This window comes from Actinoplanes sp. ATCC 53533, from assembly GCF_003947245.1.
In genome coordinates, this window is record NZ_QHHV01000212.1 from 1 (window position 1) to 51594 (window position 51594).

At 72.1% G+C, this 51594-nt stretch carries 53 protein-coding genes; 28 read left to right on the plus strand and 25 right to left on the minus strand.

Annotated elements, in window-relative coordinates; translation table 11 throughout:
- The coding region (locus DMB66_RS48305; protein ID WP_148112839.1) for a transposase at positions 1-337 on the minus strand (337 nt) is incomplete at its 3' end.
- 298 nt (positions 338-635) lie between these two features.
- On the opposite strand from DMB66_RS48305, the gene DMB66_RS48310 reads away from it, so the two are divergent.
- On the plus strand, positions 636-1598 hold the full coding sequence (locus DMB66_RS48310; RefSeq protein WP_125810849.1) for a DUF389 domain-containing protein: 963 nt from the start codon (positions 636-638) through the stop codon (positions 1596-1598).
- An 86-nt stretch (positions 1599-1684) separates the two neighbouring features.
- Positions 1685-3979 carry an N-acetylmuramoyl-L-alanine amidase gene (locus tag DMB66_RS48315; protein ID WP_158647602.1) on the plus strand — a complete coding sequence of 765 codons (2295 nt, stop codon included), beginning with the start codon at positions 1685-1687 and terminating at the stop codon, positions 3977-3979.
- 22 nt (positions 3980-4001) lie between these two features.
- Here the strand turns inward: DMB66_RS48315 and DMB66_RS48320 are convergent, their stop codons facing one another.
- On the minus strand, positions 4002-4685 hold the full coding sequence (locus DMB66_RS48320) for an HAD family hydrolase (protein WP_125810851.1): 684 nt from the start codon (positions 4683-4685) through the stop codon (positions 4002-4004).
- 23 nt (positions 4686-4708) lie between these two features.
- Here DMB66_RS48320 and DMB66_RS48325 point away from each other — a divergent pair, with 23 nt between their 5' ends.
- On the plus strand, positions 4709-5581 hold the full coding sequence (locus tag DMB66_RS48325; RefSeq protein ID WP_125810852.1) for a pyridoxal-phosphate dependent enzyme: 873 nt from the start codon (positions 4709-4711) through the stop codon (positions 5579-5581).
- 94 nt (positions 5582-5675) lie between these two features.
- Here DMB66_RS48325 and DMB66_RS48330 read toward each other — a convergent pair whose 3' ends face one another.
- Positions 5676-6584 (minus strand): GlxA family transcriptional regulator, encoded by a 909-nt coding sequence (locus DMB66_RS48330; protein WP_125810853.1) that lies wholly within the window; start codon positions 6582-6584, stop codon positions 5676-5678.
- Positions 6581-7177, minus strand: coding sequence for an isochorismatase family protein (locus DMB66_RS48335; protein WP_125810854.1), 597 nt, complete (start codon positions 7175-7177; stop codon positions 6581-6583). Before DMB66_RS48335 ends, DMB66_RS48330 begins: the two co-directional genes overlap by 4 nt.
- A 194-nt stretch (positions 7178-7371) precedes the next feature.
- On the opposite strand from DMB66_RS48335, the gene DMB66_RS48340 reads away from it, so the two are divergent.
- A complete protein-coding gene (locus tag DMB66_RS48340) occupies positions 7372-8061 on the plus strand; it encodes an SDR family oxidoreductase (RefSeq protein WP_233625361.1) in 690 nt (229 codons plus the stop codon).
- 54 nt (positions 8062-8115) lie between these two features.
- Here DMB66_RS48340 and DMB66_RS61835 read toward each other — a convergent pair whose 3' ends face one another.
- Positions 8116-9096 (minus strand): hypothetical protein, encoded by a 981-nt coding sequence (locus tag DMB66_RS61835; protein WP_158647603.1) that lies wholly within the window; start codon positions 9094-9096, stop codon positions 8116-8118.
- Positions 9097-9278: 182 nt separating this feature from the next.
- Here DMB66_RS61835 and DMB66_RS48355 point away from each other — a divergent pair, with 182 nt between their 5' ends.
- Positions 9279-10412, plus strand: coding sequence for a PQQ-binding-like beta-propeller repeat protein (locus tag DMB66_RS48355; protein WP_125810858.1), 1134 nt, complete (start codon positions 9279-9281; stop codon positions 10410-10412).
- A gap of 45 nt (positions 10413-10457) precedes the next feature.
- Here the strand turns inward: DMB66_RS48355 and DMB66_RS48360 are convergent, their stop codons facing one another.
- From DMB66_RS48360 to DMB66_RS48370, 3 genes are read right to left on the minus strand one after another with little or no spacing between them, the layout of a single operon-like run.
- The gene (locus DMB66_RS48360) at positions 10458-11396 is read right to left on the minus strand and encodes a sugar kinase (RefSeq protein WP_125810859.1); all 939 of its coding nucleotides are present in this window, start codon (positions 11394-11396) and stop codon (positions 10458-10460) included.
- Positions 11393-12022 (minus strand): bifunctional 4-hydroxy-2-oxoglutarate aldolase/2-dehydro-3-deoxy-phosphogluconate aldolase, encoded by a 630-nt coding sequence (locus tag DMB66_RS48365; protein ID WP_125810860.1) that lies wholly within the window; start codon positions 12020-12022, stop codon positions 11393-11395. Before DMB66_RS48365 ends, DMB66_RS48360 begins: the two co-directional genes overlap by 4 nt.
- A 56-nt stretch (positions 12023-12078) precedes the next feature.
- A complete protein-coding gene (locus DMB66_RS48370) occupies positions 12079-12657 on the minus strand; it encodes a hypothetical protein (protein WP_233625362.1) in 579 nt (192 codons plus the stop codon).
- A 464-nt stretch (positions 12658-13121) separates the two neighbouring features.
- Between DMB66_RS48370 and DMB66_RS48375 the strand changes: the two genes are divergently transcribed.
- A complete protein-coding gene (locus DMB66_RS48375; protein ID WP_125810862.1) occupies positions 13122-14030 on the plus strand; it encodes an NADP-dependent oxidoreductase in 909 nt (302 codons plus the stop codon).
- A gap of 77 nt (positions 14031-14107) precedes the next feature.
- Here DMB66_RS48375 and DMB66_RS48380 read toward each other — a convergent pair whose 3' ends face one another.
- Positions 14108-16426: a bifunctional diguanylate cyclase/phosphodiesterase gene (locus DMB66_RS48380; RefSeq protein ID WP_233625363.1), complete on the minus strand. Its 2319-nt coding sequence runs from the start codon at positions 16424-16426 to the stop codon at positions 14108-14110.
- Positions 16427-16586: 160 nt separating this feature from the next.
- Between DMB66_RS48380 and DMB66_RS48385 the strand changes: the two genes are divergently transcribed.
- On the plus strand, positions 16587-18740 hold the full coding sequence (locus DMB66_RS48385; RefSeq protein WP_233625364.1) for an N-acetylmuramoyl-L-alanine amidase: 2154 nt from the start codon (positions 16587-16589) through the stop codon (positions 18738-18740).
- Here DMB66_RS48385 and DMB66_RS48390 read toward each other — a convergent pair.
- A complete protein-coding gene (locus tag DMB66_RS48390) occupies positions 18728-19330 on the minus strand; it encodes a sigma factor-like helix-turn-helix DNA-binding protein (protein ID WP_125810863.1) in 603 nt (200 codons plus the stop codon). The genes DMB66_RS48385 and DMB66_RS48390 overlap by 13 nt on opposite strands.
- Before the next feature lie 164 nt (positions 19331-19494).
- On the opposite strand from DMB66_RS48390, the gene DMB66_RS48395 reads away from it, so the two are divergent.
- The 5 genes from DMB66_RS48395 to DMB66_RS48410 all read left to right on the plus strand — a co-directional run bounded on the left by DMB66_RS48395 (position 19495) and on the right by DMB66_RS48410 (position 23149).
- A complete protein-coding gene (locus DMB66_RS48395) occupies positions 19495-19749 on the plus strand; it encodes a DUF5999 family protein (protein WP_125810864.1) in 255 nt (84 codons plus the stop codon).
- Positions 19750-19758: 9 nt separating this feature from the next.
- Positions 19759-21942, plus strand: a complete 2184-nt coding sequence (locus DMB66_RS64730; RefSeq protein WP_233625365.1) for a hypothetical protein — start codon at positions 19759-19761, stop codon at positions 21940-21942.
- A gap of 56 nt (positions 21943-21998) precedes the next feature.
- The gene (locus tag DMB66_RS64735; RefSeq protein WP_233625371.1) at positions 21999-22124 is read left to right on the plus strand and encodes a LuxR C-terminal-related transcriptional regulator; all 126 of its coding nucleotides are present in this window, start codon (positions 21999-22001) and stop codon (positions 22122-22124) included.
- 102 nt (positions 22125-22226) lie between these two features.
- Complete coding sequence (locus tag DMB66_RS48405) at positions 22227-22568, plus strand: VOC family protein (RefSeq protein WP_233625366.1); 342 nt, start codon at positions 22227-22229, stop codon at positions 22566-22568.
- Between the two features lie 47 nt (positions 22569-22615).
- Positions 22616-23149 carry an NUDIX domain-containing protein gene (locus DMB66_RS48410; RefSeq protein ID WP_125810866.1) on the plus strand — a complete coding sequence of 178 codons (534 nt, stop codon included), beginning with the start codon at positions 22616-22618 and terminating at the stop codon, positions 23147-23149.
- Positions 23150-23377: 228 nt separating this feature from the next.
- On the opposite strand, the gene DMB66_RS48415 is transcribed toward DMB66_RS48410, so the two are convergent.
- A complete protein-coding gene (locus tag DMB66_RS48415; protein WP_233625367.1) occupies positions 23378-24004 on the minus strand; it encodes a TetR/AcrR family transcriptional regulator in 627 nt (208 codons plus the stop codon).
- 53 nt (positions 24005-24057) lie between these two features.
- Here DMB66_RS48415 and DMB66_RS48420 point away from each other — a divergent pair, with 53 nt between their 5' ends.
- A complete protein-coding gene (locus DMB66_RS48420) occupies positions 24058-25677 on the plus strand; it encodes a CocE/NonD family hydrolase (RefSeq protein WP_125810868.1) in 1620 nt (539 codons plus the stop codon).
- On the opposite strand, the gene DMB66_RS48425 is transcribed toward DMB66_RS48420, so the two are convergent.
- Positions 25664-26128, minus strand: coding sequence for a nitroreductase family deazaflavin-dependent oxidoreductase (locus DMB66_RS48425; protein ID WP_125810869.1), 465 nt, complete (start codon positions 26126-26128; stop codon positions 25664-25666). The two genes, DMB66_RS48420 and DMB66_RS48425, sit on opposite strands and share 14 nt — an antisense overlap.
- 264 nt (positions 26129-26392) lie before the next feature.
- On the opposite strand from DMB66_RS48425, the gene DMB66_RS48430 reads away from it, so the two are divergent.
- Together DMB66_RS48430 and DMB66_RS48435 are read left to right on the plus strand one after the other, a co-directional pair.
- Entirely contained in the window at positions 26393-26776 is a 384-nt protein-coding gene (locus tag DMB66_RS48430) for a helix-turn-helix domain-containing protein (RefSeq protein WP_125810870.1), read from the plus strand.
- On the plus strand, positions 26773-27372 hold the full coding sequence (locus DMB66_RS48435) for a putative toxin-antitoxin system toxin component, PIN family (RefSeq protein ID WP_125810871.1): 600 nt from the start codon (positions 26773-26775) through the stop codon (positions 27370-27372). Before DMB66_RS48430 ends, DMB66_RS48435 begins: the two co-directional genes overlap by 4 nt.
- A 59-nt stretch (positions 27373-27431) precedes the next feature.
- Here the strand turns inward: DMB66_RS48435 and DMB66_RS48440 are convergent, their stop codons facing one another.
- Positions 27432-28103, minus strand: a complete 672-nt coding sequence (locus tag DMB66_RS48440) for a class I SAM-dependent methyltransferase (RefSeq protein WP_125810872.1) — start codon at positions 28101-28103, stop codon at positions 27432-27434.
- A gap of 629 nt (positions 28104-28732) precedes the next feature.
- On the opposite strand from DMB66_RS48440, the gene DMB66_RS63120 reads away from it, so the two are divergent.
- Positions 28733-28879 (plus strand): hypothetical protein, encoded by a 147-nt coding sequence (locus DMB66_RS63120; protein ID WP_199753071.1) that lies wholly within the window; start codon positions 28733-28735, stop codon positions 28877-28879.
- Here DMB66_RS63120 and DMB66_RS48445 read toward each other — a convergent pair.
- Positions 28869-30566 carry an alpha-glucosidase gene (locus DMB66_RS48445; protein WP_125810873.1) on the minus strand — a complete coding sequence of 566 codons (1698 nt, stop codon included), beginning with the start codon at positions 30564-30566 and terminating at the stop codon, positions 28869-28871. The genes DMB66_RS63120 and DMB66_RS48445 overlap by 11 nt on opposite strands.
- Positions 30567-30627: 61 nt before the next feature.
- Here DMB66_RS48445 and DMB66_RS48450 point away from each other — a divergent pair, with 61 nt between their 5' ends.
- From DMB66_RS48450 to DMB66_RS48465, 4 genes are all read left to right on the plus strand, one after another.
- The gene (locus DMB66_RS48450) at positions 30628-31629 is read left to right on the plus strand and encodes a glycosyltransferase family 4 protein (protein WP_125810874.1); all 1002 of its coding nucleotides are present in this window, start codon (positions 30628-30630) and stop codon (positions 31627-31629) included.
- 151 nt (positions 31630-31780) lie between these two features.
- Positions 31781-32932: a glycosyltransferase gene (locus tag DMB66_RS48455; RefSeq protein WP_125810875.1), complete on the plus strand. Its 1152-nt coding sequence runs from the start codon at positions 31781-31783 to the stop codon at positions 32930-32932.
- Positions 32929-34017 (plus strand): glycosyltransferase, encoded by a 1089-nt coding sequence (locus tag DMB66_RS48460; protein WP_125810876.1) that lies wholly within the window; start codon positions 32929-32931, stop codon positions 34015-34017. Before DMB66_RS48455 ends, DMB66_RS48460 begins: the two co-directional genes overlap by 4 nt.
- Complete coding sequence (locus DMB66_RS48465) at positions 34014-35516, plus strand: glycoside hydrolase family 130 protein (RefSeq protein ID WP_125810877.1); 1503 nt, start codon at positions 34014-34016, stop codon at positions 35514-35516. The genes DMB66_RS48460 and DMB66_RS48465 overlap by 4 nt, the downstream gene beginning before the upstream one ends.
- On the opposite strand, the gene DMB66_RS48470 is transcribed toward DMB66_RS48465, so the two are convergent.
- Together DMB66_RS48470 and DMB66_RS48475 are read right to left on the minus strand one after the other, a co-directional pair.
- Entirely contained in the window at positions 35513-36172 is a 660-nt protein-coding gene (locus DMB66_RS48470) for a response regulator transcription factor (protein WP_125810878.1), read from the minus strand. The two genes, DMB66_RS48465 and DMB66_RS48470, sit on opposite strands and share 4 nt — an antisense overlap.
- Complete coding sequence (locus DMB66_RS48475; protein WP_125810879.1) at positions 36160-37260, minus strand: sensor histidine kinase; 1101 nt, start codon at positions 37258-37260, stop codon at positions 36160-36162. The genes DMB66_RS48470 and DMB66_RS48475 overlap by 13 nt, the downstream gene beginning before the upstream one ends.
- Positions 37261-37390: 130 nt before the next feature.
- Between DMB66_RS48475 and DMB66_RS48480 the strand changes: the two genes are divergently transcribed.
- Both DMB66_RS48480 and DMB66_RS48485 read left to right on the plus strand, forming a co-directional pair.
- Entirely contained in the window at positions 37391-38071 is a 681-nt protein-coding gene (locus DMB66_RS48480; RefSeq protein WP_125810880.1) for a hypothetical protein, read from the plus strand.
- A gap of 174 nt (positions 38072-38245) precedes the next feature.
- Positions 38246-38842, plus strand: coding sequence for a hypothetical protein (locus DMB66_RS48485; RefSeq protein ID WP_125810881.1), 597 nt, complete (start codon positions 38246-38248; stop codon positions 38840-38842).
- A 2-nt stretch (positions 38843-38844) separates the two neighbouring features.
- On the opposite strand, the gene DMB66_RS48490 is transcribed toward DMB66_RS48485, so the two are convergent.
- Both DMB66_RS48490 and DMB66_RS48495 read right to left on the minus strand, forming a co-directional pair.
- Entirely contained in the window at positions 38845-39126 is a 282-nt protein-coding gene (locus DMB66_RS48490) for a hypothetical protein (RefSeq protein ID WP_125810882.1), read from the minus strand.
- Between the two features lie 130 nt (positions 39127-39256).
- Complete coding sequence (locus DMB66_RS48495) at positions 39257-39958, minus strand: ATP-binding protein (RefSeq protein WP_233625368.1); 702 nt, start codon at positions 39956-39958, stop codon at positions 39257-39259.
- 333 nt (positions 39959-40291) lie between these two features.
- On the opposite strand from DMB66_RS48495, the gene DMB66_RS48500 reads away from it, so the two are divergent.
- Both DMB66_RS48500 and DMB66_RS48505 read left to right on the plus strand, forming a co-directional pair.
- Positions 40292-40831, plus strand: coding sequence for a hypothetical protein (locus tag DMB66_RS48500; RefSeq protein ID WP_125810883.1), 540 nt, complete (start codon positions 40292-40294; stop codon positions 40829-40831).
- 156 nt (positions 40832-40987) lie between these two features.
- Positions 40988-41377, plus strand: coding sequence for a hypothetical protein (locus DMB66_RS48505; RefSeq protein ID WP_125810884.1), 390 nt, complete (start codon positions 40988-40990; stop codon positions 41375-41377).
- Between the two features lie 157 nt (positions 41378-41534).
- Here the strand turns inward: DMB66_RS48505 and DMB66_RS48510 are convergent, their stop codons facing one another.
- A complete protein-coding gene (locus tag DMB66_RS48510; protein ID WP_125810885.1) occupies positions 41535-42356 on the minus strand; it encodes a methyltransferase domain-containing protein in 822 nt (273 codons plus the stop codon).
- Positions 42357-42526: 170 nt separating this feature from the next.
- Between DMB66_RS48510 and DMB66_RS48515 the strand changes: the two genes are divergently transcribed.
- Positions 42527-43546 (plus strand): Gfo/Idh/MocA family oxidoreductase, encoded by a 1020-nt coding sequence (locus DMB66_RS48515; protein WP_125810886.1) that lies wholly within the window; start codon positions 42527-42529, stop codon positions 43544-43546.
- An 11-nt stretch (positions 43547-43557) separates the two neighbouring features.
- On the opposite strand, the gene DMB66_RS48520 is transcribed toward DMB66_RS48515, so the two are convergent.
- From DMB66_RS48520 to DMB66_RS64740, 6 genes are read right to left on the minus strand one after another with little or no spacing between them, the layout of a single operon-like run.
- Positions 43558-44556, minus strand: a complete 999-nt coding sequence (locus DMB66_RS48520; RefSeq protein WP_233625369.1) for an amidohydrolase family protein — start codon at positions 44554-44556, stop codon at positions 43558-43560.
- Positions 44553-45812 (minus strand): kynureninase, encoded by a 1260-nt coding sequence (gene kynU / locus DMB66_RS48525; protein WP_233625370.1) that lies wholly within the window; start codon positions 45810-45812, stop codon positions 44553-44555. The genes DMB66_RS48520 and kynU overlap by 4 nt, the downstream gene beginning before the upstream one ends.
- A complete protein-coding gene (locus DMB66_RS48530; protein ID WP_125810887.1) occupies positions 45809-46666 on the minus strand; it encodes a tryptophan 2,3-dioxygenase in 858 nt (285 codons plus the stop codon). The genes kynU and DMB66_RS48530 overlap by 4 nt, the downstream gene beginning before the upstream one ends.
- Before the next feature lie 45 nt (positions 46667-46711).
- Positions 46712-47161, minus strand: a complete 450-nt coding sequence (locus DMB66_RS48535) for a YchJ family protein (RefSeq protein WP_125810888.1) — start codon at positions 47159-47161, stop codon at positions 46712-46714.
- A gap of 4 nt (positions 47162-47165) precedes the next feature.
- Complete coding sequence (locus DMB66_RS48540) at positions 47166-47540, minus strand: MerR family transcriptional regulator (RefSeq protein WP_125810889.1); 375 nt, start codon at positions 47538-47540, stop codon at positions 47166-47168.
- 48 nt (positions 47541-47588) lie between these two features.
- Positions 47589-48065, minus strand: a complete 477-nt coding sequence (locus tag DMB66_RS64740; protein ID WP_125810890.1) for a methyl-accepting chemotaxis protein — start codon at positions 48063-48065, stop codon at positions 47589-47591.
- A 213-nt stretch (positions 48066-48278) separates the two neighbouring features.
- Between DMB66_RS64740 and DMB66_RS48550 the strand changes: the two genes are divergently transcribed.
- The 3 genes from DMB66_RS48550 to DMB66_RS48560 form a co-directional block, all read left to right on the plus strand.
- On the plus strand, positions 48279-49283 hold the full coding sequence (locus DMB66_RS48550) for a LacI family DNA-binding transcriptional regulator (RefSeq protein WP_125810891.1): 1005 nt from the start codon (positions 48279-48281) through the stop codon (positions 49281-49283).
- Between the two features lie 169 nt (positions 49284-49452).
- Positions 49453-50811, plus strand: coding sequence for an ABC transporter substrate-binding protein (locus DMB66_RS48555; protein WP_125810892.1), 1359 nt, complete (start codon positions 49453-49455; stop codon positions 50809-50811).
- Positions 50812-50867: 56 nt separating this feature from the next.
- A partial coding sequence (locus tag DMB66_RS48560) for a carbohydrate ABC transporter permease (RefSeq protein ID WP_148112838.1) occupies positions 50868-51594 on the plus strand: 727 nt, incomplete at its 3' end.

Sequence of the window (51594 nt, forward strand, 5' to 3'; positions counted from 1 at the left end):
GGGCCTCCGGGCGCAGCCAGCACGTCACGTCCACCGCGAGGACGATCCTGCCGTCGGCAGCCCGCGGGACCGGCACCGCGGACAGGGCGGTCCGCAGCCGGTCGACATCGATCCGGCCGCGATTCAGCGCCGCATACATCGCGCCGTGGCCACGCCGATGCTGCCCGGCCAACGACAACTCGGCCAGCGAACGCACCGGTGTGTCCCCGCACAACACAGCGTCTGCCAGTTCGAACAACGCATCGGCGCGTGCGGTCAGACAGCGATGGAACTCGGCCCGGAACCCGGCCAAGCGCCCGAGAGCACCAGCCGGATCGACGTCAGGCACACTGATCATCAGACAGCCCTTGGTTCGGTTCTTCTTCCCTAGACAAGAGGAATGATCGATCAAGGGCTGTCCTCATGATCAGCCGGGGTCGATGTCACCCAGCCGCACGTTAAAACTCAAGCTAGCCCGTGTTTCGTAAGTGGGCCGGGCTGCGCCGGGCCCAGGCGCCGCCTGGCCGCACGCCGGGACCGCCCAGATACAACACCGGTATCCGGACGATCCCGTCGCACACCCAGCCGACCCCTGGACTCCGCCTCGCCGTCGACCCCCTTACGAAACACGGGCTAGACGGTGGTTTGATGGCCGCGTGCTGCACCTGAGGATCATCGTCCCGCCCGACCGTACGGCGGCCGTCCAGGAGCTGTTGACCGGCAACGACGCGGTGACCCACGTCGTCGTGCTGCCCGGCGCGGCCGTCGAGCCCGTCGGTGACCTGGTCTTCTGCGACGTCGTCCGGGAGGGCGCCAGCGCGATCATCGAGCGGCTGCGCGGCCTGGGCGTCGACCGGGACGGCTCGATCATGCTGGAGAAGGTCGACACCACGCTGTCGGCCGCGGCCGACCGGGCCGAGCGGCGGGTGCCCGGCCTCGGCGTGGACGCCGTGGTCTGGGAGGAGGTCGAGCACGCCACCGCGGCGGAGTCGGAGCTGTCCGGCGCGTTCCTCACCTTCATGATCGTGGCGACCGTGATCGCCGGCATCGGCGTCCTGCTCGATCAGCCCATCCTGATCGTCGGTGCGATGGTCGTCGGCCCCGAGTTCGGGCCGCTGGCCGCCGTCTGCGTCGGCATCGTGCGCCGCCGGCCCGCCCTGGTCCGCCGGGCCCTGCTGGCGCTGGGGGTCGGCTTCGCGGCCGGCATGCTGGTCACCGTCGCGACCACCTGGGCGCTGACCGCGCTCGACCTGGTCGGCAAGGACATGCTGCTCGGCGCTCGGCCGCTGACCGAGTTCATCTGGCAGCCGGACGCGCTGAGCTGGGTCGTCGGCTTCCTCGCCGGGGTGGCCGGGATGCTGTCGCTGACCTCGGCGAAGGCGGGCACCCTGGTGGGGGTCCTGATCTCGGTGACCACGGTGCCCGCCGCCGCGAACGTCGCGGTGGCGCTCGCCTACGGCGTGCTGAACGAGGCCGCCGGCTCGGCGCTGCAACTGGTCATCAACGTCGCCGCGATCATCGCGGCCGGGGTGCTGACGCTGTGTGTGCAACGGTTCACCGGCCGGCATCGCCGCACCGAGCACAGTGGACGGACCCAAGGCGGGCCCGCCGACCGGTAAGGTGACGCTCTGCCGGTGACCTTGATCGTGGTCGCCAGGACGACACGGGGGCTTCCAGCGTGATGGTCAGCAGGTCACGAATGCTGATGGGTACCACTGCGACAGTCGCCGCAGCGGCACTCACCGTGACCGGAGTCGTGCTGACCCGGTCGTCCGACCCGGCACCGACACCGGTCGCGGACGCCGCCGAGGCCGCCGCCGAGCCGCTCCCCAGCGGGCCGCCGCCACCGCCGGTCACCGCACAGTCACTCGACCTCGACGGGAAACCGGTCATCGAGAAGGGCCGGGAGACGCTGCGGCTGGCGAAGCGCAGCGTCACCCGCTTCAGCCTGCTCGGGGTCACCTGGAACGACGCGCTGCTGTCGTTCCAGGGCGACGCCGCCGTGCGCACCCGGTCGGCCGCCTCCGGCGACTGGTCCTCCTGGCAGAGCCTGGATCTGGAGCCCGCCGTCACCGCCGGCGACCCGGACGTGGTCGCCGGGCACACCCGGGGCGGCAGCCTCGGGCTGTGGGTCGGCGAGTCGAACGGCGTCGAGGTGAAGGTGGTCTCCGCCGCCGGCCGCACCTCGAACAAGCTGCCGGCGGGCCTGCGGCTCACCCTCGTCGACCCCGGCCCCACGACCAGCGGCGGTCAGGGTGGCGGGGTGCCGCTGGCGGATCCGGCGGCGTCCGCGTCGGCCGAACCGCCCCCGGCCGACACCGGGACCGATCCCGAGCCCGCGCCGCCCCCGGTCGCGCCCGCGGAGCCCGCCGAGCCGGCCGCGAGCACGCCGGCCGGACCGGCCGCCACGACCACGACCCCCGCGGCGACCCCGACCACGACGACGACGAAGCCGCCCGCCACGACGGCGCCCAACGTCCCGGCCAACAGCGCGATGCCGTCCTACGTGAGCCGCCGGGGCTGGAGCGCCGACGAGAAGCTGGTCAAGAACGCACCGGTCTACGGCACTACGGTCAACGCGCTCTTCGTGCACCACACCGCGCAGAGCGGGAGCAATTCCAACAGCTACGCGTGCGCGGACGCCGGCAAGATCATCCGCAGCATCTACACGTACGCCGTGACGGGCAAGAAGCTCAACGACATGGAGTACAACTTCCTCGTCGACAAGTGCGGCACGCTCTACGAGGGCCGCAAGGGTGGCGTGGGCCGGCCCGTCACCGGGGCGCACACCCCGCCGTTCAACACCGACTACGCCGCCGTGGCGGTGCTCGGCGAGTTCGGCACGACCGCCGTGCCCGCCGCCGTCACCACCAAGATCGCGCAGCTGGCCGCGTACAAGCTGGGGCAGTACCGCCACGACCCGGCCGCCCGGTTCACGACCACCGTGCGGGGCAGCAACGCCAAGGTCAAGAACGGCGACCGGATCACCCTGGGCCGGATCGCGGGACACCGTGACGTGCAGGCGACGGCGTGTCCCGGCAACGCCCTCTACGCGAAGCTGCCCGCCCTGCGCACCGAGGCCGCCGGGGTGCTCTCCGGCCTGCGGATCACCGGCCTCGCCGGCGGCCGGCAGTCCGGCGCGACCCACGTCGTCCGGGACACCCTCAAGATCTCCTGGTCGGTCAGCACGCCGGGCGGGGTGATCGGCGGCTTCGAGGTCCGGGTCGACGGCAAGCGGGCCGCCACCGCCACGGCCGCCGCGCGCTCCGCCTCGGTGCAGCTCGCCCCCGGCCGGCACAGCGTCCAGATCCAGCTGAACCGGGTCGACGGGCCGACGTCGATGAGCGCCACCAGGACGGTGGCGGCCGACGTCACCAAGCCGGCCTTCCCCGGCCGGCCGGACGTGACCCTGCGGACCGGCACCGTGCACCCCGCCGCCGCGCCGGTCAAGCTGAGCTGGCAGGCGTCCGACGCGGTCGGGCTGTCGTCGGTGCGGGCCACCGCGCCCGTCCGCGCCACGTTCGGGCCGAGCATCCGGAGCTGGAACACCTCGGCCAAGCCCGGTGCGAAGACCACCTGGCGCCTGCAGGCCGTCGACCTCGCCGGCAACGCGATCGCCGCCCCGGTGCTCCGCACGCCGACGCTGGTCGCCGAGACCAAGGGCAAGCGCTCCGGCAAGTGGTCGAAGGCCGCCGGCGGCTCGCACCTGGGCCGGGCCGCGCTCGCCAGTTCGGCGAAGAACGCCTCGCTGAGCTGGACCTTCACCGGCCGCTCGGTGGCGCTGCTGGCGATGAAGAGCAAGACCAGCGGCAAGATGTACGTCTACCTCGACGGCAAGAAGGTCGGCACGGTCAACCTCAACTCCGGCACGACCGCCTACCGCCAGGCCGTCTGGACCAAGTCCTGGTCGAACGCCAAGAAGCACACCGTGAAGATCGTCGTGGTGGGCACCAAGGGCCACCCGAAGGTCACCACGGACGGCATCGTCCACCTGAAGTGAGGCCGCGCCGGCCCCCTGCTCCTCAACAAACCGCGCGGAGGTGGGCGTCCAGCTCCCGCAGCGAGGTCAGCCGGCACGATTCACCGGCCGGGCCGCGATCGTGCCGGTCCAGGTGGACGGCCGACAGCCCGGCCGCGCGGGCCCCGAGCACGTCCAGGGCGTGGTTGTCGCCGACGCTGAGCACCTCGCCCGGCGCGAGCCCCCACCGGGCGCAGGCCTCGCGGTATGCCTCCGCGTGCGGCTTGGCGACCCCGAGGTCGTCGACGGTGTAGACCGGCCCGACCCGGCCGCCGAGGCCGGTCCAGGCCAGCTTCCTGAGCTGCTGGCCGCGGGTGCCGTTGGAGAGCACGGCGGTGGCCAGGCCGGCGGCGGCGAGCGCGGCCAGGGCGCCGGCCACGTCGTCGTAGGCACGCCAGGCACCCTCGTAGTGGACCAGATAGCCGGCGAAGATTTCGTCCAGTTCCGCGTCGGCGCCGTCGGTGCCCAGGTAGTCACGCAGCCGGCGGCGACGCTGCTCGGCGAAGCTGATCCGCCCGTCGCGCCAGGCGGCCAGGTGCGACTCCTGCACGATGGCCCAGCGGGCGATCGCCTCCTCCGTCGGCGCCAGGCCGATGGTCGGCAACCACGCCCGCAGCCCCGCGGCGGCGGCGCCCTCGTGGTCGACGAGTGTGCCGTCGAGGTCGAGAAGGACACCACGCAGTTTCACGCCGGAGATCCTAGACTTCTCGGGTGGACATCAAGCCGATCACCCTGGGCAGCTGGCCGACGCCGCTCGAGCCGGCGCCACGGCTCGGCACCGCGCTCGGGCTGGACGAGCTGTGGCTCAAGCGCGACGACCTGACCGGGCTCGGCGGCGGCGGCAACAAGGTCCGCAAGTTGCAGTACACCTGCGCCCAGGCCCTGCAGGCGGGGGCGACGACGCTGGTCACCACCGGTGCGGCGCAGTCGAATCACGCCCGGTTGACAGCCGCGGCGGCGGCGCGGCTCGGCCTGGATTGCGTGCTGGTGCTGGGCGGGAGCGAGCCGCCGGCCACACGCGGCAACCTGATCCTGGACCGGCTGACCGGCGCCCGCATCGTGTGGGCCGGCGACGCGCCGCTCGCCGAGGTCGCGGCCGCGCAGCCGGGCTTCGTCATCCCGTTCGGTGGCACGTCGGCGTTCTCGGCACTGGGCTATGTGGACTGTGCCCGGGAGCTGACGGCGCAGCTGCCGGACCTGAGCACCGTGGTGGTGGCGGTCGGCTCGGGCGGCACGATGGCCGGCCTGGTCGCCGCGCTCGGCCCGGGCCGGGTCTTCGGCGTGGACACCGGCGCGCTGCCGGACCCGCGGGCCACCGTCGCCGCCCTGCTCGACGCCATGGGCGTGCCGGTCCACCCGGCAGACCTGCAGATCGACGGCACGCACGTGGGAGCCGGCTACTCGGCGCTGACCCGTCCGGTCCAGGAGGCGCTGAGCCTGGCCGCCCGCACCGAGGGGCTCTTCCTCGATCCGATCTACACCGGTCGCGCGCTGGCCGGGCTGCGGGCGAGCCCGCCGGACGGCAAGGTGGTCTTCCTGCACAGCGGCGGCCTGCCCGGGCTGTTCGGGCACCCGTCGATCTGACGGCTCACCTCACCCGGGCGGCGCCACTCGCGCGAACGCGACCGGCTCAGCTCGGGCGAACGCGACCGGCGCAACTGGCGCGAACGCGACCGGCTCAGCTCGCGCGGGCGCGCAGGCGGCGCAGCATGCGGGCGTCGACGAAGCCGACCGCGTGGGCCGCCGCCTCGACCGTCGCGCCGTGGCCGATCAGATATTCGGCCCGTTCCACCCGGAGCAGCTGCTGGTAACGCAGCGGCGTGCGGCCGGTCGCGGCCTCGAAGCGGCGGGTCAGCGTGCGCTCGCTGACCCCGGCCGTGCGGGCCAGCTCGGCCAGCGGCAGCGGCGCCGTGAAGCTCGCGTCGATCCGGTCCTGCACCCGGTGCACCGCGTCGCTGAGATGCGCGCGGTGCCGCAGCATCGCGCTCGCCTGCTGCTGGTCACCGTTGCGCCGGGCGTAGACGACCATCTGCCGGGCCACCTGCGCGGCCACCGCCGGGCCGTGCCGCATCGCGACCAGGTGCAGCGCCAGGTCGATGCCGCTGGCGATGCCCGCCGACGTCACCACCCGGTCGTCGCAGACATAGAGCACGTCCCGGACCACGACCGCGGCCGGATAGCGCCGGGCCAGCTCGTCCTGCACGTCGTGGTGGGTCGTGCAGCGCCGGCCGGTCAGCAGGCCCGCCCGGCCCAGCGCGTCGGCACCCGCGCAGACGCTGGCCACCGTGCCGCCCGCCGCGTGGTGCGCGGCGAGCCGGTCCAGCGTCGCCGCGGTGAGGTGGCCGGTGCCGGCCAGCTCCGCCGACCGCCAGCCGGGCACCACCACCAGGTCGCCGGGGGCGAGCTCCGGCCAGGTCAGCTCGGCCCGCAGCGTGACGCCCTGGTGGGTCGGCACGTCGGGCTGCTCGGCCACGTAGGCCAGCCGGTAGGGATGCCCGTGATCCGTCGCGGTCGAGAAGACCTGGGCCGCGCCGGCGAGGTCCAGCAGGTGCAGCTGCGGCACGAGGAGGAAGACGACCTGGTTCACGATCCGGTCAAACTCCCGGTCAGCTCGGCGACGGTGCGGACGGTGGCGAAGCGGCCGGCCAGCGCGTATTCGGTGCGGGTCACCACGTCCTCGGCGGCCAGCGTACGCGGGTCGGCCAGCAGTTCGGCGACGGTCTGGCCGGCCGGGGCGTCCCGGTGCGGGATCGGGAAGGTCGCCGTGGCGTCGGTGACGAAGGTGACGGCGTACCCGAGATCGGCACCGACCCTGGCGGTGGTCTCGACACACTGCTCGGTCCGGAGGCCGCAGACCGCCAGTTCGCGGATCCCGCGCTCGGTGAGGACCTGCTGCAGATTGGTGGTGGTGAAGGCGTTGTGCGAGGTCTTCGTGATGATCGGTTCCCCGGCCGCGGGCTCGAGCTCCGCCACGACCCGGACGTGGCCGCGCGCCGGATCGAACTCGCCGCCGCTGCCCGGCTCGGCGTGCAGCACCCACACCACGAGGTCGCCGGCGGCCCGGGCGGCGCCGACGAGGGCGCCGACCCGCTCGACGACCGCGGGGTTGGAGACGGTCTGCCAGAGCGGCCGGACCCGGAAGGACTCCTGGACGTCGATGACGACGAGTGCGTTTGTCATGACACCCATCCTGGCGGCCGGGCGCCGCACCGGGTAAGGCACTGACCCGACCGTGACCGGAACGATCCGGTCACGCAGATCCGGGCACCGGTCCGCTCCGGGCGGTAACGTCAGCCGGTATGACGGAGCCTTCAGTCAGGTCAAGGGTGGCGGTGGGGCGGTTGGACGGGCCTCTGACGGGCAGGACGGCGGTGGTGACGGGCGGATCGCGGGGCATCGGCCGGGCGATCGTGGAACGGCTGGCCCGCGACGGCGCCCGGGTGATCTTCGGCTACCGCAGCCGCGACGAGGAGGCCAAGGCCGTCGAGGAGGCGGTGCCCTCGGCCCGCGGCTTCCGGGCCGACCTGGCCGAGCCCGGCGCGATCCGGGAGCTGCTCGAATGCGCCGACCACCTGGACATCCTGGTCGCCAACGCGGCGGCGGCCTTCGCGCCCACGGCGATCGCCGACGTGACCGACGAGGAATACGACCGCATCTTCGCGGTCAACGCCAAGTCCACGTTCCAGGCGATCCGGTATGCGGCCCGGCACATGCGCGACCACGGCCGCATCATCACGATCTCGACCCTGAACACGACGCGCCCCGCACCGGGCGGCAGCCTCTACGTGGGCAGCAAGGGCGCGGTGGAGCAGTTCGGCGCGGTGGCGTCCCTGGAGCTGGGCGCTCGCGGCATCACGGTGAACACGGTCTCGCCGGGCGCGACGGACACCGAGTTGCTGCGCTCGGCCAACTCCGCCGAGTCGCTCGCGCTCGTGCCGCAGATGACGCCGCTGGGCCGGCTCGGTCAGCCGGCCGACATCGCCGACGTGGTCGCCTTCCTCGCCGGCCCGGACGGCCGCTGGATCACCGGGCAGAACATCCACGCGGGCGGCGGCCTCGCCTGACCCCGGCCGTTACCCACCCCGGCCAGGTCTACCGCTGCCGGCCCGCGAGCCGCCTTACCGGGCGGTGAGCAGTGCGACCAGCGCCGGCGAGGCCTGCCGGATCGTCTCGCTCCCGTCGGCCCCGGTGGCCAGCAGCCGGCGGCAACCGTCCAGCTCCACGGCGATCTGCCCGGCGCCGAAGTGCAGGACGGCGAACCTGCCAGCCGGGGTCGTGCAGACCGCGGCCGCGCCGGCGGACTCGATCTCGCGCCGGGCGCCGGCCCACTGCTCGTCGCCGAGGTAGCGGCCGGAGACGAAGTCACCGGCCGGCTTGCCGGTGCGCTGCTGCTCCGCCGGCACCCGGTAGACGCAGAGCCGCACCCGCACCGGGCCGTCGAAGCCCGGCGGGACGACCGCGGGCCCACCCGCCGTCACCCGGGCCGCCGTGACCCCGACCAGCTCCGCCCACTGCGGCGGGCAACCGGCCGCCGCGGCCTCGGACGACTCGGTCCGGGGGGTCGGCGCGGTCGAGGCCGGGATCAGTCGCAGCCCCTGCACGGCGGCGCGGAACTCGGTCCGGACCTTGCCGCAGGCGTCCGTAGGCGCGCGCACCCGGGTCCAGCGGCCCTGCTCATCAAGCAGCGCGAACCACGGCATCAGATACCCCTCCAGGGTGCAGGGGTCGCCGCTGAGCGGCTCGTCCGGCAGCCGCAGCGCGGCGACCAGCGCGGTCACGTCGTCGGCGCGGCGCTCCGTCGCGGTCCCGTCGCCGGGCGGGAGCGCCCCGGCCCCGGGGCACACGACCGCGGCCACCGGCCGGAAGCTGTCGTCGAGCCGGGGCAGCGGCTCCGGGTCGACGCGCTGCGCCGGCTCGGACGGCCTGCGCCCGGACGGCGCCGGCCAGGACAGCATCGGCGCCTCGGCCGCGCAGGACGTCCACGCCGGCTCGATGCGCGGCTTTCCGGACGGCTGCGCGGGCGCTTCCGCCGGCCCGGCACAGCCCGCGACCGTGGCAACAACCGCCGCTGCGACGAGGCCCCACCCGAACCGACTCATCCCGTACCTCCATCGCCCGTTCCCGCCGCGCCGGGCGGGAGCCTCCTCCTGAGACGGTGCCGGCCGGACAACCGTTCCCGATCGGGGTGCCCGCCGTCGGCATGATGCTCGTCGAGGCGCCTGCCGCCTGGTCGCGGGCACCTCGGCCGACACTTTCCGCGCGGAGACCAGTTGATCAAGGCATGCGAAAGTCGTCAGTCCTCATCGCACTGCTCTGCGCCCTGGCCGGCGGCACGGTCACGACCGCGCCACCGGCAGCCGTCGCCAGTCCCCGCGCCCAAGCGACCCCTTCCTTCAACGGCACGGTGTGGGCCATCGCGTTCCGCGGTGACGTCGTCTACATCGGCGGGTCGTTCACCGCGGTGTCCTTCCGCGGGCGGAGCTTCCCGCGCCGGCGGCTGGCCGCGCTCGACGCGCGTACCGGGGCTGTCCTGCCCTGGCAGCCGGCCGCGAACGGCACCGTCCGGGCCCTCGCCGTCGCCGGCTCGGCGGTCTACGCCGCCGGCGATTTCGACACCGTCTCCCGCCTGCGCCGCGACGCCGTGGCCCGGATCGACGCGACGTCGGGCCGGGTGGCGGGGTTCGCCCACCGGGTCTCCGGCCAGGCGGCGACGCTCGCGATCGGCAACGGACGGGTGTACGTGGGCGGCAGCTTCTCCAGCGTCGACGGCGTCGAGCGGCGCAACCTCGCCGCGTTCTCGCACACCACCGGCGCCCTCGACCGGTCCTGGCGGGCGAGCGCCGGTGGGCGGGTCCGGTCGCTGGCGGTCACCGCCGGCCGGGTCTATCTCGGCGGCGAATTCCACCAGGTCAACGGCGCCCGCTCGGCGGACCGGCTGGCCGCGGTCAGCGCGTCCAGCGGCGCGCTGGTCGCCGGCTTCCGGCCGCAGGCGCCGGCGAACGTGATGGACGTTGCGGCCGACGCCCGAGGCGTCTACACCGCGACGGGAGGGCCGGGCGGCCGGGCGGTCGGATATTCGCCCTCCGGCGCGGTGCGCTGGACCCACCTGTTCGACGGGGACGTGCACACGATCGCCGTCATGGGCGGAACCGCCTACGTCGGCGGCCACTTCGACCGGGCCTGCCGGCACACCAGCACCCTGCGCCAACTCGGCTGCCCCGGGGGCTACACCCCGCGGGTGAAGCTCGCCGCGCTGGACGGGCGGGGGCGGCTGACCGGCTGGAACCCGCGGGCGAACGGCAAGGTCGGCACGCACGTCCTGACGACCTACCCGGCGCGGCACCGCATCGCCGCGGGCGGCGCCTTCACCAGCGTCGGCGGGGCGGGCCGGGATCGCTTCGCCTTGTTCGGCTGACCCACGCGAGGCCGCCCGTGGCCCGGCCGGTGCGGGGAGACCCCGCTAACGGGCCACGTCGTCGGTCGCCGAGAGCAGCGCCGCGAGATCCGCCCGGGACGGCAGCCCCTCGCAGTCGCCGGGAACCGTGACAGCGAACGCGCCCACCGCCACAGCGGTCGCCAGCCGCTGGGCCGGAGCCAGCCCGGCGAGCCGCTCGGCCAGATAGCCCGCGACGAAGGCGTCTCCCGCCCCGACCGGGTCGACGACCGTCACGGCCAGCGCCTGCACCGCATAGCGCTCCCCGGCGATCAGCCCGGTGCAGCCGCGCGGCCCGTCTTTGATCACGACCTCGGTGGGACCGAGCGCGGCCAGCCCGGCCGCCGGCGCCTCGGTCGCGCCCAGCACCAGCGCCGCCTCGTCCGGACCCGCGAAGACCACGTCGGCGCGGGACACCAGGTCCCGCAGGACCGGCGCGGCGTCGTATCGCGACCACAGCTTGCCGCGGTAGTTGACGTCGACCGACACCGTGACGCCGGCCGCCCGGGCGGTCTCGACCGCGTGGAACACCGTCGCGCGGGCCGTGTCGCTCAGCGCCGGGGTGATGCCGGTGACGTGCAGGATCCGCGCCGCGCTCAGCAGGTCGGCCGGCACGTCGGCGGGGGCGAGGCGGGAGCCCGCGCTGCCCGTGCGGTGGTAGTCGATGTGCACCAGCCCGGCCGTGCGGCGGTGTTTGACCATCAGGCCGGTGAAGGCCCGGTCGCGGATGGCCACGGTGTGCACGCCCTCGGCCCGCAGCCGGCGCTCGATCAGGTCGCCGGCCGCGTCCGGCCCGACCCGGCCCAGCCAGGTGGCCGAGCCGCCCAGCCGGGACACGCCGACCGCCACGTTGCTCTCGGCGCCGCCGATGCCGAAACGGAAGTCGCGGGCGTATTCCAGGCTCCCGATGCCGTCGGCGGCGACCAGGCCCATCGTCTCGCCGAGGGTGACCAGGTCGCCGCTCATGAACGGGCGAAGGCCACGGCGTCGACGGCCCGGCGGGCGCGCACCGCGAGCTGGGCGAGGCTGCCGCCGGTGGCGGCGTCGCCGATCAGCGGGCCGCCGAGGCCGACCGCCGAGGCACCGGCGGTGAGCCAGGCGGCGATGTCGGCGATCTCGATGCCGCCGGTAGGCATGATCCGCACGCCGGGCAGCGGGCCCCGCAGATCCTTGAGATAGCGCGGGCCGACCGTGCCGGCGGGGAAGAGCTTGACCAGCGGCGCCCCGCCGCGGCTGGCCGTGAAGATCTCGGTGGGGGTGAAGGCGCCCGGATAGACCGGCACGTGGAAGCCGTCGAGCGCGGGCACGTGCACCGGCGAGACCAGGAAGGCGGCGCCCGCGTCCACGCTCGCCTTGGCATCGTCGAGGGTGAGCACCGTGCCGGCGCCGACCGCGACCTCGGCGGGCAGCTGGCGGCGCAGCCCGGCGATCGCCTCCAGCGCGCCGCGGGAGGTCAGGGTCACCTCGAGGGCGGTGATGCCGGCCTCGACGAGCACATCGCTGACCGCCGCGAAGGCGTCCGCGGTCGGCGCGCGCAGCACAGCCACGACGCCGCTGCCCACCACCGCATCAGTCACCGACATGTCTGACATGGACGCCTCCCCAGGTATCCCGCCGAGGCTGCCATCCTCCCCCGGGAAGGTCAAGATCATCCAGTGATGCGGGACTCCTCGGCGCGCACCGGCGCCGCCCCGCGCCGGATGTAGGATCGCAGCCCACGCGCCGGTGGCGGCGCCGGCGGCGGGGGCGGCGTCGACTCGATGCCGAGCTCCTCGCGCACGGCCGCCTCAAACTGCTGCATCACCAGCGGCACGTGACCCAGCATCTCCCGCACCGACTTCTCCGGCTCGACGCCCGGCGGCGGGGTGGGCCGCTCGCCGTACAGCTTCTCGATCAGCAGGTGCACCGCCAGCGCGGCGCTGCGAACCTGCCCGGACGACAGCAACCGCACCTTCATGAGGGCGGGCCCGACGGCGTCGACGTAGGTGAACGGCCCGGGCGGTGGCCGCCCACCGTCGTAGGCGGCGCGCAGCCGGTAGGTCGCCCGCTCGAACTCGGTCATCAGGGCGATGTAGGCCTCCTTGCGCTCGGCGTACCAGCGCTTGGTGCGCTTGGCACGACTGCGGGCGTACTCGTCGCGGGCCGACACGAGCAGCGCCATACCGGCTCCGGCCAGCGAAAACACGACGGCGACCAGGGGTAACGCCCACCAGGGGATCTCAGACACCCGACAACGGTAGCGATGCCCCGCCGCCCGGTCCCGGCCGAGGGCCGGATCGTGACCTGGCGTCCGGCGGATGCGGCCGATCGCGGCCGATCACGGCTGGGAAGGACAAGACATACCGGGTACGCGCACAGAAACGCCCCGCCACGACAAGGCGGCCACCGGGACGGCCCAGGCCGTTACGCCGCCGCCGGCCGAGCTCGCACACCGGGGAGCAAGCCCCCCAAACCGCGAAAATCACCCTCTCCGGCCAAACTCCACCAGACCGGCGGGCGATGGCGGACCGCAGCCTTGTCCAGGAGTGGTCGGGGAACACTCGTTCGGCGCCAGCCGCGCGGAGGCGGGAGGTCGACGCGGGCGGCCTGCGGGCGTCCCGGGCGCCGTGCAGGGGCCCGGTAGCGGCCGGGCTCGACCGTGAACAGGTGGCTCTTGACCTCAACCCGGCTTCAAGAAGCACAGTGTCGCGCATGAGAGCAGCGGTGTTCGATCGATACGGCCCGCCCGAGGTGCTGCGGATCGCCGAGCTGAGCGATCCGGTGCCCGGCCCGGGCGAGGCGCGGGTCCGGGTACGGGCGGCCGGGGTGCAGCCCTTCGACGTCGGGGTGCGCGAAGGGTGGATGAGACGGGGGGCGGGGCACTTCCCGCATCAGGTCGGCCAGGAGTTCTCGGGGGTGGTCGACCTGCTCGGCGAGGGCGTGAGCGGCCCCGCCCCCGGCACGGCGGTGCTCGGCTCCACGATGATGAACGGGCAGGCCACGCACGTGGTCGTGGCGGCCGCCGACCTCGTCGCCAAGCCGCCGGAGCTGTCCTTCCCGGCCGCCGCCGCGCTGGTGGCCGCGGGGCAGACCGCGTCGGGCGCGCTGACCCAGCTGGGCGTCACCGCGGGCGACGTGCTGCTGGTGCACGCGGCGGCGGGCTCGGTCGGCACCCTCGCGGTGCAGCTGGCCCGGCTGGCCGGTGCCACCGTGATCGGCACGGCCAGCCCGGCCAACCACGGTTACCTGCGCGAGCTGGGCGCTGTCCCGGTCGCCTACGGCGACGGGCTGGTCGAGGCGGTCCGGGCGGTCGCGCCCGGACCGGTGACGGTGGCCCTGGACGCCGCCGGGCGCGGGGCCGTCGCCGCGTCGGTGGCGCTGGGCGTGCCCCGGGAACGGATCGGCACGATCGTGGACGACAAGGACGCCGCCGAGTTCGGCACCGCGGTGGTCCGGCCGGGCCGGTCGCCCGTCCGGCTCGCCGAGGTGGTCGCGCTGGCCGCCCGCGGCGTGCTGACAATGCCGATCCGGGCATACCCGCTCGCGCAGGTCGCCGCGGCGCACGCGGTCGTGCAGGCCGGGCACGGCCGGGGCAAGGTGGTGCTGATCGTGGAGCCATGATCCTCAAACGGCGGCGCCCAGCCGGGGCGGCGCCCAGGCAGCGGCGCCCAGCCGGGGCGGCGCCCAGCCGGCCTCGGTCAGGCGGCGGCGCGGTGGATCCAGGCGCCCAGGTTCCCGGGCAGTTCCGCCTTGCCGTAGAGCCAGCCCTGCGCCAGGTCGCAGCCCTGCTCGCGCAGCCAGTCGCGCTGCGGCTCGGTCTCGACGCCCTCGGCCACCACGCGCAGGTTCATCGCCCGGGTCATCGCGAGCACGGCGCGCACGATGGGCTCGTCGGTGCCTTCCTCGCCGACCCGGCTGACGAAGGACTGGTCGATCTTGACGATGCCGACCGGCAGCCGGTTCAGGTAGCTCAGCGACGAGTAGCCGGTGCCGAAGTCGTCGATGCACAGGGTGATGCCCAGGCCGCGGAGCTGGTTGAGGGTGGTCAGCGCGGTGTCGAGGTCCGTCATCACGCCCGACTCGGTGATCTCCAGCCAGAGCTGCTCCGGGGCCAGCCCGGTGGCGGTGAGCACGTCGCGGACGACAGCGACCAGCGCATAGTCGCGCAGCTGGCGCACCGAGACGTTGACGGAGACGTGCAGCCGCCGGGCGCCGGGCCCACGCTCGGCGGTCCACGTGGCGAGCTGGGCCACCGACTCGCGCAGCAGCCAGGCGCCGCTCTCCACGATCAGACCGGTCTCCTCGGCCACCGGGATGAACTCGGCCGGCGAGACCGCGCCGAGCGTCGGATGCTGCCAGCGCATCAGCGCCTCGAAGCCGTCTAGCTCGCCGGTTTCCAGGTCCACGATCGGCTGGTAGTGCACGGCGAGTTCGCCGTGGGGCAGGGCTCTGCGCAGCGCCTGCTCCAGATTCATCCGGTCCCGGACCTCGTCGCGCAGCGAGGTGTCGAACAGCGCGTACGCGTTGCGGCCGTTGCCCTTGGCCTTGTACATGGCGGTGTCGGCGTCGCGGATGAGTTCGAGAGCCTGCGCCCCGCCGAGCGACTTCGCCACCCCGATGGACGCGGAGATCACCACGTTGCCGACCGAGAGCTCGAACGGGTAGGTGAACTCGGCGAGGACCCGGTCGGCCAGCGACTCGGCCAGCGCCGAGTGCGACGGGCTGGCCAGCGCGATCACGAACTCGTCGCCGCCGATCCGGCAGACCAGGTCGGCGTCGCGCAGCTGCGCGCTGAGCCGCCCGGCCACCTCGCAGAGCAGCTCGTCGCCGACCTGGTGGCCCCAGTGGTCGTTGACCATCTTGAACCGGTCCAGGTCGATGAAGAGCAGGCTGATCTCCTGCTGCTCGGCGGCGGCCCGGTCGCCCCAGGTCTCGATCGTCTCGGCGAGGAACTCCCGGTTGGGCAGGTCGGTGAGGGCGTCGTGGGTGGCCCGGCGCCGGGTGGCCTGTTCGGCGCGGGCCCGCGAGTTGTTGGAACGCACCACGCGGGCGAAGACCGCCAGGATGAGCAGGACGCAGAGGGCGGCGCGGACGACGCCGTTGAGCGTGGAACCCGCCGGCACCATGGTGGTGACGACCGTCGGGAGGACGACCATCAGGGCGATCAGCACGGTCCGGATCTTGCTGAGATCCGTGATGACGACCTGTTGCGGCTCGGTCAGGGTGCGCATGGACGGGTGCAGCCCGGCCGCGCCGACCAGCAGGAACGTCGCCATGAACAGCACGTCCACGGCGTGCTGCGGCACGTCGGCCAGGGCGCCGTCGCGCAGCATGAACAGGAAGTCACCGACGAACATCGTCACCGAGGCGGAGATGAGCAGCCACAGCGCCGGCTGGCGGGCGCCGCCGGAGATCGCCAGCTGCGCGGCCAGCACCAGCAGCACGACGTCGATGACCGGGAAGAACGAGTTGGCGATGCGCAGCGGGGTCAGGTCGGTCTGCGCCATCGACGGCGCGATCAGGTACGTCCAGCACATGAACGCCGCGGCCAGCCCGACGAGCAACGCGTCCACCCGGGCCGGATCGTCGTCGGCGGCGCGGCGCCGGCGCAGCATGCCCGCGAAGGCGTAGCCCATCAGCACGTAGCCGGGCAGCACGAAGGCGTCCGGGATGAGCGCCATCGAGGTCGGCGGGGAGGCTCCCGCCCCGGGCACGACGGCCCGCAGGATGATGCCGGCGAAGAAGAGCCAGGCCGAGTAGAGCAGCAGGCGCCACGGCTGACGGTGCTCGGGCACGGCCACCCGGCGGGCCGCGTGCGTCATCGCCCACAGTCCGCCCACGATCGCGACCAGCATCAGCGGCGCGCGCAGCCCCTCGGGCCCGGCCGCGAACCAAGCGACCGCGATGGCCGCCACGGCGATGTAACTCCAGGCCAGAACGGTGCTGAGCCGGGGTGACACGACGGCCGACACGTCAGGATCCCCGTCGGTTCGGGTCGGCGCCAGCACAGAGGTCACGTCTTACCTTCGGCATCAGGGGCTGACGCATTAACGAACCCCGCGCCCGGCACCCGGAACAGAGTGACCGGTGTCACGAGAATCGGCAACCTCGCACCGGAAAGCCCCATACGTTTCATCCTGATCTGACCTGGTCCGATGCCTTTCGCGGGGGGAACGCGTGGAGAAGACCCAGAGACGAATCATGGCCGCGGTGGTCGGCACGACGGTGGCGATGAGCGGGGCGGCGGCTGTGCTGGCCGGCGAGGGTGGGGCGGCGGCTGTCCGGGAGCCGCTCGCCGCGGCCGCCCGCAGCGCACTCGCCGGGCCCATCCTGCAGACCATCGACCTGGCCCCGGGATCGGCGCCGACCGGGCGCGTCGCGTCGCGGGCCGGGTCCGTTACCGGGGCGCGCGCCGTCGCGCCGCGTACCACCGGGCGGTTCAGCCTGATCGGGGCCACCTGGGACGACCCGCGCCGGGCGCTCGGCGCCGCCGTCGAGATCCGCACCCGGCGGGCGGCCGACGGCGCCTGGACGCCGTGGCAGCGCCTCGAATCCGACGGGGCCTCGCCGGCCGAGCCCGGCACTGGCGAGGCGCGAGCGGCCCGCGGCAGCACCGACCCGCTCTGGGTCGGCGAGTCCGACGGCGTGCAGGCGCGGGTCGCCGCCGGCCCGGGCCGGGCCGGGCCGCTGCCGGACGGGCTACGGGTGGACTTGATCAACCCGACCAACCCGACCGACTCGACCGACCCGACCGACCCGGCTCCCCGGATCGCACCGGCCGCGCACGCCCTGCCGGTGCCCGCCGGACTCGCCCGCGGCGCCGCGGTCACGCTGCCGCCCCGGCCGGCGCCGTCCGTCGTCAGCCGGGCCGGGTGGGGCGCCAACGAGGCCATCGTCACGGGCTCCCCCGAGTACAGCAGCGACGTGCAGGTGGTCTTCGTGCACCACACGGCGGGCACCAACAGCTACCGCTGCGCCGACTCCGCGTCGATCGTCCGGGCCATCGAGGCGTACCACGTGAAGAGCAACCACTGGAACGACATCGGCTACAACTTCCTGGTCGACAAGTGCGGCACCCTCTTCGAGGGGCGCCGGGGCGGGATCACCCGGCCCGTCCTCGGCGCGCACACGCTGGGCTTCAACACCCGCAGCAGCGCCATCGCGGTGCTCGGCAACTACTCCGGCCGCGCCGTCCCGGCGCGGGTCAAGCGGGTGATCGCGCAGGTGGCGGCGTACAAGATCGGGGCGTACGGCAGCGCGCCGGTCGGCCGCGTCGCGATGCTCTCCAGCGGCAGCGACCGCTATGCCAAGGGCAGCACCGCGATGCTCAACCGGATCTCCGGGCACCGCGACACCGGCAAGACCGAGTGCCCCGGCAACACGCTGTACGCCCAGCTCGGATCCATCCGCAGCCTCGCCGGGGCCGGACCGGGCGGCCTGGCGATGACCAAGGTCAACGGCGCCGCCAAGGTCGGCGGCACCTACTACACCCGGGGCACCCTCCGGCCGTTCTGGCAGGTCGGCACGCCCACCACGATGCTGCACCGGTTCGACGTGCTCGTCGACGACGTGCTCACCGCGTCGGCCACCCGCACCGGGCGCGAGCAGTTGCTGACCCTGAGCCCCGGCCGGCACACGGTCCAGATCCGCGCGGTCGCGCTGAACGGCCGGACGGCGGTCACCACCGCCACGGTGCTGGTGGACCAGGACCTGCCCGAGTTCACCAGCGGGCCCGGCCTCTCCCTGCGGACCGGGTCGCTCAACGGGATCGTGCCGGTCCGGCTGCGCTGGAACGTCACCGACGTGGGCGGGCTGGGCAGCCTGGCCCTGACCACCCCGGCGCCGGTGCGGCTGGAGCCCACCGCGACGGCCTGGGCGGGCAGCGTGCGGGTGGGCGCCGACACCACGTACGGCCTGCGCGCGACCGACCTCGCCGGCAACGCCCGCTCGGTGGCGGTGCGGACCACGGCGCACCTCGCCGCGGAGACCGTCGCCGAGCAGACCGGGACCTGGCGCGAGCTGCCCGGTACGGCCTACCTGGGTGCCACGGCCGTCCGCAGTACGGCCGCGGACTCGTCGCTGACCTGGTCCTTCACCGGACGCTCCGCCGCGCTGGCGGTGTCCCGGACGACGGTCTCGGGCCGGGTACGGGTGCTCGTCGACGGCCAGCCCGCCGGGATCGTCGACCTGCGCTCGCCGGAGACGCTGCACCGGCGCGCGGTGTGGACCCGGTCCTGGGCCACCAGCGCGCGGCACACGGTCCGGATCGAGGTCGAGGGCACCGCGGGGCGCCCGGGCGTGATCGTCGACGGCCTGGCCTACCTGCGGTGATCCTCGCGCGGGTCGGGCTCGTCGGCGAGATGCTGATCGAGCACGACCCGCAGGGAACGCATGGCGAAGTAGAGCCGCGACTTGAGCGTCTCGACCGGCACACCCCGGGCGGCGGCCGCGTCCTGCAGCGAGACGCCCTGGTAGAAGAGCTCCACGAGGATGTCCCGGTGCGCCGCCGCGAGGTCGTCCATGGCCCGGACGATCGTCGTGGCGGCGCGCGGGGACGGCGGCGGCTGGTCGGCCGGCGGCCGGTCGTCGTGGCCGGCCATCCGCGTGCCGTCGCGCAGGATCGTCCGGGCGGTCAGCACCAGCCACGGGCGCACGGCCGAGCTGCGCTGCGGAAACCGGGACGGATCCTGGGCGGCGCGGTAAAGCGTCTCCTTGAGCAGGCTCTCGGCGGCGGCCACGTCGCCGTCGGTCAGCCGCAGCAGGTATATCTCCAGCGCGTCCCGGTGCGGTTCCACCAGCTTCTCGAAGACCGAGGTGGCACGCGACTGCGCGGCCCGGGCGGCGGCACTGCCCGGCGTCGGCACGAACAAGTCCGCGTGCAGCGGTGGCTTCCGAGGCCGGTCGGCCGCGTGGCGGCCCATGGGTGCCCCTTTCGCTCCGTTGTATCGGGTTCCATGCTGGGCCGCCGGGGCACAAACGGACACGGGAGAAGTACCCGCGATCACGGATTCGGGTATCTCTCGGGTAGTTCCCCCGTGTCCGCCGGGGCGTGTCGCAATGAACAGTTAGTCGCTGGAGGACCGACATGTTCTGCGCTCACGTGCCGCCGTGTCCTGAGGCGGCCCAGCCCGACCACGAAGCCGCACGGGTGGTTGCCACCCACCCTGAGCAGGGGTGGAGCCTGCTCTGCAACGGCGTGGTGACCTTCGACGACAACGGCGAACTACTCCCCGACGGCGGCGTGACAGCGCCTCGGGTGTGTGCCGGGCTCGCCCTCGCGGCGCGGCCCGACGCATCTATGGGCATCCGAGCGGACGCTACCGGGGGCAACACCCACTAACGTGCTCCTATGAGCACCGCCACGACCGCACGTGGTATCCCCGGCAACCTGCCCGCCGAGGTGACGAGTTTCGTCGGCCGACGGCATGAGCTGGTCGGGGTTCGCCGGATGCTGGCGACCAGCCGGCTGGTGACCCTGACGGGTGCCGGCGGCGTGGGCAAGACCCGCCTCGCCCAGCGCATCGGGCTGGACATGCGGCGCGCCTTCGCCGACGGCGTCTGGCTCGTCGAGCTCGCCGAGCTGCGCGATCCGGACCTGGTCGCGGTCACGGTCGCCGAGGCGCTGGGGATACGCGAGGAATCCGTCAGCCCCGGGGCGCCGGGCCTGGCCACGTTCCTCGCCGACCAGCAGGCGCTGCTGATCTTCGACAACTGCGAACACCTGGTCGGCGCGTGCTCGGATCTCGCCGAGACGCTGCTGCGGAGCTGTCCCGGCCTGCGCATCCTGGTGACCAGCCGGCAGGCGTTGCGGATCGTGGGAGAGGCCACGCTGACCGTGCACCCGCTCTCGGTGCCCGATCCGGACGAGGCCTGCACCCCGGCCGACCTGTCCCGCTACGAGTCGGCCAGCCTGCTCGTCGAGCGGGCCACCGCGGTGCTCCCCGGCTTCGCGGTCACGGAGGCGAACTGCGCCACCATCAGCGCCCTGTGCCAGGCGCTGGAGGGCATGCCGCTGGCGATCGAGCTGGCCGTGGCCCGGCTGCGGGTGCTGACGCTGGACGAGATCCTGGCGCGCCTGACCGACCGTTACCGACTGCTCACCGCCGGCGCCCGGAACGCCCCGGCCCGGCAGCAGACGCTGCGGGCCCTGATCGACTGGAGCTGGGATCTCTGCTCCGAGCCGGAGCGGGTGCTCTGGTCCCGGCTGTCGGTCTTCTCCGGCGGCCTGGAGCTGGACGCGGTGGAGTACGTCGCCGCCGACGAGATGCTGCCGGCCGACACCATCCTGGACCTGGTCGCTTCCCTGGTGGACAAGTCGGTCCTGGCCCGCACCGGGGACTGCCCGCGAGCCCGCTACAAGATGCTCGAGGTGGTCCGCGAGTACGGCGCCGCCCGGCTGGCCGGCGCCGGCGAGCAGGACAGGATCGCCCGCCGGCACTGTGACTGGTTCGCGCGGTTCGCGGCGTACGGGGACGCGCACTGGGCGAGCCACGCCCAGACCGACCTGGTCGGGCGGTTGCGCGTCGAGCAGGCCAACCTGCGGGTGGCGCTGGAATACGCCGTCACCGCGGCGTCGCCGGAGGTCGCCCTGCGGTTCGCCGCCGACCTGCAGAACAACTGGTTCGTCCGGGGCTTCCTCTCCGAGGGCCGGCACTGGCTGGACCGGGCGCTGGCCATGCCGGCGCCGCGGCACTGGACCCGGGTCAAGGCGTTGCGGGTGGCCGGCTGGATAGCGTGTGTCCAGAGCGACCCGGTCCGGGCGCACGCGCTGCTGGCCGACGCCCGCTCGCTGGCCATGACCCTGCCCCCGTCGGCCGAGCTGGCGTTCCTGCCGCTGATCGAGGGCAACCTCGCCAGCTTCGGCGGCGACTACGCCAAGGCCCTGCCGCTGTTCGAGGAGGCCCTGGCCCGGTTCCGGGAGCTGGGCTCGCTCAGTGGGGAGATGTGGACGCTGTCGGTCCTGGGGCTGGCCCGCGGCCTGGCCAAGGACGACCCGACCGACGGCTATCCGGCCCTGGCGGAGTGCCTGGACCTCGCGGCGGCGCACGGCGAGGTGTGGTGGCGCTCGTTCGCCCTGTGGGCGCTGAGCGTGCTGCGCTGGCTGGCCGGCGACGGGCCGGGCGCGGCCGAGGCGGCGAAGGAGAGTCTCGAGGCCGGCAAGATGGTCAAGGACGAGCAGTTCAGCTTGGGGCTGGCGCTGGAGACGCTGAGCTGGGTCGCCGGCACCGAGCGGCGCGACCAGCGCGCGGCCCAGTTGCTGGGCGCGGCGGAACGCCTGTGGCAGGCGACACAGACGTCGCTGGCGGCGTTCACCGGCCTGCGGGACTACCACGACGAGTCCCTGGCCGCGATCCGGATGCGGCTCGGCGACCGGGCCTTCGACGCGGCGTTCCGCCGCGGCACGGAGCTGAGCACGGCCGAGGCCCTGACGTTGGCGCTGGAACGGCCCGCCCCCGCCGGTGCCCGGCCCCCCGCGCGGCCCCGGCGGACGCCCGGCCCACCCCGGACGCCCAGCTGGCGGAGCTGGGCCTGACCCGGCGGGAACGCGAGGTCATCACGCTGATCGCGCAGGGCCTGAGCAATCGGGAGATCGCGGCCCGGCTGGTGGTGGCGCAGCGGACGGCGGAGGGCCACGTGGAGAACATCCTGAGCAAGCTGGGCTTCACGTCCCGGGCACAGGTCGCGGGCTGGCTGGCGACGCAACGCGATACCTGACAGAAGGTGTCAGCTACCTCCGGCAGGATGGGTCACGTCGGCGACGATCAGCGCCGCCCGTACCCGAAAGGCCGTGCCATGCCCGGTTTCGCCTCCCTTGCCATGATCAATCTGGACGCCGCGGATCCCGCCGGCCTCGCGGCGTTCTACTCGCAGGTGCTGGGCTGGGAGGTCCTGCACAGCACGGCGGAATACGCCATGATCGGCGACGGCTCCATCAGCCTCGGCTTCGGCCTGCTGCCCGGTTACTCGGCGCCCGGCTGGCCGCAGGAGGCCGCCCCGAAGCGCTTCCACCTGGACTTCTACGTCGACGACCTGGAGAAGGCCGAGGCGCAGGCGCTGGCCCTGGGCGCGAGCAAGCCCGCGGAGCAGCCCAGCCCGGACCGCTGGCGGGTCCTGCTCGACCCGGCCGGCCACCCGTTCGACATCTGTCTGCGTTCCTGACGCCCGGCGCAGCCCGCGGTGCGGCTCGCGACTGACATCATCACCCGATGCTGACGGACGTCCACGACCTCATCGCGGCGCTGCATCCGGCCGACGACCTCGAGGCGGCCCACCGCGCGGAGGCCCTGTCCTGGCTCGCGTCCACCACGGACGTCTATCGGCGGATCAAGCCGGCCACCCCGGCGCGGCACCTGGTCTCCTACGTGGTGCCCACCGACCCCGGCACCGGCCACGTGCTGCTCGTGGACCACCGCAACGCCCGGCTCTGGCTGCCGCCGGGCGGCCACGTGGAGCCCGGCGAGCATCCCGCGCTGACGGCCGCCCGCGAGCTGGACGAGGAGCTCGGCGTCTCCGGCGCCGCCGACACGCCGGTCTTCCTGACCGTGACCGAGACGGTCGGGGTGGACGCCGGGCACACGGACGTGAGCCTGTGGTTCCCCGCCGAGGTGCGCCGCGACCAGCCGCTGGCCGTGGACGAGGGCGAGTTCGCGGGCGTGCGCTGGTGGTCCCGGGAGGAACTGGCCGCCGCGGAGCCGGCCCTCTTCGATCCCCACCTGGGCCGCTACCTGGCGAAGCGCTGAGCCCGCCCGGCGCACCTCACCGCCGCCCCTTGATTCGATCCCACCTGGGCCGCTACCTGGCGAAGCGCTGAGCCCGTCCGGCACGCCTGACCGGGTTGAAGGCTGCCGCTCAGGTTCCGCACAGCATCGGCCCGCGACCATGTCGGCGTGGCATCGGTCGGCGTGCCGGACGGGCGCGGTGGACACGGTCCGGCCCGGCGCGGAGCGGCGGTCCGGCGAGGCACCCCCTTACCCGTTGAGCAGGCCGTTGATCATGCGCCGGGCGATGGAGTCGAAGCTCGGCTGGGCGGCCGGCGCGTTCTCGGCCAGCACCCGGGCCAGTTCCGGGTAGGCGCCGCTCGCCACCGCCGCCCGCAGCTGGGCGACCTGCGCCGCGATCCGCTCCGGGTCGGTGATCCCGGCCCGGGCCTGGGCCAGCTCGTGGGTCACGTAGCTGCCGACGAAGCCGGTCAGCAACGCCAGGATCTCCATCTTGGCGGCGCCGGGCAGGCCGGTCGGCGCCAGCGCGGCCAGCCCGCGCTCCAGGTGGCCGAGCGTGTTCTCGCCGGTGAGCTGCCGGTTGGGCAGCGCCGCCGGCAGCCACGGGTGGCGCAGCATCAGCTCGCGTTGCCAGCGGACCAGGTCGAGCAGGTCCCCGCCGGCCCACTCCGGATCGACCGCACTGATCTGGTCGACCATCTGGTCGACCAGGTCGTCCTTGTCGCGCACGTACGTGTAGAGCGACATCACTCCGGCACCGAGCTCGGCCGCCAGCCGCCGCATGGTGAGCGCGTCCAGCCCCTCCGCGTCGGCGACGGCGATCGCGGCCGCGACGACCTGCGTACGCGTCCGCTGGGGCGGGCGGCCTCGTGGCACGGAAACCTCCGGGATGCTATTTTCAGTACAACGTACGGGAAAGGGGTCGCGCCATGGAACGACTGCCATTTTTCCTTCGCCTGCTGCGCCGCCGCGCGCGGGAGGCCGCTCCCTACGAGGTCCAGTGGGAGCCCGGCCTGGAAGTGCCCGCCGCCGACGGCAGCCTGCTGATCGCCGACCACTATGCGCCGGTCACCGAGGAGCAGTGCCCGGTCCTGCTGGTCCGCACCACCTACGGCCGGGGCTTTCCCTGGAACACGCTGTTCGGCGCGGCCTTCGCCGCCCAGGGCTACCGCGTGATCCTGCAGAGCACCCGCGGGACGGGCGGCTCGGGCGGCGACTTCCACCTCTGGCGCAACGAGGCGGCCGACGGCCAGGCGACGATCGAGTGGCTGCGCAAGCAGGAGTGGTTCCCGGGCGCGTTCGCGACGATCGGCCCGAGCCACTTCAGCTACGTGCAGTGGGCGCTCGGCCTGGACCCGCCCCCGGAGTGGCGGGCCGCGATCCTGCAGGTGGCGGCGCACGACTTCTACGACGCGTTCTACCCGGGCCAGCACTGCGCCCTCCGGCTGGAGCTGTCCCTGGTCGGTGGCATGGCCTTCTTTCACCAGTCGGCCGGCACGGGCCCATACCTGCGGGCGCTGCTCCGGCTGACGCGGCACCTCAAGCACGCCGTACGCGGGGTGCCGCTGCTCGACTCCTACCGCCGGGCACTCGGGGGCCGGCGGCAGGAGTTCGAGGACTGGATCGCTCACCCGTACCAGGATGATCTTTTCTGGGCCGGCAGCGACGCCGGGCCGGCGGCGGACCGGATGACCGCGCCGGTGAGCCTGGTCACCGGCTGGCACGACCTCGCCCTGGAGCAGACCCTGCGGCAGTATGCCCGGCTGCGCCGCGCGGGCCGGGAGCCCACCCTGATGATCGGACCCTGGACGCACACCTCGGCGTTCGACCGGGGCTGGCCGGAGCTGTTCGGGGACGCGCTGGAGCACCTGCGGGTGCACCTGCGCGGCGAGGGCGAGCGCACCACCCGGATCAAGGTGTGGATCAACGACGAGTGGCGCGAGCTGCCCGCGTGGCCGCCGCCGAGCACCCCGGCCCGCTACCACCTGCGGCCGGACGGCGAGCTGGGCGAGCTCGCGGGCGGCGACACCGGCTTCGACTACGACCCGGCCGACCCGACCCCGTCGTTCGCGGGCCAGCTGCAGTCCCGCTCGGCCGGGGCCCGCGACAACAAGAAACTGGAGGCGCGGGCCGACGTCCGGACCTTCACCACCGGACCGCTGGCCACGGCCGTCGAGATCATCGGTACGCCCGCGGCGGAGCTGTACGCGAGCGGCAGCACCGGCCACTTCGACCTGTTCGTGCGCCTGTGCGACGTGCACCCCGACGGCCGCTCGGTGAACGTGTGCGACGGCTTCGCCCGGCTCACGCCGGACCACCCGGACGGGGAACTGGTGACCGTCCCGCTGGGCGCGGCCGGCCACCGGTTCGAGCCGGGCCACCGGATCCGGCTGCAGGTCAGCGGGGGCGCGCACCCGCGGTTCGCCCGCAACTACGGCACGGGCGAGCCGTTGGCCACGGCGGTCAGGCTGGTCGCCACCCGGACGACCGTCCACCACGACCCGGCCCGCCCGTCGGCCCTGGTCCTCCCGGTGCTCACCGCTTCGTGAGCCGGACCACCGGATACTCCCGGTCGGACTTGCTCTGATACTTCGCGATGCGGGGCTGGGCGGCCGCGATGCGCTGCCAGGCCTGGGCGCGGTCGGCGCCGTCCAGCCGGTGCGGTGCCACCGGCACGGCGTCGCGGCCGGGCAGCTCGACCGCCGCCCGCCCGGGCTGCGCCATCAGGTTGTCGTGCCAGTCCGGGTGCCGGCTCCCACCGCCCGACGCGACGACCAGCCAGGAGTCCGTACCGTCGGCGAACCACGCCAGCGGCGTCTCCCGCGGCTGCCCGCTTCGGCTGCCCACCGTGTGCAGCACCAGCACGTCCATGCCCATGAAACTGCCCTGGCCGCGCCGGACCTTGCGGTTCATCCGGGCGTTCATCGTGTGCTGCATCCACCGGGAGAACGCGCCGGGCGTACCGGGCCTGCGCTTGCCTGCCTGCTGCTTCTGCGTCATGGGGCTACCTCCAGTCGGTCGTCGTGATGTCCTTGGCATCACGCTAGGAGCGCCGGGTCGTCGACACTTCTCGAATCCTGATCGATCCGGCTGAGCGGCGTTCGACCTCTCGCTGGACGACATCGCGACGGCCAACCTGGCCAACCTGGCCAGCCGCCAGCACCGCGGCGTGCTGGGCGGCAGCGGCGACAACCGCTGAGCAGCCACGTACGGCCGGCTACACTTGCTACAGTTAGAGCAGTTAGAGCAGTTAAGGGGCTGGCCATGACGGACTTGCTGATGCGTGATGCCGCGGCTCTTCATCGTGCCCTGGCCGAGCCGGGTAACGAAGTGAACGTGGCGATGTCGCGGGAGACAGCTGAGTTGGTGTCGCGGTTGGTTGATGCTCGAGCGCGCGGCGAGGAGATCGTCGTTTCTCCGGCAAACGCCGAAGTCAGCCCGACCGAGGCGGCGGTCCTGCTGGCGATGTCGCGCCCCCAGGTCCGAAAGCTGATGGACCGCGGCCTACTGGAGTCTCGCAAGGTCGGCACGCACCACCGCATCCGTGTCTCCTCAATCAGGGCGTTCCTTGAGGCAGAGCGCGAGCGACGGCGCGGGGCGATGGCTGAGCTGGCTGCCGTGCAGAACGAACTGGGCCTGACTGAATGAGCGGCGTCGCCGACGAGACCGATCTCGTCCGAGTCGTCCTCGCCGATGCGAACGTGCTCTACTCCAGGGTCCTGCGTGATTATCTGCTCTACGCGGCCGACCAGGAGATTGTCGCCGTCGCCTGGAGCTCGCAGATCCTTGCCGAGGTCACCGAACACCTCATGGAGAACGTGGAAGGCTTCGACCAGGCAGCCGCTCAGCGACTGGTAGGCGCGATGAACCGCGCTTTCCCGTACGCCGAGGTAGAGCCTGACGAGGAGCATTGGCGCAGACTGCACGAGGTGTCGCTCCCCGACGAGGACGACCGCCACGTTTTGGCAGCGTCTCTCGCCGCTGAGGCAACTGTGTTGTGCACCTCAAACATCAAGGACTTCCCCGCACATATCGTCGAAGCTCTGGGCTTTGAGGTGCTCACTCCAGACCAGTTGCTCAGTCGGCTCGTGGTCGAGTACGGCCCGCAGATGCTCGCCGTCCACCGAACGGCAGTCTCTTCACTCAAGGGCGCCACCGACGAGTCGACCGTCACAGCACTGCGAAGATCTGGCGCCCCGACGACGGCCAGCCTGATCGCACGGTTGCTCGGTGCCTCGTCGTAGCACTCGCCGAGCGGCTCGCGACCTCCGCCCGGCGCAGCCCTGACGGATGACCGCCCCTCTCAGAACGGTTGGAACTGCTCGAAGGGCGGCTCGGTCAGGGAATCGGGCAGGCGGAACGCCCGGCACCGGTCCGGGGTGCCGCCGGCGAAAGCATCGGGGATCGCGGCCCAGCCCAGATTTCGCTCGTAGTAGCGCACCGCGGTGCCCACCGACGGCCACCCGGTGTCGTCGAGGACCACCAGGCCGCCGGGCCGGACGAGCTTCCGCAGGAAGTACAGGTCGACGAACACCTCGTGGAAGCGGTGGCTGCCGTCCACGAACGCCGCGTCGACGACCAGGCCGGCCGTGACGAGCTGCGGCAGGGCGATCGACGACCACTCGGTCAGCAGGCTGGCGATCGGCTCCAGCCCCGCGGACCGCATCAGCTCCCAGCCGACATCGGACCAGACCGTCCGCTGAAACGGATCGACGATGACATGCCGCGGGCGCGGCCGGTCGACCGCGACCAGCGCCTCACCGATCGCGAGCGCGGAGCTGGCGTAGGCGAGCCCGACCTCGACCACCGTCTCGACCCGCTCGGCTATGAACAGGTCGCGGAGCAGGTCGCAGTCGCGCTCGGGCAGCGTGACCACCTCGAAGTCCTTGTCCCGCTGCCGCGTCCACACCGGCCCTTCGCCGGCGAGCCGGTGCCGCACCTCGCGGATCCGGGCCAGATGTCCATCGATCGTCATGCCACCCATTGTCGACCGACCACCTCGTCCATGGTGCGCGACCGATCGGCACCGTCCCGGAGTTCAGCCAGCACCTCCCCTCGAACGTGCCGATGTCGATCCCCATCCGGTATGAGCCGGGCTCCCCGCCACGTCGACTGTTGTCTCCATGTGCGGGTCCACCGCTCCGGAGTTGGGACGCGGTGAGCCAACAGGCGACATCGCCAGTTCGCATGCGCGCCCCACGCGCCGCCGATTGGAGTTCCACGACATATCGGCCGTCAGGACCACGACGTGGATACCGGACTGGCCACAGTGGACGCGACTGCCCACCTAGAACGAGCCGGTGATGGACGGGACCCTGCCGGGTCTGGTTCCCTCCGGGGTACGGACCGCGAGGGCCAGCGGTGTGACCTGTTCGCCGAGGTGTAGCTGTCCGTCGGATAGGTCGGTCACGCGGACGTGGCGAAGCTGGCCGACGCGGACGGTCTGCTGCGCTGCACCGCGAGCCCGCCGAGCGCCACCCCCGGCCGCCGTGACCTGACCCGAACGTCGCCGTCGCGTGCATCGGGATGGTCACGGTTGTTTAGCTCACCGCGGGTGGGGGGTACATGGCGCGCCGCACCCCCCACACGAATTGAGGAACACCAATGAGCATCCAGGGTCTTTTCTACGTCATCGCCGTCATCCTGCTCGTCCTCGCGGCGCTGCCGATCGGCACCCGGGGCATCTCGCTGGCCCTGCTCGGCGCCGCCTTCGCGCTGCTGGCCTTCTCCTGGGACACCATCACCGCCTGACCGCGCGGTAGATGACGGCCTGCCACGGTTGCAGGACCAGATCTTGCGGCGGCGTGGCGTTGGTGAGCAGCAGTTCCGCTGTCTCCCACGCCGCGGCGTCGTCGATCTCCGCCCGTACGGTCTCGGCCGAGAAGTTGCCGATGACCAGCAGGGTCGTGTCGCCGTGAGCCCGGGTGAAGGCGTACAGCCGCTCGTCGTGCGGCAGCAGCATGGTGAAGTCGCCGTAGACGACCGCCGGCTCCTCGTGCCGCAGCTCGATCAGCCTGCGGTAGAAGTGGTAGACCGACTCCTCGTCCTTGACCGCGGACTCGGCGTTGATCTGCGGATAGTTCGGGTTGACCGCCAGCCACGGCGTGCCGCTGGTGAAGCCGGCCTGCGGCGAGGCGTTCCATTGCATCGGCGTACGGGCGTTGTCCCGGCTCCTGGCCCGCAGCACGGTCAGCACATCCTCGGGTGAGCGGCCCTCGTGCTCCACCGCCTGGGCGTAGTGGCCGAGCGCCTCGATGTCCCGGAAGTCCGCGATGGAGGCGAACGGCGTGTTCGTCATCCCCAGTTCCTCGCCCTGGTAGACGTACGGCGTGCCGCGGTGCAGGTGCAGCACCGCGCCGAGCATCTTCGCCGAGCGCTCCCGATATCGCGGGCTGTCGTCGCCGAAGCGGGAGACGACCCGGGGCTGGTCGTGGTTGTTCCAGTAGAGGCTGTTCCAGCCGACCTCGGCGAGCCCGGCCTGCCAGCGCCCGAAGATCGCCTTGAGGTTGGTGAGCCGCAGCGGGTAGAGCACCCACGGGTCGGCGCCGCGGTCGGCCCACACGTGGTCGAACTGGAAGACCATGTCGACCTCTTCGCGGGCCGGGTCGGTGTACTTCACCGCCTCGTCCACCGTGACGCCCGGCATCTCGCCGACGGTCAGCAACTCGTCGCGGCCGGCGAAGACCCGCTGGTGCATCTCGTGCAGGAACTCGTGGTTACGGGGACCGTTCAGGTAGTGCGGGCCACCGTCGCCGTACGGCGTCCCGGGTCGCAGCGCCCCGTCCGGCAGCGTGGTGTCCTTGGAGATGTGGTCGATGACGTCCATCCGGAAGCCGTCCACGCCCCGGTCGAGCCACCAGTTCATCATGGCGTAGATCGCCTCGCGGACCGCCGGGTTCTCCCAGTTGAGGTCGGGCTGCTTGCGGCTGAACAGGTGCAGGAAGTATTCGCCGCTGGCCGCGTCGTACTCCCAGGCCGAGCCGCCGAAGGCCGAGCCCCAGTTGGTCGGTTCCGCACCGGGGGAGCCCGGTTCCATGCCCTCGCGGGCCGGGCGCCACCAATACCAGTCCCGCTTCGGGCTGGCCTTGCCGGACCGGCTCTCGACGAACCACGGGTGCTCGTCCGAGCTGTGGTTGACGACCAGGTCCATGACCAGTTTCATGCCGCGGGCGTGCACTCCGGCCAGCAGTTCGTCGAAGTCGGCCAGCGTGCCGAACACCGGCTCGATGTCCTGGTAGTCGCTGATGTCGTAGCCGTTGTCGTCCTGCGGGGAGGGATAGACCGGGGACAGCCAGATCACGTCGACGCCCAGGCCCGCGATGTGGTCCAGGTGCTCGATGATGCCGCGCAGGTCGCCCATGCCGTCCCCGTCGGCGTCGGCGAAGCTCCGCGGATAGATCTGGTAAACGACTGCGCTGTGCCACCAGGGGTTCTGCATAGTCACTCTTTAACACGGGAACCTCCCGCGAAACACCGGTTCCACTCCCATACTGGGGCGCATGAGGGTCGCCCTGCTCGGACCGATCGCCTGGCGCACGCCGCCGGTTCACTACGGACCCTGGGAGCTGATCACCAGTCTGCTCGCCGAGGGCCTGACCGCACGCGGGATCGACGTGACGCTGTTCGCGACGCTCGACTCGGTCACCAAGGCCACCCTCGACGGCATCTGCCCGAGCGGTTACGAGGACACCCCGGAGATCGACGGCCGGGTCTGGGAGGCGCTGCACGTCTCGTACGCCCTGGCCCGCTCCGGCGACTTCGACCTGGTGCACAACCACATCGACTGGCTACCGCTGGCGTTCTCCGAGCACTGCCGGGCGCCGATGCTGACCACGGTGCACGGCTTCTCGGGGGCGAACATCCTGCCCGCGTACCGCCGGGGCCGGTCGCACTACGTCTCCATCTCGGACGCCGACCGCTCCCCCGACCTCGACTATGTCGCCACCGTCTACCACGGAGTCGACCTGGAGGGGCTGCCGTTCGACCCGGCCGGCGGGGACGGCCTGGTGGCCTTCGGGCGCATCCATCCGGACAAGGGCACGCACACCGCCATCGAGATCGCCCGCCGGGCCGGGCGCCGGCTGACGCTCTGCGGCATCGTGCAGGACCAGCGCTACTTCGCCGAGCAGGTGGAACCGCACATCGACGGCGACCGGGTGGTCTATCTCGGCTCGGTCGGGCCGCGGGAACGGGCCACCGTTCTCGGTGGCAGCGCCGCGCTGCTGCACCCGATCCTGTTCGCCGAGCCGTTCGGGCTGTCGGTGGTCGAGTCGATGATCTGCGGGACGCCCGTGGTCGCGTACCGCAAGGGCTCGATGCCCGAGGTCGTGGACGAGGGTCTCACCGGCCGCCTGGTCGACGACGTCGACCAGGCGGTGGCCGCGGTGGCGGGCATCGCGGGGCTGGACCGGGCGGCCTGCCGGGCGCGGGCCCGGTCGCGCTTCTCCGCCGACCGCATGGTCGACGACTACCTGGCGATTTACCGGGAGTTGGCCGACTGAACAGCCGTTCTTGTTAATGTCTTATTACCGAATTGCGGCATTTCTTAAGTCAGACGCCGCCGAAAGTTGAAGCGTGCGGTCACGCTCCACCCCCGCGCGCGCTGATCCGTGCTGCGGGGAGGCAGCCCACCTGACCAGAAAGGGCCCGTCAATGCCCGCCACCTACGGTTTCCTGAGCACCTATCCCCCCACCCAGTGCGGCCTGGCGACGTTCAACGCGGCGCTCGCCAGTCACCTGACGGGCGGAGCGCCCGGCCACGGGGTGGTCCGGCTGCTCTCCGCCGATGCCGCCGGGGGCGGTCTGGCGATCGACCGTACGGCGCCGCGGGTGGCGCACACCTGGTCCACCGACACCACCGGCGGCTGGATGGCCGCGGCGAACGCGCTCAACCGCTTCGACGTCGCGATCGTGCAGCACGAGTACGGCATCTACCCCGGCGTCGACGGCGACGAGGTGCTGCCGCTGCTGCGCGCCGTCAAGATCCCGACGATCGTCGTCCTGCACACCGTGCTGAGCGCGCCGTCGATGACCCAGCGCTCGGTGCTGGAACGGATCGTGGCGGCCGCCGACGCGGTGGTCACCATGACCGACACCGCACGCCGGCGGCTGACCACCGGCTACCGGATCGACACCCGCAAGGTGACCGTCATTCCGCACGGCGCCGGCAGCCACTCCAGCGCCCCGCCCGCGGCCCACGACATCCCGCACCTGCTCACCTGGGGGCTGCTCGGCCCCGGCAAGGGCATCGAGTGGGCGCTGCGCACGCTGGCCCTGCTGCGTGACCTCGATCCGATGCCCACCTACACGGTCGCCGGACGGACCCACCCCAAGGTGCTCGAACACCACGGCGACGTCTACCGGGAGTCGCTCAAGGCGCTGGCCGCCGACCTCGGCGTCACGGACGCCGTGCGATGGGACGACGTCTACTACGACCAGGCGACGCTGAGCCGGCTGATCCGCTCGGCCGACGTGGTGGTGCTGCCGTACGACTCCACCGAGCAGGTCACCTCGGGTGTGCTCATCGAGGCGGTCGGCGCCGGCGTGCCCGTGGTGGCCACCGAGTTCCCGCACGCCGTGGAGTTGCTCGCCGATGGCCCCGGCCTGCTCGTACCGCACCAGGATCCGGAGGCGATGGCCGCCGCGATCCGGCACCTGCTGTCCAGCCCGGACGCGGCGCACCAGCTGAGCGGGCTCGGCGGCGGTCCGACCCTGCGCTGGCCCGCCGTGGCCGCCCGCTATCAGGCTCTCGCCTCGCGCCTGGTCCGGGACCGCACGCCCGCCACCGCGCCCGTTCCCGCGTGAGCGTCGCCCTGCGGCTCGTGCCGCCGCCGGTCCGGCTCATGGACGCGCCCGAACCCAACTGGTCCCAGATCGCCCGGATCTCCGACGACACCGGGCTGTTCGAACACGCCCGGCACGCGATCGCCCGGCGCGAGCACGGCTATTGCGTGGACGACGTGTCCCGCGGTCTGCTGCTCGCCTGCCGCGAACCGCAGCCGACCGCGCTGGTGGCCGGGCTGGCCGAGCGCTACCTGGCTTTCCTCACCCATGCGCTGACCCCGGACGGCACCTGCCGCAACCGGCTCGGCTACGACCGGCGCTGGCGGGACGAGCCGGGCCTGGGTGACTGGTGGGGCCGCGCGGTGTGGGGTCTGGGCACGGCCGCCGGGCGCTGCCCGGTGCCGTGGATCCGGGCCGAGGCCCGTACGGCGTTCGCCGTCGCGGTGCGCCAGCGCTCCCCCTGGCCGCGGGCCATGGCCTTCGCCGGGCTGGGCGCGGCCGAGGTGCTGCGGGCCGATCCGCGGTCCGGCGCGGCGGCCGAGTTGCTCGGCGACGCGGCCACGGTGGTCGGGCTGCCCGGCTCCGACCCGGCGTGGGTGTGGCCGGAGCGCGAGCTGACCTACGCCAACCCGGCCCTGGCCGAGGTGCTCATCCAGGCCGGCGACCTGCTCGGCGACGAACCGCTGCTCGGCGACGGGCTGCGGATGCTGAGCTGGCTGTGCCGGATGCAGGAGCACCAGGGCCACCTCTCCACCGTCCCGGTGGGCGGGTGGCGGCCGGGGGTGCCCCAGCACCGCTACGACCAGCAGCCGATCGAGGCGGCCGCGATCGCCGACGCCTGCGCCACCGCGGGCGCGGTGACCGGCGACGAACGCTGGGACGCGCCGCTGTTCCAGGCCATCGCCTGGTTCCTGGGCGACAACGACTCCGGCGCCGTCATGTACGACCCCCTGACGGGTGGCGGATATGACGGTTTGACGCCAAATGGCCCTAATCTTAACCAGGGCGCCGAATCCACCCTCGCGCTCATCTCCACCCTGCAGCACGCACGCGCGCTGGCGGGCCGGAGCGCGACCCGACGACCGTCAGGCGGAGGACTAGCATGACCGCGACCTTGGATCCTCGCGACGTCCGGACCACGTCGATCGCCCTGCGGCACGCCCTCACGATGCAACCCGACGGCCGCCGGGTCGTCATCAAGCTCTTCGTGCCCGGCGAGGACGCCCAGCTCGGGCAGAACCGCGCATCGCTGATCATCGAGCGGATCCTGCAGCTCGACGAGGACGAGATCACCCGGCTGCTGGACGACGTGCTGAGCCGCTTCTCCGGGCGCCACCACGACATCTGTGCCACCTTCCAGCACCACTACGACCTGGTGCACCACCGCGTGCCGACGGACATCGAGCTGTCGCCGACCGCCCGCGCGCTGATCGGGGCCTACTTCAGCCACGAGTTCTCCGTCGAGGCGGCGGCCCTGTGCAACCCGTCGATGGTGCCGCACCCCGACCAGAGCGGCCTCGCGCCCGGTGAGCTGCGGGCGGCGATCAGCCTGCGGCAGATCGGCGAGGGGCACATCTCCTCGATCGGCTTCTGCTCGGCCGTGCTCGGCCCGGACGACCGGATCCGGCTCGAGAACCGCGACGGGCCCCTGATGATCGGCCAGCGGGTCGGCGCCAAGCACCAGTGCGACCTGCTCGCGGCGGGCCTGGCCGAGGAGGACCTGGACAACGAGATCACCGCGACCGTGCTGTCCTCGCTGCCCGAGCGCTACGACGACGAGGAGTTCGAGGACGTCCTCGGCCATCTGCCCGGCGAACTGCTGGCCCGGCCCACCGCCAACGAGACCCTGGAAGCCATCCGGCGCATCGTGGCCAGCGACTACGCGGTGACCTTCCCGGCCACCGTGCCGCTGCACGAGCGGGTGCTCTGGCCGGCCACGCCGGCCGAGAGCAACGGCATGGAGGACGCCCGGTTCGTGCAGGTCGAGGAGCCCGACGGGCGCACGGCCTACCACGCCACCTACACGGCGTACGACGGGCGGCACATCGGCGGCCGGATGATGCACACCCGCGACCTGCGGCACTTCGAGGTCACCGCGCTGCGCGGCCCGGCGGCCCGCAACAAGGGCATGGCGCTGTTCCCGCGCTCGGTGCACGGCCGGCACCTGGCGCTGTGCCGCTCCGACGGCGAGACTCTCGGGCTGAGCACCCGCGACGAGCAGAACCGCTGGCAGGACGCGGTTCCGCTGCTCAACCCGCACCGCGGCTGGGACCTCATCCAGGTGGGCAACTGCGGGTCGCCGGTGGAGACCCCGGCGGGCTGGCTCGTGCTGACGCACGGGGTGGGCCCGATGCGGCGGTACGCGATCGGCGCGATGCTGCTCGACCTCGACACCCCGGAGCGGGTCATCGCCGACCTGCCGCACGGGCTGCTGGAGCCCGACGAGACCGAGCGCGAGGGGTACGTGCCGAACGTCGTCTACTCCTGCGGCGGGCTCCTGCACGGGGGCCGGTTCTGGCTGCCGTACGGGGCCAGCGACGTCCGGGTGGGCTTCGCCAGCTTCCCGCTCGACGAGCTGCTCGCCGCGATGGTGCCCGTCGTCTAACGGGCGTCGTGCACCAGCAGGGCCACCTGCACGCGATTCGACAGGTCCAGCTTGGTGAGGATGCGCGACACGTACGCCTTGACCGTGGCCGTGCTCATCCGCAGCGCCGTACCGATCTCCTGGTTGGTGCGGCCCTGCGCGACGAGCAGCGCGACGTCGCGCTCGCCCGGGCTGAGGCGCTGCAGCGCCGCGCGGGCCCGGTCCCGTCCCGGATTCAGCTCGGCGGCGGCGACGTGGTTCATCATCCGGCGCAGCACCTCGGGCGACAGCATCGGCTCGCCCGCCGCCACCCGCCGCACCGCGTCGGCGATCTCCGCCGGCGGGGTGTGCTTGAGCAGGAAGCCGCTGGCCCCGGCCCGCATCGCCCGCAGCACGTGGGCGTCGGTGTCGAAGGTGGTCAGCACGATCACCTCGGGCGGATCCCGGCGGGCGCGCAACGACTCGGTCGCGGTGAGCCCGTCCATGCCGGGCATCCGGATGTCCATCAGCACCACGTCCGGGCGGTGACTGTTGACGGCGGCGGCGACCTCGGTGCCGTCCGTGACCGCACCGGCCACCTCGATGCCCTCGAACGCGCCGAGCATCATGGTCAGTCCCGCCCGGACCAGCGCGTCGTCGTCGACCAGCAGCACCCGCACCGGGGTCAGGGATTCCATGGCAGCCAGGCTCTCAGCTCGAATTCGCCGTTCGCGGTCGGGCCGTGGTCCAGCCGGCCGCCGGCGAGCTGGACCCGTTCGCGCAGGCCCACCAGGCCGGTGCCCGAGCCGGGCAGCGTCGGCCCACCGGACCGCAGCGGGTTGCCGACCTCCACCACCAGGCCCTGCTCGGCGTGGCCGGTGACCGCCACCCGCACCCGGGTGCCGGGGGCGTGCTTGCGGGCGTTGGTCAGCGCCTCCTGCACGATCCGGTAGGCGTGCCGGCCCACCCCGGCCGGCACCCCGGCGGCGGCCAGTTCCAGCTCCACCCGTACCCCGGCCTCCCGGGACTGCTCGACCAGCGCGGGCACGTCGGCGAGCGTCGGCTGCGGCCGGTCCTGGGCTGGCTCCCGCAGCATCCCGATGACCTGACGCAACTCTTCCAGCGCCGAGTGCGCGGACTGCCGGATCACCCCGGCCGCCGCCCGTTCGCTCTCCGGCGCGTCCCGGCGCACCTCCAGCGCACCGGCGTGCACAGCCAGCAGCGAGATCCGGTGGGCCAGCACGTCGTGCATCTCCCGGGCGATCCGCTCCCGCTCGGCCAGCCGGGCCTGGTCGACGCGCAGTTCCTCGCCCTGCTCGGCCTCCCGCGCCCGCTCGGCCCAGGACCGGACGAGCTGGCGCTGGGCGCGGATCAGCATCCCGATCGCGACCAGGATGACGTGCAGCAGCACCAGGAAGATCGTCGCCTCCCAGTAGGTGCGGGTGGGACCGAGCGCGATCAGGTAGACGGTCGCCAGCGTGACCGCGTGGAGCGCGGTGACGGCCGCCGCGACGGGGGCGGGGCGATACAGCGCGACCGAGAACAAGGCGATGGCCGTGGCGCCCATGGGCAGCCCGAAGAGCAGGCCGAACACGATCAGCGCGACCGCGAGCGCGACCGGGCGGCTGCGCCTGTACCGGATCAGGGCGGCGACCGCCACGGCACCGGCGACGAGCTCGACCTCGATCGGCCAGTTGTCGCCCTCGTTCAGGGTGGTCCACAGGAAGAAGCTGCCCATGGCCACGGCGACGGCGGCCAGGGCCGCCTCGACCAGCCAGCGCCTCATGACTGGACCGTACGCGTCGCGGGCGGCGCACGCAGTGGCCGGTAGTCGGCCACCGCGTCGACTTTGGTCGACGCGGGTGCGACCGCTGCCGCTAGCGGCGAGCCGGCCGTGGTCCGAAGACTCTGCAGGCGTGATGAACGAGACGATCGTGGCGACACCCTGGTGGGCCCGCCTGGCGGTCTGGGCGACCGTGCCGGCGGCCGGGGCCGGGCTGGGCTGGGTGGTGCACCAGTTGCCGGAGTGGCTCCTGCGCCTGCCGTGGGCGCCGATGCGCGGGCCGCTGCGCGCGGTGGACCGCCTCCCCGAGCCCGGTGCGACGATCGGCGCGCTGCTGCTCGGCGCGATCGCCGGGCTGGTGCTGGCCGCCCTGATCGACCAGGAGTCGCTGACCGTGCGGATCTCGGGCACCGAGGTGACGCTGACCCGGCCGGGAAAGACCCGCACAGTGCCACGCGGCGAGGTCGCGGTGGCCTACCGGGAGGGTGATCAGCTCGTGCTGCTCGGGCGGACCGGGCGGGAACTGGCCCGGGAGCCGTCCCACCTGGCACCCGCGCGGCTGGCACCGGCCTTCGGCACGGCCTGGGCGGAGCAGGACCCGTACGCCGGCTCCTACCGCCGCTGGGTGCCGGACCTGCCGGATGTCCCGGCGGAGGCGGCGGCCCTCTTCGCAGCACGCCAGCAGGCCCTGGACCGGGGCGACGGCGACGACGCCCGGGAACTGCGCGATGAGCTGGCCCGGCTCGGCTTCGTGGCCCGCGACGAGAAGAAACGCCAGCACTTCCGCCGCACGGACGGCCAGGACCGGCTCTAGGCATCGGCTCGACAACGAGATCATGGCGGGGGTAGGACAACATGGCCAGGCCTCCGACTGGGGCTTCGGGGCCGGTCCCACCTAGAGCCTCGCGCCCATCGACCACCGGTCCGACCGCACCGACCGTGAGCTGCACGACTAGCTTGAGAAGGCATATTCAAGGAGGCTCTTCGCGTGGAACTTTCGGAACGTCTCCGGCGGCTCTCGTTGGCGGGCATCGAGGCGATCGAGATCTGGCGCCTCGGCGAGACTCCTGTCACTCCGGTGGAGGTTGTCTGGGCTGCGACCGGATGCGGCCCGGACAGCGGGCGACTGGATCGTCCTGTTGACGATTCAGATCCCGACCGTATCCAAAAGGGAAACGCTGCCTGGCTCGAACTGGCTCGGCAGTTCTCCCTGTTCGACAGCGAAGGATCTTTCCTGCTCGCAGTTCCCACCGAAAAAGACACGGGCGCATTCGGTGCATGGTTTCGAGTGCGCTTGGCGGACCGATGGGATCTAGTGGGTCGAGGAGCCGAGGCCAGGGTGCTAGGCGGTGGCTGGGGTGTTCCTGAATTCTGGATGCACTCCATCGATGGTGCGGTGCTTCTGGGTGCGAGCTGGTTCGAAAGCTGCTTCAGCGTCATAGCGATTCCTGAGCCGCACTCCGCCGGAGCACTCCGCCGCCAGGCGGAAATCTTGCTGGTTGAGTCGGAAGGCGCTGTTGAAGACCGCGCGGGAATCCGTCCTTGGCTGGCGCGTGGGGGAATCCGGGAAGCGCCAGGGAATTGAATTCAGTGGTAAACCTCCACATATTCGCCGAAGGGCTCAATCGAGCCATCCCAACCGTTCCGACCCTGTTGCGTGATCGTCCCGCCGGCGTAGGTGTAGGACCAGCGCGCACGGTCTTCGCCCGCCACGTGGACGACTCCCGAGCGAACGAACGGCGAAATCTCGACGTAGAAGGCGGTGGCCAGATCCGACCACTTGGGGTCTCCCTCGTCGTCGTCACGGAATTCGATGCAGTCTCCGTCGCGGGTGATCGAGGCGGCTGCCACCCACGCGATGTCGGCCAAAGTGTCGCTTGGCGTCCCACGGGCCTACGCTACGAGCCGCCGGGATCACGGACCACAGCGACTGTCCGGCAGATAGCTTCCTCATCTGGCCGCGCACAGCGGGCGTTGCGTGCCGGCGTCAAAGGATCCGTCACTCGACCGCCGGCAGATGTCGCCTCCACGCCTTGGAGGAGTTGCCGTTCGCAAGCGAAGGCCATCGGTCCGCCGCCCACCCCGGCCAGTCCAGCCACCCCGGTGGCGGGCCGGGGATGTCATCGCCACCGAGTTCGGCGGCATCCGGCGCCTGGAACTGCTTGCGCCATGTGTCGATGTCCGCCTCACTCATCGGAAAGGTCGTGTGCGGGGCGGTGGCCTGGCGGTGGGCGATCCGGGCGCGTTGAACGTCGGGGTCGATGGGCAGATAGATCACTTGGCAGGCTGCCCCGGCGGATGCGGCCAGCCAGCGCAGTGCCGAGCGTTCGTCGCGGCTCCAGAGCCCGAAGTCGAGCACGACGTTGGTCCCCAGACGCAGCGCTCGCAGAGCCAGCGTGATGAGCCGCCCTTCCAGCAGGTCGCGCTTGCCCTCGGCCTCCGGCTCGCCGAACAGGGAGATCATCCACTCGTCCGGGGTCATTCGCAGCGCGTGGTGCGCTGCGGCAAGCTCTTCGGCCCGGGTGGTCTTTCCAGCACCAGGAAGCCCGACCATGAGGAGAAGCTCGGCGGGTTCGGTCCGCCTGCTCTGCCTCGGTTCAGCTTGCGCGGTGGTCGCGCCCAGCTTGTCGGCGCTGGCAGGGAATACCTCGGACACGCAAGGAAAACCATCTTGACGGGTCGGATCGAACTTTTGCGACATGGGTTCGCTCTCCGGATCACAGGACGATCCGGCAGCACAGTGAGACACGCGGGTTGGCTGCCGGCGGGACACTGATCCGGCGGTGTGCCTGGCGCTGACCCGGACGGGGCAGCTATGAGGCCGCAGTTGAAGGCAACCGCGCTACCGCCGTTAGGCGGCGGTGCGGATGTGCATGGCAGCGAAGCAACTCATGCCGCCACCATACCCGGACGACAGCAGCATGGTCGTCGACCGTCGCCGCTGTCAGTCACCGTTCCGCTCCGGACTCCTGGCCGCTGTCCGGGCGCCACGCTACCGGACTCGAACCGGCTCATCCGGACTGAAAGGGTGCACATGCTGGAGCATGGCGCACATTCCCATTTGCCTTTGCCCGCAGGTCTCAAGTTGGCGATGGATCGTGCCGATAGGGCACCCATGATCAGGAAAACCCTCATGACCGCGTGCAGCCTCATCGCGGGTGCGGTTCTCGGGCTGGCGCCCGCGGTCGCCGCCCAGGCCGCCGGCCCGTCCCCCGCTCCAGGCGACGAGAAGCCCATGAGCGACATCCGGATCCAGAGCGCCTACGCCGCTCGTCGGACGGTCGTGCTCATGAGCGAAATCATCGTTCCCCGTACCGTGTCCAGGAAGGCCGCCTGTCACGGAAGCATCGTGGCCGTCGTTCGCCGCGACGGCGCGGTGGTCGGCAGGAAGCGCCTCCCCATCATGACCAGGCACCTCACCAACGGGCACACGTGCTGGATTTCCGGAAAGGTTCCGGCGGCAGGCGGCAACAGGGGCCTTCGCATCACGCTCGCATTCGGCGGCAACGACATGATGGGCCCCTCCCAGGTGTCGGGCAAGGTGCTCCCGCACGTCCCACCCGTTGGAAGCTGAGCGAAGATCCGCTCGCAGCCGGCCGCGGTCAAGGCGTACGGGTTCTGATCACGGGTGGGGACTACCCCGGATGTCCGAAGGTGTACTTCCGTCTTCTCTGCCGGGCCGGCCAGGTGCAGGCTCGGTCAAAGTTCTCTTTCTTGTGAAGCTGGCCAGATGACTACTTTCGAGCGGCGGTTTCACGCGCGTGTCGGGGCCGTGAGCCTCGACCTTCCGGCCGTCCTCGCTCCACGTGAGTCGACAGCAATCGACTCCAAGAGCGCGGTCTTCGAGGGCGGCGGACTGTTCGTGCTGGTGGACCAGGGCCCGTTCGCGCCCTCGCTGGACGCGGACACCGGGCGACCGGGATTGCATGAGGTGCCGGTTGTGGTGGGGGGCCACCCGGCGCGACTCGTGACCTTTGACGACAACGACAAGACGTCCTACACCACGGCTCTCGAGGTTGCCGGTCCGCAGCGCGTCACGGTCTTCATTCGCGCCCACAGCGACGTGCCCCGAGAGGTGCCGCTCGAAATAGCTCACAGCGTCCAGTTGCTCGAGGAGTGATGTCGAAGAGAGGACACCACTGCCCAAGGAACCGTCCCGCGAGAGGCAGATCCTGTCCACGCTGCCCGCGCTCGGATTAGGCAACTCGGTCGAGGGCCTCGCCACCGTGAAGGAGTTGTGCCTGAACATCGCGGGCATCTCACCCTCGGCCGGCCCCTCAGATCGTGGCGGCGACCACCCAGATGGTCAGCACCGCCAGGAACTCGCCGTTCTCGCCGGCCTGGTCGACCTGGTCGAACCAGCGCTCGCGCAGGCCGTTCGGGGTCATCCAGGACTCCTGCGGCACGTTCGGGTTGACCATCGGCAGCACCACCGCCGCCGAGGCCGGATCGGGGAAGTAGCAGGTGACCGGGGTGGCGCTGATGTCGTGCAGCCCGTAGCCGACCAGCCGGCGGCGCAGGGTGCGGCCCATGTCGAGCTGTCGCGGGGTGAGCCGCCCGTGCATGTGCCCGACGATGGTCTGCGCCAGGCCCGGGTCGACGCCGTCGAAGGCCAGCGAGCCCCAGTCGGTGTCCAGCAGGCAGACCCGGCCACCGGGGCGGGTCACCCGGATCAGCTCGCCGATCGCCACGTCGGCGTCGTCCACGTGCTGCAGCACCCGCTCGCACCAGACCCCGTCGAAGCTGTCGTCCTCCAGGTCGAGGGCGGAGACGTTGCCGGTCACGTACCGGATGTCGCCGCCGTCGTGGCGCTCGCGGGCCGCGGCCAGCGTCGCCGCGGAATAGTCCAGGGCCACCACCTCGCCGCCCGGGGCGACCGCGCCGGCCAGCGCGCGGGCGACGTCACCGGCGCCGCAGCCGGCGTCGAGCAGTCGCTGGCCGGAGGCCGGGCGCAGCGCCTGCCAGGCGGTGTCCCGGACCCGGCGGATCTCCGGGTGGCGCGACATGCCCTCAAGCGCCGCCACCAGCATGGCGAACATGTCCGGTGGCATGGCGTCGAGGTCCGCGAACGGGGTGCGGTCCAGCTGTGCGGGCTCCATGGCACCGATAGTCGCTCGGCGCGGGCCCCGGTGTGAACGGTCGTCAACCTTCCGACACGGGAAGGATGAATTCCCGAAACCTTCACCGATCGGGTGACGGCCCGCAGGTGGCATGGCCAGGACCGCCGGTGCCCGGACCGCCGAAGATCGCGCGACGTAGGATCCGGTCCATGACGGCTACGCGGATCGGCTTGGTGGGGTACGGCTCGGGCGGGCGGATCTTTCACGCACCCCTGCTCGCGGGGGCGGAAGGTGTCGAGTTCGCGGGCGTGGTGACGCGCTCCGCCGACCGGCGCGCCGAACTGGCCAAGAACCACCCGGAGGTCGCCGCGTACGACTCGCTGGCCGACCTCGCCGCGGCGGGCGTCCAGGCCGTCACCATCTCGACCCCGGCGGACACGCACGCCGGCCTGGCCCGCGAGGCGATCACCCTCGGCCTGGCCGTGGTGGTGGACAAGCCGTTCGCCCTCGACGCCGAGGCGGCCCGCGAGGTCACCACCCTGGCGGCGGAGGCGGGCGTGCTGCTCAGCGTCTACCAGAACCGCCGCTGGGACTCCGACCTGCTCACCCTGCGCCGGCTGATCGGCGAGGGCGCGCTGGGCGAGATCCGCCGGTTCGAGTCCCGCTTCGAGCGCTGGGCCCCCGACCGGGAGCCGCCCGCGGCGGGCGGCGGCACCCTGCTCGACTTCGGCGCGCACCTGGTCGACCAGGCCCACCTGCTCTTCGGCCCGGCCACCCGGGTGTACGCGGAACTGCGCGGCGACGGCGACCTGGACGACGACGTCTTCGTGGCCCTGCACCACTCCAGCGGCGTCGAGTCGCACCTGTGGGGCAGTTGGCGGCAGGCGGCGCCCGGCCCGCGCCTGCGGGTCAGCGGCACGACCGGCACCTACATCGTCGACGGCATCGACGGCCAGGAGGCGGCGCTGAAGGCCGGCCGCTCCCCCGCCGTGCTGGCCGAGCGCTGGGGCGTCGAGCCGGAGCACACGTGGGGCCGGCTTTACCGGGGCGCGACGGGCGCGCCGGTGCGCAGCGAGCGCGGCCGGTGGGATTCGTACTACCCGGCGTTCGCGGCGGCGGTGCGCGGGGAGGCGCCGGCGCCGGTCGACCCGTGGGACTCGGTCCGCAACATGGACGTCCTGGACGCCGCCCGGATCAGCGCGACCACCGGCGAAACCGTCACCCTCTGACCCGTTCTCGCTCAGAGGCGCGGCCGCACGGAGTCGGTGAGGACGCGGGCGGTGGCGAGCGAGTCCGCGAAGGTGGCCGGCGCCAGGTCCAGGCCGGCCGGCAACCAGGCCGGATCACCATGGTCGGTTTCGGTCATCGCGGTCAGGATGTCGGACGGGGGAAGGCCCGCCCGTCGCAGCGCGCGCAGCTCGCGTGGGTTGACACCGAGCGGCAGCGGGCCGTTGCCCAGGTCGGTGCCGTAGCGGACTTTCCCGCCCTGGCCGAGGAAACGCCGCAGGTTGTCGATCGCCACGTCCTGCTCCGGCGTCGGGCTGCCCCAGCCGTGGATGTCCAGCGTGCTGATCCAGGTCATCCGGTCCGCACTCTCCCGGATCAGGCCCTCGTCGAGCGCCTCTGTCCAGGGAGTGTGCGCGAGATAGTCGGCTCCGGCCGCATACGCCGCGGCGACCGTGCCGGCTCCCTCCGCGTGCACGACCACCGGCAGGCCCGCCCGGTGCGCGGCGTCGACCACCGCGGCCAGCGTCGCGTCGCTCAGCAACGGCCCGCCGGCGTGGGCGGTCACTTTGATCAGAGTGGCGCCCCCGGCCTGCGCCTCGCCCACCGCCTCGGCCGCGTCCGCCGCCGACCGCACCTCGCGGCAACTGCCGGCGGGAGCCCACCCGCGGTCGCTGGGATAGCCGCCGGGTGCGATCAAAAACGGACCCGCATATCGTACGGCTGGCGCACCGCGGGCCGCCACGGCCGCGACCGTCGCCGGCGCGCCGCCCAGGTCCCAGACCGACGAGATGCCGCCGGCCCACACAGCCGACAACTCCACGAGCGCGGAATGCACATGCGCGTCGCACAGGCCGGGCAACACTGTCCCGGGGATCCGGCGCCGCGCCGCACCCGCCGGCACCGCGGCGACCGGCACGACCTCCCGGCGCGGGCCGAGGGCGACGCCAGTTTGCAGGCGCCCGTCCCACCACAGCGAGTCCGGCAGCAACCACTCCGGGCCCGCCGGGGTCACAGCTGCTTCTCCAGCAGGGTCCGCAGCACGCTCAGCCCGCGATGCACCTCGGTGAAGCTGGTGCTCAGCGGCGCCGGGCCGATCCGGATGCCGTCCGGGCGCCGGTAGTCCGGGATGACGCCGTTGTCCCACAGGCTCTCCAGCAGCTGCTCGAAGCCGGCCCGGCGCAACGTCACGTGCCCGCCGCGCTGTTCCGGCTCGCGCGGGCTCACCACCTCGACGCCCAGCGGCGCCAGCCAGCGGTCGGCCAGCTCCAGCACATACCCGGTGAGCAGCACCGACTTGGCGCGTACCGCCTCGATGCCGGCCTCGGCCAGCATGTCGAGGTTGGCGTGCAGCGGGACCATCGCCAGGATCGGCGGGGTGCCGCTGAGCAGCGCCCGGACGCCATCGGCCGGTTCGTGGCCCGGGCCCATCTCGAACGACGCGCGGTGGCCCATCCAGCCCTGGATCGGCTGCCGCAGCTCGGCCTGCAGGTCACGGCGCAGGTAGCCGAAGGCGGGCGCGCCCGGGCCGCCGTTGAGGTATTTGTAGGTGCAGCCCACGGCCAGGTCGGCGCCCCAGTCGTCGAGCCGGACCGCGACCGAGCCGGCCGAGTGGCTCAGGTCCCACAGCGTCAGCGCTCCCGCGGCGTGCGCGATCCGGTTGATCTCCGCGGCGTCGGCCAGCCAGCCCGACCGGTACGCGACGTGGCTGAACAGCACCAGCGCAGTGTCGGCGTCCACCACCTCGGCGACCTGCCCCGGCGTGATGCCGGTGGCCGGGTCCGTCTCGATCCACACCAGGGTCAGGCCCCGCTCGGCGGCGATGCCCTCCAGCACGTACCGGTCGGTGGGGAAGTTGTCGGTGTCCAGCACGATCTTGCGCCGGCCGGGGCGGGCGTCGACGGCGGCCCGGGACAGCTTGTAGAGCAGCACCGTCGTGGAATCCGCGACCACCACCTGGCCGGCGGCGGCGCCGAGCGCGACCGCCCCGAGCCGGTCGCCGAGCCGCAGCGGCCATTCCAGCCAGCCGTCCGTCCAGCCGCGGATGAGCCGGCCCGCCCACTGCTCCCGGACGAACTCGTCGAGCAACCGGGCGGTGGCGCGCAGCGGCCGGCCCAGCGAGTTGCCGTCCAGGTAGGAGACGACGTCGAAGCCGTCCGGGCTGAGGAACTGCTCCCGCAGGTGGGCGAGCGGGTCGGCGGCGTCCAGCGCCTCGGCGCGGCTCAACAGATCGTCACTCATGCGGTGCCTGCGCTCGGTGCGCTCACTCATGCGCCTACTGCTCCGATCTCGGTGCGGACCGCGTAAAGCTCCGGGAAGAAGGTCAATTCGAGGGCCTTGCGCAGGAAGTTCACGCCGCTGGAGCCGCCGGTGCCGACCTTGACACCGATCGTGCGTTCCACGGTCTTGAGGTGCCGGAACCGCCAGAGCTGGAAGTTCTCCTCCAGGTCCACGAGCTCCTCGCAGGCCTCGTACGCCTCCCAGTTCGCATCCGCGTTCTCGTAGATCTTGACGAACACCGGCACCAGATCGGCGTGGTAGCGGTGCGGCAGCGTCACGTCGCGCTGCAGCAGCTCGACCGGGACGTCGTGGCCGGCGCGGGCGAGGTAGCGCAGGAACTCGTCGTAGACGGTCGGCGCCGCCAGCGCGGCTTCCAGCAGCGCCCGCGCCGCCGGGTCGTCGTCGAAGATCGACAGCATCCGGTGGTCCTTGTTGCCGAGCATGAACTCGACCGCGCGGTACTGGTAGGACTGGAAGCCCGACGAGGTGCCGAGGAAGCTGCGGAACTCGGCATACTCCGTCGGGGTGAGGGTGGCCAGCACCGACCACTGCTCGGTGAGGCAGCGCTGGATGTGCTTGACCCGGGCCAGGCCCTTGAGCGCCGGCCGCAGGTCGTCGGCGGCGAGCTGGCGCTGCACGGCGCGCAGCTCGTGCAGGATCAGCTTGAGCCAGAGCTCCGAGGTCTGATGCTGCAGGATGAACAGCAGCTCGTCGTGGTGCTCCGGGACGCTGACCGGATGCTGCGCCGAGAGGACCTGGTCGAGCTGCAGATAGCGCCCGTACGACAGGTTGACCTTGAAGTCGCGGACGATGCCGGCCTCGATGGGCCGTTGGTTCGACGACACGTGCCTGTCCTCCTCAGATGATCCACCTGAAGGAGATCACACCCGTCAGATGTTGGCGAGGGCCTCGTCGGTAAGGATCGGACCCCAGTAGACCCACTGACCGTCGTGGCGCACGAAGCGGCTGCGCTCGTGCATTTCGCCGGGTCGGCCGGCGTCGGTGTAGTGGGCCCGGAACTCCACGATGCCCTCGGCGTCGAACAGTCCGCCACCGCTGGCCGCCAGCACGTCGAGGCCGGTCCAGCGCAGGCCCGCGTCGGGCTCGACGCGCGCCGGCCGGGTGTCCGGGTGCCAGGAGCGCAACACGTACGCCGCGTCGTCCAGGGCGAAGGCGACGAAGCGCGAGCGCATCAGCCCCTCCGCGGTGGCGCTGGCGTGGCCGCGATGCGCCGGGCCGCAGCACTCCCCGTACGGCTGGCCGAGCCCGCACGGGCAGGCCTTCGCGTCGTCGAAGCCGGTCAGCGTCGTGGTGCGGCGGCGAGTTGAGCGTCGGGCCATCCCCTCATTCTTCCGCACCGGGCGTGTCGAGCGACCGGTAGTACCGGATCTTCCCGCGGATGTGCTCACGCTGGGTGGCCAGTTCCTCCAGGCGCCGGCCGATCTCCCGGTCGTGCTCCTCCAGCAGGTCGACCCGCTCCCGTACGGTGCGCTCGTCCCGGGTGAGGTCGGCGTACCGGCGCATCTGCGCGATCGGCATGCCGGTGTCGCGCAGGCAGCGCAGGATACCGAGCCAGGCGATGTCGTCGTCGTCGAAGATCCGCTGCCCGCCGGCGGTCCGGGCGATGTCGTCGAGCAGCCCGATCCGCTCGTAGTACCGCAGGGTGTCGAGGCTGAAACCGGTCTTGTCGGCGATCTGGCCGGGGGAATAGGTCGGCATAGCCACGATTCTGCCCCTGTCCCGGAGCGGGCTCCAGGGGGTAGCGGCTCAGCCGGCCTGCTGTTCGAGCACGATCCCGCTGATCACCTGCTGGCAGCGGTCCAGTTCCTCGATCAGGCCGCGCATCTCCTCGATCGCCGAGACCGCGTCCTGGGTGTCGCTGCGGATGCCGCCGACCTGCCCGCCGATCTCGCTGGTCGCCACCGCGGTCTCGTTCGCCAGGTCCTTGACCTCGCTCGCCACCACGGCGAAACCGCGGCCCGCCTCGCCGGCCCGGGCCGCCTCGATGGTGGCGTTGAGGGCGAGCAGGTTGGTCTGCTTCGCGATCGTGGCGATGAGCTCGACGACCTTGCCGATCTCGGTGCTGCTGGCCTCCAGCCGCTGGATGACCTCGACGGCGGTCTGTGCGGCACGGACCGCCGACCGGGTCGCGGTGGCCATGTCGCTGCTGACGTCGGCGAGCCGGTGCACCGAGGCGTGCTGGGTGCCGTCCTGGTAGCCGTCGTCACTCTGCCCGTCGGTCATCCTGCTCCGCCCCCTCGCCGGCCCTGCTATCCAACATCGCATCCCGGGGTGGTCGTTCGCGGGAATTTCGCCCTATCGAGCACGACCCCGGCGACCCGGACCCGCTCCGCCGGGCAACCACCAGCTGACCGAATCCGCAAAATCGGTCATGCTTTCGTCCTGCACTGAAAGGTCCCGTACAGGTCTTGCAGGATCCTGACGTAGGATTCCGCCGTGACCAAACGTCTCGCCGAAGTGGCGAAGAAGGCCGGCGTCAGTGAGGCGACCGTCAGCCGGGTGCTCAACGGCCGCAGCGGCGTCTCCGAGGCGACCCGCGCGTCCGTGCTGACGGCCCTCGACGTGCTGGGCTACGAGCGGCCCACCAAGCTGCGTGGCGAGCGGGGCCGGCTGGTCGGCCTGGTGCTGCCCGAGCTGCAAAATCCGATCTTCCCGGCGCTGGCCGAGGTGGTGACCGGGTCGCTGGCGCAGCGCGGCTTCACCCCGGCGCTGTGCGCCCGCACGATCGGCGGGGTGTCCGAGCGCGACTACGTCGAGATGCTGCTGGATCACCAGGTGTCCGGCGTGGTCTTCGCCGGCGGCTCGTACGCGCTGGCCAAGGCCGAGCACGGGCACTACCGGCAGCTGTTGGACCGGCGGATGCCGGTCGTGATGGTCAACGGCGGCGTTGACGGCCTGGGCTTCCCGCACATCTCCACCGACGACGCGGTGGCGGTGGAGCAGGCCTTCGGGCACCTGCGCTCGCTCGGGCACGAGCGGATCGGCATGGTGCTGGGCCCGGAGGACCACGTGCCGTCGCGCCGCAAGCTGGCCGCGGTCAAAGAGGTCGCCGGCTGGCCGGACGCCCAGGCGGAGTGGCCCGTCGAGCGGACCAACTTCTCGATGGAGAGCGCCCGGCTGGCGGCCACCCGGCTGATCCAGCGTGGCAGCACCGCGCTGATCTGCGCCAGCGACGTGCTGGCCCTGGGCTCGATCCGGGCCGCCCGGCGGCTCGGCCTGGACGTGCCGCGCGACGTGTCGGTGGTCGGCTTCGACGACAGCGTGCTGATGACGTGCACCGACCCGCCGCTGACCACCGTGCGGCAGCCGATCGAGCTGATGGGCCAGGCGGCGGTCGACGTCCTGGTCAACCAGATCGAGGGTGCCGCGGCCACCACCGACGAGCTGCTCTTCGAGCCGGAGCTGGTGGTCCGCGGGTCCACCGGCCGGGTGCCGCACTAGCGGGACAATTCATCTTCTGCACCGGGCGGGCCTTCGGGCCCGCCCTTCTTTGTGCCCGCCGAGCGATCACAGTCGTGTTTTTTCTGCTGCTGGTTCAGTTATTGCGGTAACCGGTTCGGCTTTGTATCGTCACAGCCACGAAACATCGCATCGAGAGGGCGTAAACCCCATGTTCATAGCCAGGCTGCGCAGCGCCCTCGGGCTGCTGCTCGTTGCCGGAGTCGCGATGTCGGCCGCCGCGTGCGGCGACAGCGACACCCCGACGGCGTCCAAGGACGGCAAGGTCACGCTGGTGATCAACGGCCTTCCGCCCGCGACCGAGAAGGCCACCCACGAGCGGTTCCTCGCCAACGTGGCGGAGTTCGAGAAGGCCAACCCGAACATCAAGATCGACGCCCGCGAGGGCAAGATGGACCCGCAGACGTTCCCCGCCAAGCTCGCCGGCGGCCAGCTCGAGGACGTCTTCTACGTCTACTTCACCGACCCGGCCAGCCTGATCGCCAAGCGCCAGGTGTCGGACATCAGCAAGTACCTCAAGGACTTCCCGATCACCACGCAGCTCAAGCCCGAGGTGCTGCGGGTGTTCCAGGACGACAAGGGTGCCACCTACGGCCTGCCGTACAAGAACTACTCGATGGGTCTGCTCTACAACCGCGAGCTGTTCTCCAAGGCCGGGCTGGACCCGAACAGCCCGCCGAAGACCTGGGCCGACGTGCGCGCGGCGGCCAAGAAGATCACCGCCCTGGGCGGCGGCACCGTCGGCTACGGCGACTACAGCAAGAACAACACCGGCGGCTGGCACTTCACCACCGAGCTCTACTCGCTCGGCGGCGAGATGGCGGTCAACAACGCCGGCGCCTGGAAGGCCGCGTTCAACAGCCCGCAGGGCAAGCAGGTGCTGCAGCAGCTCAAGGACATGCGCTGGACCGACAACTCGATGGGCCAGAAGCAGCTGCTGGAGTGGGCCGACCTGCTGCAGCAGATGGGCTCGGGCAAGCTCGGCATGTACCTGGCGACCGCCGACAACATCCCGACGATCGTCAACCAGTACAAGGGCAAGTACGAGACCTACGGCCTCGGCCCGATCCCGGACGGCAAGGGCACGCTGGGCGGCGGCGAGGGCTACATGTTCAAGGCGGGGCTGAGCCCCGAGAAGATCAACGCCGGCCTCAAGTGGCTGACCTTCTGGTTCACCTCGGCGGAGCGCTACGAGGCCGAGAACAAGTGGTCCAGCGAGACCGACCAGCCGGTCGGCCTGCCCGAGCCGGCGATCTTCACCGGCGCGGCGGCGCAGACCCAGGCCGCGGCCGACAAGAAGTACGCGAACGTCCCGCAGGAGAACTACGCCGCGTTCGTGGCCGGCATGCCGACCATCCCGGTCAAGCTCGAGCCGCCGAACGCGCAGCAGATCTACGCCGCCCTGGACGTCGCGATGCAGAAGGTGCTCACCGACAAGAACGCCGACGTCGACAAGCTGCTCAGCGACGCGGAGACCCAGGCCAACTCCATCCTGGCCAGCGTCAAGTGATCAGCCGGCCGCCGGCGGGCCCTCCGCCGGCGGCCTCGGGCGAACAGGGAGCGACGATGGCGGTTCTGACCGCGGCCCAGGTGCGGGAATCCCGCACGGCCCGGCTGCGCCGGAAGATCCAGGACAACCTGCTGGCGTACGCGTTCATGGCGGCGGGGCTCGCGTGCTTCGCCTTCTTCTCCTGGTATCCGCTGGTCCGGGGCGTGATCCTCAGCTTCCAGCAGAACAATTTCGTGGTCCCGCCGTACTGGGTGGGCCTGGAGAACTACCGGACGCTCTTCGACGATCCGCTCTTCTACACGGCGTGGCGGAACACGCTGCTGTTCACCGGGCTCGCCCTGGTCTTCGGTTTCGTGCTGCCGTTCTTCATCGCGGTGCTGCTCAACGAGTTCCGCCACTTCAGCGGCTTCTTCCGGGTGCTGGTCTATCTGCCCGTGATGCTGCCGCCGATCGTGGCGGTGCTGCTCTGGCGCTATTTCTACGACCCGGGCAACGGGCTGTTCAACTCGCTGCTGCGCAGCGCCGGGCTCCCGGAGTCACAGTGGACCCAGTCGTCGAGCACGGCGATGATCTCGCTGGTCCTGGTCTCGACCTGGGCCAACCTCGGCGGCGCCACGCTGATGTACCTGGCCGCGCTGCAGGGCATCCAGGGCGAGCTTTACGAGGCCGCTGAGCTCGACGGCGCGAGCGTCTGGCAGCGGCTGCGGCACGTCACGCTGCCGCAGATGCGTTTCATCATGCTGGTCCTGCTGCTGCTGCAGATCATCGCGACGATGCAGGTCT

Excerpts from the sequence above, each read along its gene's own strand:
- DMB66_RS48375 (WP_125810862.1), top strand. The coding sequence starts at position 13,122 with ATGAGAGCAGCGGTGTTCGATCGATACGGCCCGCCCGAGGTGCTGCGG.
- DMB66_RS48390 (WP_125810863.1), bottom strand. The coding sequence starts at position 19,330 with ATGGGCCGCCACGCGGCCGACCGGCCTCGGAAGCCACCGCTGCACGCG.
- DMB66_RS48420 (WP_125810868.1), top strand. The coding sequence starts at position 24,058 with ATGGAACGACTGCCATTTTTCCTTCGCCTGCTGCGCCGCCGCGCGCGG.
- DMB66_RS48315 (WP_158647602.1), top strand. The coding sequence starts at position 1,685 with ATGGGTACCACTGCGACAGTCGCCGCAGCGGCACTCACCGTGACCGGA.
- DMB66_RS48505 (WP_125810884.1), top strand. The coding sequence starts at position 40,988 with ATGACTACTTTCGAGCGGCGGTTTCACGCGCGTGTCGGGGCCGTGAGC.
- DMB66_RS48445 (WP_125810873.1), bottom strand. The coding sequence starts at position 30,566 with ATGCAGAACCCCTGGTGGCACAGCGCAGTCGTTTACCAGATCTATCCG.
- DMB66_RS48425 (WP_125810869.1), bottom strand. The coding sequence starts at position 26,128 with ATGACGCAGAAGCAGCAGGCAGGCAAGCGCAGGCCCGGTACGCCCGGC.
- DMB66_RS48455 (WP_125810875.1), top strand. The coding sequence starts at position 31,781 with ATGCCCGCCACCTACGGTTTCCTGAGCACCTATCCCCCCACCCAGTGC.
- DMB66_RS48540 (WP_125810889.1), bottom strand. The coding sequence starts at position 47,540 with ATGCCGACCTATTCCCCCGGCCAGATCGCCGACAAGACCGGTTTCAGC.
- DMB66_RS64740 (WP_125810890.1), bottom strand. The coding sequence starts at position 48,065 with ATGACCGACGGGCAGAGTGACGACGGCTACCAGGACGGCACCCAGCAC.
- DMB66_RS48500 (WP_125810883.1), top strand. The coding sequence starts at position 40,292 with ATGCTGGAGCATGGCGCACATTCCCATTTGCCTTTGCCCGCAGGTCTC.
- DMB66_RS48355 (WP_125810858.1), top strand. The coding sequence starts at position 9,279 with ATGCGAAAGTCGTCAGTCCTCATCGCACTGCTCTGCGCCCTGGCCGGC.
- DMB66_RS48475 (WP_125810879.1), bottom strand. The coding sequence starts at position 37,260 with ATGAGGCGCTGGCTGGTCGAGGCGGCCCTGGCCGCCGTCGCCGTGGCC.
- DMB66_RS48435 (WP_125810871.1), top strand. The coding sequence starts at position 26,773 with ATGAGCGGCGTCGCCGACGAGACCGATCTCGTCCGAGTCGTCCTCGCC.
- DMB66_RS48535 (WP_125810888.1), bottom strand. The coding sequence starts at position 47,161 with ATGGCCCGACGCTCAACTCGCCGCCGCACCACGACGCTGACCGGCTTC.
- DMB66_RS48450 (WP_125810874.1), top strand. The coding sequence starts at position 30,628 with ATGAGGGTCGCCCTGCTCGGACCGATCGCCTGGCGCACGCCGCCGGTT.
- DMB66_RS63120 (WP_199753071.1), top strand. The coding sequence starts at position 28,733 with ATGAGCATCCAGGGTCTTTTCTACGTCATCGCCGTCATCCTGCTCGTC.
- DMB66_RS48405 (WP_233625366.1), top strand. The coding sequence starts at position 22,227 with ATGATCAATCTGGACGCCGCGGATCCCGCCGGCCTCGCGGCGTTCTAC.
- DMB66_RS48430 (WP_125810870.1), top strand. The coding sequence starts at position 26,393 with ATGACGGACTTGCTGATGCGTGATGCCGCGGCTCTTCATCGTGCCCTG.
- DMB66_RS61835 (WP_158647603.1), bottom strand. The coding sequence starts at position 9,096 with ATGAGTCGGTTCGGGTGGGGCCTCGTCGCAGCGGCGGTTGTTGCCACG.
- DMB66_RS48510 (WP_125810885.1), bottom strand. The coding sequence starts at position 42,356 with ATGGAGCCCGCACAGCTGGACCGCACCCCGTTCGCGGACCTCGACGCC.
- DMB66_RS48470 (WP_125810878.1), bottom strand. The coding sequence starts at position 36,172 with ATGGAATCCCTGACCCCGGTGCGGGTGCTGCTGGTCGACGACGACGCG.
- DMB66_RS48365 (WP_125810860.1), bottom strand. The coding sequence starts at position 12,022 with ATGTCAGACATGTCGGTGACTGATGCGGTGGTGGGCAGCGGCGTCGTG.
- kynU (WP_233625370.1), bottom strand. The coding sequence starts at position 45,812 with ATGAGTGAGCGCACCGAGCGCAGGCACCGCATGAGTGACGATCTGTTG.
- DMB66_RS48335 (WP_125810854.1), bottom strand. The coding sequence starts at position 7,177 with ATGACAAACGCACTCGTCGTCATCGACGTCCAGGAGTCCTTCCGGGTC.
- DMB66_RS48515 (WP_125810886.1), top strand. The coding sequence starts at position 42,527 with ATGACGGCTACGCGGATCGGCTTGGTGGGGTACGGCTCGGGCGGGCGG.
- DMB66_RS64730 (WP_233625365.1), top strand. The coding sequence starts at position 19,759 with ATGAGCACCGCCACGACCGCACGTGGTATCCCCGGCAACCTGCCCGCC.
- DMB66_RS48360 (WP_125810859.1), bottom strand. The coding sequence starts at position 11,396 with ATGAGCGGCGACCTGGTCACCCTCGGCGAGACGATGGGCCTGGTCGCC.
- DMB66_RS48495 (WP_233625368.1), bottom strand. The coding sequence starts at position 39,958 with ATGTCGCAAAAGTTCGATCCGACCCGTCAAGATGGTTTTCCTTGCGTG.
- DMB66_RS48440 (WP_125810872.1), bottom strand. The coding sequence starts at position 28,103 with ATGACGATCGATGGACATCTGGCCCGGATCCGCGAGGTGCGGCACCGG.
- DMB66_RS48555 (WP_125810892.1), top strand. The coding sequence starts at position 49,453 with ATGTTCATAGCCAGGCTGCGCAGCGCCCTCGGGCTGCTGCTCGTTGCC.
- DMB66_RS48465 (WP_125810877.1), top strand. The coding sequence starts at position 34,014 with ATGACCGCGACCTTGGATCCTCGCGACGTCCGGACCACGTCGATCGCC.
- DMB66_RS48395 (WP_125810864.1), top strand. The coding sequence starts at position 19,495 with ATGTTCTGCGCTCACGTGCCGCCGTGTCCTGAGGCGGCCCAGCCCGAC.
- DMB66_RS48410 (WP_125810866.1), top strand. The coding sequence starts at position 22,616 with ATGCTGACGGACGTCCACGACCTCATCGCGGCGCTGCATCCGGCCGAC.